This window comes from Micromonospora sp. CA-263727 (assembly GCF_050942455.1).
Classification (GTDB): domain Bacteria; phylum Actinomycetota; class Actinomycetes; order Mycobacteriales; family Micromonosporaceae; genus Micromonospora.
The window spans coordinates 6,272,159-6,327,297 of the sequence record NZ_CP192031.1; the positions used below are offsets into that span (position 1 = coordinate 6,272,159).

The window sequence follows — 55,139 nt, forward strand, 5'->3', positions numbered from 1 at the left end:
GTAGCCAGGTCGTCCGGGCCACCCTGCGCACGCCCGACGGAGACCACCTGGTCACCGCGGGGCTGTTCAACCTGGCCGACCGCTCCAGCGCCGAGCGGGCCCGGGATCGGATCCGCCCGCTGCTCGACGAGCGGCAGGGCCGGTTCCGCGGCATGTCGGCGGGCGACGGAACCGAGGCCATCACCACCGCCCCTGCGAGGGTCGGCTGGCAGGTACGCGGCCACTACGTCGCGTACGCCGTGGTCGCCCGCGCCGACGGGGCGACGATCCGCTCCGGCGACACGGTCGTCCGCGAGATCCTCTTCGACCTGCTCGAACTGCACCTGAACCGGAGCGTGCTGGAGCGGCGGGCCGACGGCGGGACCGCCGGTCAGCCGACCGTGACGCCCACCGGCAGCACCGGCAGCCAGGACGAGTCCACCGGGGACTGACGCGGTCCGGGCACCGGCCGGCAACCCGACGGACCGCAGTCGGGCGTCGGCCGGCAAAGCCGGCGGAGCGCGGTCAGGCGTCGGCCGGCACCCGCAGCCGGCGCGTCGCCTCGGCCCGGCGGGCGTACTCGGCGGGATCGTCCGGGTAGCCGACCGCCACCAGGGTCAGCCCGTGCGCCGGCGCCACGGTCACCTCGCTGGACCGCTCGCGCCGGCTGAGCAGGCCGGCCGGCCAGTCCACCGGGCGGCGCCCGTCCCCGGCGACCAGCATCGCACCGACCAGGCTGCGCACCATCGCCTGGCAGAACGCATCGGCCTGCACGGTGGCGACCAGGATCCCGTCGGCGTCCCGCCGCCACTCCAGTCGGGTCACCTCCCGCAGCGTGGTGGCGTTCTCCTTGCGCCGGCAGTACGCGGCGAAGTCGTGCTCCCCCACCAGGCCGGCCGCGGCGGCACCGAGCCGGTCCGGGTCGAGCGGGCGGGGCCAGGCCAGGATCTCGTGCCGGCGCAGCGGCTCGGCACCCCAGGGCGCGTCGGTCACCCGGTACTCGTAGCGCCGGAAGGTGGCCGAGAAGCGGGCGTCGAAGGTGGCCGGCACCGCGCTCATCGTCCGGACCCGCACGTCCCCGGGAAGCAGCCGGGCCAGCCTGCGCAGCAGCCTGCCCTCCTGCGCCCGCCAGACCTCGGCCGGCAGATCAAGGTGGCAGACCTGCCCGGTGGCGTGCACGCCGGCGTCGGTGCGCCCGGCGACGGTCAGCCCGGTCGCGGTGCCGGCACCGAGCACCAGGTCCAGCGTCTCGACCAGCACCCCGGCGACCGTACGGCGGTCCGGCTGAGCCGCCCAGCCGGAAAAGTCCGTGCCGTCGTACGCGACGTCCAGCCGCAGCCGGGTCCGCTCGTCCACCTCGCACCTCCGTTGACGACGTCGGGCCCGGCACCCCGTGAGGGATGCCGGGCCCGACGATGACTGCCTCTGCTCAGGCCTTGTTCTCGGTGGCCTCGTCGCTGTCCTCGCGGGCGGCGGCGGTGTCACCGGACGCCGACACCGGCGCCTCGGAGTCCTGGTCGGCCGGGGCCGACGTCGGGGTCTCCTCGGCCGGGGCGAGCGCCTCGACCTTGTCCTGCTGGGTGGCCTTGCGAGCGGCGGTCTTCTTGTTCGCCTTCGGCTCGGCGACCTGAAGCTCCTCGACCAGCTCGATGATCGCCATCGGCGCGTTGTCACCCTTGCGCGGACCGGTCTTCACGATCCGGGTGTAGCCGCCCGGGCGGTTGGCGTACCGGGGCGCGATCTGGTCGAACAGGCCGTAGACCACGTCCTTGTCCTTCAGGACACCCGCCACCCGCCGACGCGAGGCGAGGTCGCCGCGCTTGGCCTTGGTGATGAGCTGCTCGGCGAGCGGACGCAGCCGCCGGGCCTTGGTCTCGGTGGTCTTGATCTTGCCGTGCTGGAACAGCGCGGTGGCCAGGTTGGCCAGCATCAGCCGCTCGTGCGCGGGGCTGCCGCCGAGGCGGGGGCCCTTGGTGGGCGTGGGCATGCTTGGTGCTCCTCAGGTGTGGCGGCAGCGCGGACTAGAGCTGCTCGGTCTCGCGGTAGTCGTCGGTGTCGTAGTCGGCCTCGCCGAAGGCGTCCACGACGTGCGCCGGGTCGAAGTTCGGAGCCGAGTCCTTCAGCCCCAGACCCATCCCGGCGAGCTTCATCTTGACCTCGTCGATCGACTTCTGGCCGAAGTTGCGGATGTCGAGGAGGTCGGCCTCGGTACGCCCGATGAGCTCACCAACGGAGTTGATGCCCTCGCGCTTGAGGCAGTTGTAGGAGCGGACGGTCAGGTCCAGCTCCTCGATCGGCAGGGCCAGGTCCGCCGCCAGCTGCGCGTCCTGCGGGGACGGGCCGATGTCGATGCCCTCCGCCGTCTCGTCCAGCTCCCGGGCCAGCCCGAAGAGTTCCACCAGCGTCGAACCGGCCGAGGCCAGCGCGGTGCGCGGGCCCATCGACGGCTTGGTCTCGACGTCGATGATCAGCCGGTCGAAGTCGGTCCGCTGCTCGACCCGGGTCGCCTCGACGCGGTACGTCACCTTGAGCACCGGCGAGTAGATCGAGTCGACCGGGATCCGGCCGATCTCCGCGCCCGCCTGCTTGTTCTGCGCCGCCGTGACGTAGCCCCGGCCCCGCTCGACGGTCAGCTCCATGTCGAGCCGGCCCTTGCCGTTGAGGGTGGCGAGCTTCAGGTCCGGGTTGTGCACCGAGACACCGGCCGGGGGCTGGATGTCACCGGCGGTCACGTCGCCGGGGCCCTGCTTGCGCAGGTACATGCTGACCGGCTCGTCGTGCTCGGAGCTGACGCAGAGCTCCTTGATGTTCATGACGAGCTCGACCACGTCCTCCTTGACCCCGGGGATGGTGGTGAACTCGTGCAGCACACCGTCGATCTTGATCGAGGTGACCGCCGCACCCGGGATGGAGGAGAGCAGCGTACGCCGTAGCGAGTTGCCCAGGGTGTAGCCGAAGCCCGGCTCCAGCGGCTCGATGGTGAACCGGGACCGGGTCTCGTTGATCGACTCCTCGGAGAGGGTCGGTCGCTGGCTGATGAGCATGTCTTCTCTTCTCTTCCGGGGCGCCCGCTATATGACGCCCACGACACAACGTGTTCCGGTGGCCCGCCCGTCGCCGGGCGGGCCACCGCAACGAGCCCTTACTTGGAGTAGAGCTCGACGATCAGCTGCTCCTGGACCTGGGTGTCGATCACCTGGCGGGCCGGGAGCGAGTGCACGAGGACCTTCATCTGGCTGGGGATGGCCTCCAGCCACGCCGGAACGCTCTTGGAGCCGGCCTCGGCCTGCGCCACGATGAACGGGGTGAGCTCCTTGCTCTTGCCCCGAACCTCGATGATGTCGTGCTCCTTGACGCGGTACGACGGGATGTCGACCTTCTTGCCGTTCACCGTGAAGTGACCGTGCTTGACCAGCTGACGGGCCATGTCCCGGGACTTGGCGTAGCCAGCCCGGTAGACCACGTTGTCCAGCCGCGACTCGAGGATCTGCAGGAGGACCTCGCCGGTCTTGGCCTGCTTGGCCACGGCCTCCTCGTAGTAACCGCGGAACTGCTTCTCCAGCACGCCGTAGACCCGGCGGGCCTTCTGCTTCTCGCGGAGCTGGAGCAGGTACTCCGTCTCCTTGGTGCGGCCGCGGCCGTGCTGCCCGGGCGGGAACGGCCGGGACTCGAACGGGCACTTCGGACCATCGCACTTGCTGCCCTTGAGGAACAGCTTCATCTTCTCCCGCCGGCAACGGCGGCAGTCAGCACCGGTGTAACGAGCCATCTCTCTCTAACCTCTCAGACCCGACGACGCTTCGGCGGACGGCACCCGTTGTGCGGCTGCGGGGTGACGTCGGAGATCTGCCCGACCTCCAGGCCCACCGCCTGCAGCGAACGGATGGCGGTCTCCCGGCCGGAGCCGGGACCCTTGACGAACACGTCGACCTTGCGCATGCCGTGCTCCATGGCCCGACGCGCGGCGGCCTCGGCGGCCAGCTGCGCGGCGAACGGAGTCGACTTGCGGGAGCCCTTGAAGCCCACCTGGCCCGCGGAGGCCCAGGAGATGACGGCACCGGTCGGGTCCGTGATGGACACGATGGTGTTGTTGAAGGTGCTCTTGATGTGCGCCTGCCCGTGGGCGACGTTCTTGCGTTCCTTGCGCCGGACCTTCTTGACAGCGGCTCCGGCACGAGCCTTCGGTGGCATAAGTCTGTGCGCTCCTGAATGGGTTCTGGCTTCTCGCCCCGTTGATTCCGTAGACACCGGTTCCGGTTGGAGTCCGGCCTACCTCGGCGGAGAACGACCAGAATTCCGGTTAAAGAATTACTTCTTGCCGGGCTTCTTCTTGCCGGCGACCGTCCGCTTCGGGCCCTTGCGGGTACGAGCGTTGGTACGGGTCCGCTGGCCACGGACGGGCAGGCCCCGGCGGTGCCGGATGCCCTCGTAGCAGCCGATCTCGACCTTGCGGCGGATGTCAGCGGCGACCTCGCGGCGCAGGTCACCTTCAACCTTGTAGTTGGCCTCGATGTGGTCACGGAGCTGAACCAGCTCCTCGTCCGTGAGGTCCCGAGCGCGCTTGTCCGGCGAGAGGCCGGTGGCAGCGAGCGTCTCCAGTGCGCGGGTGCGACCCACACCGAAGATGTAGGTGAGCGCGATCTCCAGCCGCTTCTCGCGGGGAAGATCCACGCCGACTAGACGTGCCATCTGCGGGCGTACTCCTTGTGGTGTTCGTGCGGAGGTGTGGGCCCGACCCACCCCGCTACCGACCGTCCCGTCTTTCCGGTGCGGTACCGCACCGGCGACCGGGATCGGCCGCTGCCCAAGCGGGCCCCGGCCTCCGACCGGGGGTCAACCACGAGAAAGTACGCGCTGCGCACCGCTCGCGGCTGGGACGAGCATGTGTGATGTGCTGTCGGGCTCTCAGCCCTGGCGCTGCTTGTGGCGCGGGTCGGTGCAGATGACCATGACCCGGCCGTGCCGGCGGATCACCCGGCACTTGTTGCAGATCCTCTTGACGCTCGGCTTGACCTTCACGGTTGCCTTACTTCCCATCTGGCCCGACGTCACGAGGCGTGACACCGGACGTCGAAGACGGACACGGGACGTTCCCGGCCGCCGTCAGGCTTACTTGTAGCGGTAGACGATGCGCCCGCGGGTCAGGTCGTACGGCGAGAGCTCGACGACGACCCGATCCTCCGGCAGGATGCGGATGTAGTGCTGCCGCATCTTGCCGCTGATGTGAGCCAGCACCTTGTGGCCGTTGGCGAGCTCCACCCGGAACATGGCGTTCGGCAGGGGCTCGATGACCCGACCTTCGATCTCGATGGCTCCGTCTTTTTTCGGCATGTCCTCCGCTGTCCTGACGTCGGTTGCTCCGGACGGCCCACAACGTCTTACACGGGTGACTGATCAAGATCAGATTTCCCGCGCCAGCCGCGGCCCCGCGTCCCACCGAAGCGCTTGGTGGGCATGGCGGAGTGGACGCTGTGCGCCGATCAGAAAGTGTACGCCCGCCTGCGGGCCGCCGCCAAACCGACCGGCGACTGCGGCCCGGCGAGCCGGACAAAAGGTACGTTCAGGCCAGATCGCGCCGGTCCGGGCTCCGCAACTGCTCGCCGCCACCCGTCTCGGTGGCCTCCGGCCCGTCGCCGGACGCCCCATCGGCGCCGTTCACGCCAGCGGCCCTCTCGGTGCCGTTCGCGGCGGCTGCCCCGTCGGCGGTCGAGCCGGCAGTCGCGGCGGGTTGCTGGCCGGGAAGGGCACCGCGCTCGCGCTTGAGCGCCCGTTTCTCCGCCCGCCGCTGCCGACGGCGCTCCCGGTCGGCCGCCCACCGCCGGGGCTCGCCGGTGGCCAGCCCGGTGACGGTACGGACCACCACCACCGCACCCCAGGGGCCGGCCACCCAGCCCGGCCAGAAGTACAGCGCCTCGCCGGCCGCCAACGAGGAGAAGCCCCAGATCGCCACCACGATGCCGACGACCTTGAGCCACGGCTCCCAGACCTCGACCAGCCAGCGAGCGGTCACCCCGCGCCCGCCGCCGGACGGCACCGGCGACCGCCCGTCGACCTCCGCCGGTGCCGGTACCACCGCCGACCCCGGCAGGTCGCCCACCAGCGCGTCCAACTCGGCGTACGTGCGGGCCGCATAGGTCCGCTGCAACCGGTCGTCGTACTCGTGCAGATCGAGCCGGCCCTCGTCGAGGGCGGACCGGAGTCGTTCGGCGATGGCCTGCCGGTCGGAATCCGCTGCCCGCATGCCGTCCCGCCCGTCCATGCCGGCAAGCATGCCATCGCGCCGCCAGTCCGGCTAACCGGCCTGCCGAGCACACCCGCCACCGGCCTCCTGCGCCGCGACGGCGCCCGGGGCTACGCGGTCGGGGTCTGGCTGGGCTGGCGGGCGGTGACCAGGTCACCGAGGCGGGCTCGCCCGCCGTCCGCCGCGGTCAGCACCCAGACCCCGTCGGGGAGCAGGGCCATGGTGTGCTCGACGTGCGCGGCCCGCGACCCGTCCCGGGTCACCACCGTCCAGCCGTCGGCGAGTTCCGTGGTACGCGGCGAACCCATGGTGATCATCGGCTCGATGGCCAGCGCCATGCCCGTTACCAGCTTCGGCCCCTTGCCGGGCCGCCCATGGTTGAGCACGTGCGGATCCTGGTGCATCTCGGTGCCGATGCCGTGGCCGCCGTAGCCGTCGACGATGCCGTACCGGCCGGCCTTGCGCACCGCGTGCTCGACCGCGTGGGAGATGTCCGTCAGCCGGCCCCGGCCGCTGGCCGCCCCACGGGCGGCGGCGGCGATGCCGGCCCACATCGCCTCCTCAGCCACCGTCGCCATCCGCAGCAGCGCCGGGTCGACCTCGCCCACGCCGACCGTGATCGCCGCGTCGCCGTGCCAGCCGTCGAGGACCGCGCCGCAGTCGATCGAGATCAGGTCGCCCTCGGCGAGGATCTGCTTCGGCGACGGGATGGCGTGCACGATCTGCTCGTTGACGGACGAGCAGATCGACGCCGGGAAACCGTGGTAGCCCTTGAACGAGGGGACCGCCCCGGCCGCACGGATGGTCGACTCGGCGATCGCATCGAGGTCGGCGGTGCTCACCCCGGGCGCCACCGCCTCCCGCATCCGGCGCAGCGCCTCCGCGACCACGAGGCCGGCGGCGCGCATCTTCTCGATCTGCTCGGGGGTCTTCAGCTGGATGTCCAGCTGGGGACGACGCATGGAGGCTTTACCTTTCGTTGCCGAAACAGCGGGGCACGCTGGGCGTACCCCGCTGTTCGCACTCTATCCGGCCGGCGGCTGCGCCGACGTCAGCCCCCGTACGACCGCAGGGCGTCGATCGCCCGGACCGTGACGTCCTCCACCGGGCCGGTGGCGTCGATGCCGACCAGCTTGCCCTGTGCACCGTAGTAGTCCACCAGCGGCGCGGTCTTCTCCGCGTACTCGCGCAGGCGGGCGGCGATGGTCTCGGGCTTGTCGTCGTCGCGCTGGAACAGCTCGGCGCCGCAGCGGTCGCAGATGCTGTCCCGGTTGGTCGGGTCGAACTCGACGTGCCAGATCTTGCCGCAGCCCCGGCAGGTACGCCGGCCGGAGAGCCGCCGGATCACCTCGTCGTCGTCGACGACCAGCTCCAGCACGATGTCCAGCGCGGTGCCGAGGTCGGCGAGGAGCTTGTCCAGCGCCGCGGCCTGCGGGGTGGTCCGGGGGAAACCGTCGAGCAGGAAGCCCTCGGCGGCGTCCGGCTCGGCGAGCCGGTCCCGCACCATGTTGATGGTGACCTCGTCCGGCACGAGCTTCCCGGCGTCCATGTAGCGCTTCGCCTCAACGCCGAGCGGGGTGCCCTGCGACACGTTCGCCCGGAAGATGTCTCCGGTCGAAATCTTCGGCACGGAGAGGTGCGCGGCGATGAACTCTGCCTGAGTGCCCTTGCCCGCCCCCGGCGGGCCAACCAGAACCAGTCTCATCTACCGCAGGAACCCTTCGTAGTTCCGCTGCATCAGTTGGCTCTCGATCTGCTTGCTGGTCTCAAGAGCCACGCCGACCATGATCAGCACAGCGGTGCCGCCGAACGGGAAGTTGAGGTACTGCTGCCGGTCCAGCCAGATGAAGAAGAAGTTCGGCAGGATCGAGATGGTCGCCAGGTAGAGCGCGCCCGGCAGGGTGATGCGGCTGAGGATGAAGTCCAGGTAGTCGGCGGTCGGCTTGCCGGGGCGGATGCCCGGCACGAAGCCGCCGTACTTCTTCATGTTGTCCGCGACCTCGGTCGGGTTGAACGTGATCGAGACGTAGAAGTACGTGAAGAAGATGATCAGCAGGAAGTAGACCGAGATGTAGATCGGGCTGGTCGGGTCGACCAGGTTGTTCTGGATCCACGCCTGGGTCTTGCCCGGGTCGTTCTGGTCGAAGAACTGCAACGCCAGCTGCGGCAGGTAGAGCAGCGAGGAGCCGAAGATGACCGGGATCACACCCGCCTGGTTGACCTTCAGCGGGATGTAGGTCGACGTGCCGCCGTACATCCGCCGGCCGATCATGCGCTTGGCGTACTGCACCGGGATGCGGCGCTGGGCCTGCTCGATGAAGGTGACCGCGGTGATGACCAGCAGCACCAGGGCGATGACCAGGAAGAACCGGCCCCAGCCCTGGCTCTCCCTGATCCGCCAGCCTTCGCTGGGCAGCCGGGCCGCGATCGAGGTGAAGATCAGGACGGACATGCCGTTGCCGACACCGCGGTCGGTGATCAGCTCGCCGAGCCACATGACCACGCCGGTGCCGGCGGTCATCGTCATCACCAGCACGGAGAGCGTCAGCCAGTCCGGGATGCCGGTGCCCACGGGGATGATCGGGAACTCGTCGCACTGGTTGTTGAAGAGCTGGCCGGAGCGGGCCAGCGCGACGAACGCCGAGGCCTGCAGGACACCCAGGCCGAGGGTCAGATAGCGGGTGTACTGGGTGATCTTCGCCTGGCCGGCCTGGCCCTCCTTGCGGAGCTGCTCCAGCCGCGGGATGACCACCGTCAGCAGCTGCAGGATGATCGACGCGGTGATGTAGGGCATGATGCCCAGCGCGAAGACCGAGAGCTGCAGTAGCGCGCCGCCCGAGAAGAGGTCGAGCAGGTTCAGCACACCGGTCGAGCCCTCGATGGTGTCGAGGCACTTCTGCACGTTGCCGTATGACACACCGGGGCTGGGCAGGGTCGCTCCGAGCCGGTAGATCGCGACAATGCCTACTGTGAACAGCAGCTTCTTGCGCAGGTCAGGCGTACGGAACGCACTGAGAAAGGCGGACAGCAACTTCTTCCTCCTGCGCGAGGCGGGCCGCCGGTCGTCCCTGGCGGTTCGGGGTGGGTGCCGGGCAGGTGCCCGATATCCGTGGCTGGGAAGGGACTCTAACAGCCCGATCCCGGTCCGGGCAGATGTGCCCGGCTACATAAACCGAATCCGATATTACCGGGCGCACACGCCCGACGTAGACCACGGCGCCCGCCAGCTGGGGTCAACTGGCGGGCGCCATGATTTCATGCAGCTTACAGCTCTGTGACCGATCCGCCGGCAGCGGTGATCTTCTCCTTGGCCGACGCGCTGAACGCGTGCGCCGAGACTTGGAGCGCCACACTGCCGAGATCCCCGGTGCCGAGGACCTTCACCGGCTGGCCCTTGCGGACCGCGCCGGCCTCGACCAGCTCGGCCGGGCCGACCTGGCCACCGTTGGGGAAGAGTTCAGCCAGTCGATCCAGGTTGACCACCTGGAAGACCACCTTGAACTTGTTCTTGAAGCCCTTCAGCTTCGGCAGGCGCATGTGGATGGGCATCTGCCCACCCTCGAAGGCCGGCGAGATGTTCTTCCGGGCCTTCGAACCCTTGGTACCGCGGCCGGCCGTCTTGCCCTTGGAACCCTCACCGCGACCCACCCGGGTCTTCGCGGTCTTGGCCCCCGGCGCCGGGCGCAGGTGATGGACCTTGATCGTCATTACTCGACCTCCTCGACCTTCACGAGGTGGTTCACCGTGAAGATCATGCCGCGAATCTCGGGCCGGTCCTCCTTGACCACCACGTCGTTGATCCGCTTGAGACCGAGCGAGCGCAGCGACTCACGCTGGTTGCGCTTGGTCCCGATCCCGGAGCGGACCTGGGTGACCTTGAGACGTGCCATCAGGAAGCCACCTCCGCCCGCGACGCGAGCATGGCGGCCGGCGCGACGTCCTCCACCGGCAGGCCCCGGCGCGCCGCCACGGCCTCGGGGGACTCAAGCCCCTTCAGCGCGGCGACGGTGGCGTGCACGATGTTGATCGGGTTCGACGAGCCGAGGCTCTTGGAGAGCACGTCATGGATGCCCGCGCACTCCAGCACGGCCCGGACCGGACCACCGGCGATGACGCCCGTACCGGCGGACGCCGGCTTGAGCAGCACCACGCCGGCGGCCTCCTCGCCCTGCACCGGGTGCGGGATCGAGGAACCGATCCGCGGCACCTTGAAGAAGTGCTTCTTGGCCTCCTCGACACCCTTGGCGATCGCCGCGGGCACCTCCTTGGCCTTTCCGTAGCCCACGCCCACCGTGCCGTCGCCGTCACCCACGATCACCAGGGCGGTGAAGCTGAAGCGACGACCGCCCTTCACGACCTTGGCGACGCGGTTGATCGCGACGACCCGCTCGAGGTGCGGGGTCTTCTCGGCGGGCGCGTTTCCGCGACCGCCCTCACGGCGGTTGTCGCGGCGACCACCCTCGTTGCCACCGGACCCGCCGCCACGGCGCTGTTGACCTGGCATCAGCAGCCTTCCTTTTCTCTCGTGACGGGGATTGTCAGAACTCGAGCCCGGCTTCGCGGGCGGCCTCGGCAAGCGCGGCTACCCGCCCCGCGTACCGGTTGCCACCGCGGTCGAAGACGACCTTGGAGATGCCGGCGGCCTTGGCCCGCTCGGCGAGCAGCGCGCCGACCTTGCCGGCCTGGGCGCTCTTGTCGCCCTCCGCGCCACGCACCGAGGCGTCCAGGGTCGAGGCCGACGCCAGGGTGTGCCCCTTGGTGTCGTCCACGATCTGGGCGACGATGTGCCGCAGCGAACGGGTGACGACCAGGCGGGGACGCTCGGCGGTGCCGCTGATGTGCTTGCGGACCCGGAAGTGCCGACGCGCACGCCCGACGGCACGCTTGGCGGCAACGCCGCGGCGGCGCTTGAGCAGCGTGGCGCTCACTTCTTACCTGCCTTTCCGGCCTTGCGGCGAATCACTTCACCCTGGTACTTCACGCCCTTGCCCTTGTAGGGCTCCGGCGGGCGGATCTTCCGGATGTTGGCGGCGATCTCGCCGACCAGCTGCTTGTCGATGCCGGCCACGTGGAACAGCGTCGGCTTCTCCACCGTGAAGGTGATGCCGTCCGGCGCCTGCACCAGCACCGGGTGCGAGAAACCGAGCGCGAACTCCAGGTCCTTGCCCTTGGCGGTGACCCGGTAACCGGTGCCGGCGATCTCCAGGCTCTTGCGGTAGCCCTCGGTGACCCCGACGATCATGTTGGCGACCAGGGTACGGCTCAGGCCGTGCAGTTCCTTGGCCTTGCGCTCGTCGTTCGGGCGGTTGACGGTCAGCTGCCCGTCCTCGGCCCGCTCGATGGTGATCGGCTGGGCCAGGGTGTGCGACAGCTCGCCCTTGGGGCCCTTGACCTTGACGGTCTGGCCGTCGATCGTCACGTCGACGCCGGAGGGCACCGGGATCGACTTACGTCCAATACGCGACATTATCGATCATTTCCTTCGTTCGCGACTGCGGGGCTCCGCTGCGCTGCGCTGCTCGCGCTCACCGCATGCCTCCGTTACCAGACGAAGGCGAGGACTTCCCCGCCAACGCTCCGCTTGCGGGCCTGCCGGTCGGTCAGCAGTCCCTGGGACGTCGAAATGATCGCCACGCCCAGCCCACCGAGCACCCGGGGGAGTTCGGCCGACTTGGCGTACACCCGGAGACCGGGCTTGGAGACGCGCTTGATGCCGGCCAGGCTCCGCTCCCGGTTCTGGCCGTACTTCAGCTCGACGACCAGTCGCTTGCCGACGGCGCCCTCCTCGGGCTCCTCGACCGACCAGGTGGCGATGTAACCCTCGGACTTGAGGACCTCGGCGAGGTTCGCCTTGATCTTCGAGTAGGGCATCGTCACCCGGTCGTGGTACGCCTGGTTGGCGTTACGCAGACGCGTGAGCATGTCTGCGATCGGGTCGGTCATCGTCATGAAAACTCGTCAACCTTTCTCGCCGGGGTTCCCGCGGCTTCCGCTCACAGGCCTACGGCGAAGAGACAGTCCAGCTAACGCGCGGAGCGCGCCGGGCTATTACCAGGAAGCCTTGGACACGCCGGGCAGCTCACCGCGATGGGCCATCTCCCGGATGCACACCCGGCAGAGCCCGAACTTGCGGTAGACCGCCTTGGGACGCCCGCACCGCTGGCAGCGGGTGTACGCGCGAACCGAGAACTTCGGCTTCGCGGCCGCCTTGAGGATCAGCGCCTTCTTGGCCATCTCAGTTCTCCTTGAACGGGAAGCCCAGGAGCTTGAGCAGCGCCCGGCCCTCGTCGTCGGTCGTGGCGGTGGTGACCACCGTGATGTCCATGCCCCGCTGGCGATCGATCTTGTCCTGGTCGATCTCGTGGAACACCGACTGCTCGGTCAGACCGAACGTGTAGTTGCCGTGCCCGTCGAGCTTGCGCCCGTCGAGGCCGCGGAAGTCACGGATACGCGGCAGCGCGATGGAGAGCAGCCGGTCCAGGAACTCCCACATCCGGTCGCCGCGCAGGGTCACCTTCGCGCCGATCGGCATGCCCTCGCGGAGCTTGAACTGCGCGATGGACTTCGTCGCCCGCCGGACCTGCGGCTTCTGGCCGGTGATGGTGGCCAGGTCGCGGACCGCGCCGTCGATGAGCTTGGCGTCCCGGGCAGCCTCGCCGACACCCATGTTCACGACGATCTTGACCAGTCGCGGCACCTGCATCGGGTTGCCGTAGTTGCCCTGCTCGCGCAGCTGCGCCACGATCTCGCTGCGGTACCGCTCCTTGAGGCGCGGCATGGTCTTGGTTTCGGTGGCCGTGGTCATCACAGGTCCTTACCAGTGCTACGCGCGATGCGGACCTTCTGGCCGTTCTCGTCGATCCGGTAGCCGACGCGGGTCGGCTTGCCGTCGGAGTCCACGACCATCACGTTCGAGACGTGGATCGCGGCTTCCTGGGTGACGATGCCACCGGTCTTGGCGCCACGCTGGGTGGTGCTGATGCGGGTGTGCTTCTTGACCCGGTTCACGCCCTCGACCAGGACCTTGTCCTGCCGCGGGTAGGCCGCGATGACCTTACCCTTGGCGCCCTTGTCCTTGCCGGCGATGACGACGACCGTGTCGCCCTTCTTGACCTTCATGCCCGCGCCTCCCTGCGGTCGGCGCGCGCCTGAGGCTTGCACCTACTGAGCTTGCCGGTTCGCTCACTCCGCTCGCTCACGGTCACAACACCTCCGGCGCGAGGGAAATGATCTTCATGAACCGCTTGTCCCGCAGCTCGCGACCGACCGGGCCGAAGATGCGGGTACCGCGCGGGTCCCCGCCGTCCTTGATGATGACGGCGGCGTTCTCGTCGAAGCGGATGTACGAGCCGTCCGGCCGCCGCCTCTCCTTCGCGGTGCGGACGACGACAGCCTTCACGACGTCGCCCTTCTTCACACCGGCACCGGGGATCGCGTCCTTGACGGTGGCCACGATGACGTCGCCGATGCTCGCGTAGCGCCGACCGGAGCCACCGAGAACCCGGATGCACAGGATCTCCCGGGCACCCGTGTTGTCGGCGACGCGCAGTCGCGACTCCTGCTGAATCACGTCTATCTCCTATGTCTGCCGGTTCTCCGGCCGCCCGGGGCGGCCGGAGCCTGGCGGAACCTGCGCCCGACCGATCTCGGCCGAGCTCGAGCCTTCGCTACTTGGCCTTCTCGAGGATCTCCACGAGCCGCCACCGCTTGGTGGCGGAGAGCGGCCGGGTCTCCATGATCAGGACCCGGTCGCCGATGCCGGCGGAGTTCTGCTCGTCGTGGACCTTGAGCTTGCTGGTCCGGCGCATGATCTTGCCGTACAGCGCGTGCTTGACCCGGTCCTCGACCTCGACGACGACGGTCTTCTCCATCTTGTCGCTGACGACGAGGCCCTCGCGGACCTTGCGGCGGCCACGCGTGGCCGTGCTGGTGTTCTCGCTCATCCTGCAGTCACCTCAGTCGGCGCGGCCGAGAGCCCCAGCTCACGCTCACGCATGATCGTGTAGATCCGGGCGATTTCCCGACGGATGACCTGCAGCCGCCGGTTGTTGTCCAGCTGCCCGGTCGCGGCCTGCACGCGGAGGTTGAACAGCTCCGCCTTGGCCTCACGCAGCTTCGTGACCAACTCCTCCTCGGAGAGCTCACGCAGCTCGGAGGCCTTAACGCCCGCTGCCATCAGGATTCACCCACTTCGCGCGTAACAATGCGGCACTTCATCGGGAGCTTGTGGATCGCGCGACGCATCGCCTCTCGCGCGATCTGCTCGTTGGGGAAGGACATCTCGAAGAGCACCCGCCCCGGCTTCACGTTGGCGACCCACCACTCGGGCGAGCCCTTACCGGAACCCATCCGGGTCTCCGCCGGCTTCTTGGTGAGGGCCTGGTCCGGGAAGATGGTGATCCAGACCTTGCCGCCACGCTTGATGTGGCGGGTCATCGCGATACGGGCCGACTCGATCTGACGGTTCGTCACGTACGCCGGCTCGAGAGCCTGGATCCCGAACTCGCCGAACACCACCCGGTTGCCGCCCTTGGACGCGCCGCTGCGGTCCGGGTGGTGCGGCTTGCGGAAGCCCTTCGGGGGCTTGCGCGGCATCAGCATCTGTCAGCCCTCCTGCTGCGTTTCTGCCGGCTGGGTGACGGCCGACGCGACAGCGCCAGCGTCCACCGGCTCGCCACTCGGCGTCTCGGCCTGCTGCGCGACGGTCGTCGCGGCAGCACGGCCAGCCTCGGTGCCACCGGAGGTCGTACCGGACGAGCCGGAGCGACCACGGCGCGGCCGCTCGGGGCGGTCGCCGCGCTCCCGGCGCGGGCGCGACGGAGCCTCGGTCGGGGCCTCCCGACCCGGTACCGCGTCGCCCTTGTAGATCCAGACCTTCACGCCGATCCGGCCGAAGGTGGTACGGGCCTCGAAGAAGCCGTACTCGATGTTGGCCCGCAGCGTGTGCAGCGGGACCCGACCCTCGCGGTAGAACTCCGTGCGGCTCATCTCGGCGCCACCGAGGCGGCCCGAGACCTGCACCCGGATGCCCTTGCACATCGGGTTCTTCATCGCCGACTGCATCGCCTTGCGCATCGCCCGACGGAAGCTGACCCGGCTGGAGAGCTGCTCGGCGACGCCCTGGGCGACCAGCTGCGCGTCCGACTCGGGGTTCTTCACCTCGATGATGTTCAGCTGCACCTGCTTGCCGGTGAGCTTCTCCAGCTCGCCGCGGATCCGGTCGGCCTCCGCACCCTTACGGCCGATGACGATGCCCGGCCGGGCGGTGTGGATGTCGACCCGGACCCGGTCGCGGGTGCGCTCGATGTCGACCTTGGAAATGCCGGCCCGCTCCAGGCCCTTGGACATCATCCGGCGGATCTTGACATCCTCGCCGATGTAGTCCTTGTAGAGCTTGTCCGCGAACCAGCGGGACTTCCAGTCGGTCGAGATGCCGAGCCGGAACCCGTGCGGGTGAACCTTCTGACCCATTACTCGGCGCCCTCCGTGTTGCTCTGCGTCTCAGCCGGCGCGGCCTGCTCCGCCGGAGCTGCCTTCTTCGCCGACTTCTTCGGCGCGGCCGGCGCGACCGCCTCGACTGCCACCGTGATGTGGCAGGTGCGCTTGCGGATCCGGTACGCCCGGCCCTGCGCCCGCGGCTGGAACCGCTTCATCGTCGGGCCCTCGTCCACGAACGCCTCGCTGACGAGCAGCGCGTCGGGGTCCAGCCGCTCGTTGTTCTCCGCGTTGGCAATCGCGCTCGCGAGCACCTTGTACACCTGCTCGCTCGCAGCCTGCGGCGCGAACTGCAGCACCGTGAGCGCCTCCTTCGCGGGCAGGCCGCGGACGAGGTTGACCACCCGGCGCGCCTTCATCGGCGAGATGCGCACGTGCCGCGCAACCGCCCGCGCGCCCGGAAGCACCGGAGCGTCGCCCTTTCCTGGCATCGCTGTAACCCCTTGATCCTCTATCCGTATGCCCGCGGCGTCAGCGCCGGCGGCTCTTCCGGTCGTCCTTCTCGTGACCCTTGAACGTGCGGGTCAGCGCGAACTCGCCGAGCTTGTGCCCGACCATCGCCTCGGTCACGAACACGGGGACGTGCTTGCGTCCGTCGTGCACCGCGATCGTGTGCCCGAGCATGTCCGGGGTGATCGTGGAACGGCGCGACCAGGTCTTGATGACGTTCTTGGAGCCCTTCTCGTTCTGCGTCTCCACCTTCTTGAGCAGGTGGTCGTCGACGAAGGGGCCCTTCTTCAGGCTGCGAGGCATGTCTTATCTCCCTCAGCCGCGCTTACGCGTGGCGTAGCGGCGGCGGACGATCAGCCGGTCACTCGGCTGGCCCTTACGACGGGTGCGGCCCTCGGGCTTACCCTGCGGGTTGACCGGGTGGCGACCACCGGAGGTCTTGCCCTCGCCACCACCGTGCGGGTGGTCGACCGGGTTCATCGCGACGCCACGGACGGTCGGGCGCTTGCCCTTCCACCGCATCCGACCGGCCTTGCCCCAGTTGATGTTCGACTGGTCGGCGTTGCCGATCTCACCGATGCTGGCCCGGCAGCGCACGTCGACGCGCCGGATCTCACCCGACGGCATGCGGAGGGTCGCGTAGGCGCCCTCCCGGCCGAGCAGCTGGATGCCGACGCCGGCCGAGCGGGCCAGCTTGGCGCCGCCACCCGGGCGCAGCTCCACGTTGTGGATCGTGGTACCGACCGGGATGTTGCGCAGCGGCAGGTTGTTGCCCGGCTTGATGTCCGCGCTCGGACCCGACTCCACCGCGTCGCCCTGCTTGAGGTCCTTCGGCGCGACGATGTAGCGCTTCTCGCCGTCGGCGTAGTGCAGCAGCGCGATGCGCGCGGTGCGGTTCGGGTCGTACTCGATGTGCGCGACCTTGGCCGGCACCCCGTCCTTGTCGACCCGCTTGAAGTCGATCAGCCGGTACTGACGCTTGTGGCCGCCGCCCTGGTGCCGGGCGGTGATCCGGCCGTGGACGTTCCGACCGCCCTTCTTCGGCAGCGGGACCAGCAGCGACTTCTCCGGCGTCGACCGGGTGATCTCGGCGAAGTCGGCGACGCTCGATCCACGCCGGCCCGGCGTCGTCGGCTTGTACTTACGGATAGCCATTGTCTACACCCCTCAGCTGACCGGGCCGCCGAAGGCCTCGATGCGGTCGCCCTCAGCCAGCTTCACCATCGCGCGCTTGGTGTCCTTGCGCTTGCCGAACCCGGTACGGGTCCGCTTGCGCTTGCCCTCGCGGTTGAGCGTGTTGACCGTCAGGACGCGGACGTTGAAGATCTGCTCGATGGCGATCTTGATCGCGGTCTTGTTCGCGTCCGGGTGCACCAGGAAGGTGTACCAGTTGCGGTTCAGCTCGCTGTAGCTCTTCTCCGAGACGACCGGCGCCACGATGATGTCGCGCGGGTCGGCGATCGTGCTCACTTGCCACCCTCCTCGGTGGTCTCGGCGGGGACGCCCAGGAACTCGTCCAGGGCCTCCTTGGTGAAGACCACGTCGTCGGCCACCAGCACGTCGTACGTGTTCAGCTGGCCGGCTTCGATCAGGTGCACCCGCGGCTCGTTGCGCAGCGACACCCAGTTCAGCTCGTCGGTGCTGCTCAGCACGACCAGCACCCGGCGGGCCTCGGTCAGCTTGGCGAGCGTGGCCAGCGCGGCCTTGGTCGACGGCTTCTCGCCCGAGACGAACTCCTCGACGACGTGCACCTGGCCGGCGCGCGCCCGGTCGGAGAGGGCGCCACGCAACGCGGCGGCCTTCATCTTCTTCGGGGTGCGCTGGCTGTAGTCGCGCGGCACCGGGCCGTGCACCACGCCACCGCCGGCGAACTGCGGCGCGCGGATCGAACCCTGCCGGGCCCGACCGGTGCCCTTCTGCTTGTACGGCTTCTTGCCGCCACCCGAGACCTCGCCACGGGTCTTGGTCTTGTGCGTGCCCTGCCGGGCCGCCGCCAGCTGCGCCACCACGACCTGGTGCATCAGCGGGACGTTGGCCTGCACGTCGAAGATGTCGGCGGGCAGCTCGACCGAGCCGGTCTTGGTGCCCTCGGAGCTCAGGACGTCAACGGTGGTCACTTGCCCGCACCGCCCTTCTTCGCCTTGGCCTTGGCCGCGGTGCGGACCAGGACCAGCGCGCCCTTGGGGCCGGGAATGGCGCCACGGACGAGCAGGAGGTTGTTCTCGGTGTCGACCGCCTGGACGGTCAGGTTCTGCACGGTGTAGCGCACGCCACCCATGCGGCCGGCCATCCGGGTGCCCTTGAAGACGCGACCCGGGGTGGCGCAGGCCCCGATGGAGCCCGGGGAGCGGTGCTTGCGCTCGACACCGTGGCTGGCGCGCAGACCGTGGAAGCCGTGCCGCTTCATCGGGCCGGCGTAGCCCTTGCCCTTGGTCTTGCCGGTCACGTCGATCGAGACGCCGGCCGGGAACTCCTCGACCGTGATCTCCTGGCCGAGCGAGTACTCCGCGGCGTCGGTGGTGCGCAGCTCGACGATGTGCCGGCGCGGCGCCACGTCAGCCTTGGCGTAGTGCCCGCGGAGCGGCTTCTTGGCCTTGCGCGGGTCGATCGTCCCGTACGCCAGCTGGACCGCGGAGTAACCGTCCTTGTCGGCGTCACGAACCTGGGTGATGACGCAGGGGCCGGCCTGAACCACGGTCACCGGGACAACGCGGTTGTTGTCCCAGACCTGGGTCATGCCGAGCTTCGCGCCCAGGATCCCCTTAACTTGCCTGTCCATGTGTCCGGTCCCTACAGCTTGATCTCGATGTCGACGCCAGCCGGCAGGTCGAGGCGCATGAGCGAGTCGACCGTCTTCGGGGTCGGGTCGATGATGTCGATCAGTCGCTTGTGCGTACGCATCTCGAAGTGCTCGCGCGAGTCCTTGTACTTGTGCGGCGAGCGGATGACGCAGAAACGGTTGATCTCCGTGGGCAGCGGCACCGGGCCCGCGACCTGCGCCCCGGTACGCGTCACCGTCTCGACGATCTTCCGAGCCGAGGAGTCGACGACCTCGTGGTCATAGGCCTTGAGCCGGATGCGGATCTTCTGTCCCGCCATGGTGGCTTCTGTTCCTTCTCTCGATGCCGCTGTGTTGCGGGTGCCTGTACCGGCTGGCACAGGCCCTCTTCGCCCACCCCCGCGGTCGGGCGTGTCGCGCCCTGTGGCCAGGCTCCGCCCCGGGCTTCCGGAGCGATCCTGACCGCGGTGGGTCCAGGCGCCGATCGCGCTACCGCGACCTGAACGCCGCGCGAGGGTGGTTGACGGACGGACCGCCAACCACCCCACGCCCGACTGCTCTGCCCACCCGGAGGTTCAGCGAAGGCCGAACACGGGAGGCGAACTGTCGTTACGCAACCTGACTAGTATGCCGCACGACCGGCGGCGGGTCTAATCGGGGTTACCCAGCTCACTTGATGATCTTGGTGACGCGACCAGCGCCGACCGTACGGCCACCCTCCCGGATCGCGAACTTGAGGTTGTCCTCCATCGCGATGGGCTGGATCAGCTTCACGGTCATCGTGGTGTTGTCGCCCGGCATGACCATCTCGGTGCCCTCGGGCAGCGTGACGACGCCGGTGACGTCCGTGGTCCGGAAGTAGAACTGCGGACGGTAGTTCTGGAAGAACGGGGTGTGCCGGCCACCCTCCTCCTTGGAGAGGATGTAGACGGTCGCCTCGAACTCCGTGTGCGGGGTGCTGGTGCCCGGCTTGACGACCACCATGCCGCGCTCGACGTCCTCGCGCTTGATGCCGCGCAGCAGCAGACCGACGTTCTCACCCGCGCGGGCCTCGTCGAGCAGCTTGCGGAACATCTCGATGCCGGTGCAGGTGGTCTTCATCGACTTCTCGCGGATACCGACGATCTCCACCTCCTCGTTCGGCTTGAGGATGCCGCGCTCCGCGCGACCGGTGACGACCGTGCCACGACCGGTGATCGTGAAGACGTCCTCGATCGGCATCAGGAACGGCTTCTCGGTCTCGCGCTCCGGCTGCGGGATCGCGGTGTCGACGGCGTTCATCAGCTCCAGGAGCCGGCCGGTCCACTCCGGGTCGCCCTCAAGGGCCTTGAGCGCCGAGACACGAACGACCGGCAGGTCGTCGCCCGGGTACTCCTGCGCCGAGAGCAGCTCACGGACCTCGAGCTCGACGAGCTCCAGCAGCTCCTCGTCGTCGACCATGTCGCTCTTGTTCAGCGCCACGACGATGTACGGCACACCGACCTGGCGGGCCAGCAGCACGTGCTCGCGGGTCTGCGGCATCGGGCCGTCGGTCGCCGCGACCACCAGGATCGCGCCGTCCATCTGGGCGGCACCGGTGATCATGTTCTTGATGTAGTCGGCGTGACCGGGGCAGTCGACGTGCGCGTAGTGCCGCGCCTCGGTCTGGTACTCGACGTGCGCGATCGAGATCGTGATGCCGCGGGCCTTCTCCTCCGGCGCCTTGTCGATCTCGTCGAACGGCGTGTACGGGTTCAGGTCCGGGTACTGGTCGTGCAGGACCTTGGTGATGGCCGCCGTCAGCGTCGTCTTACCGTGGTCGATGTGACCAATGGTGCCGATGTTGACGTGCGGCTTAGTCCGCTCGAACTTCGCCTTCGCCACTGGTGTCCTCCTGTGGACTTCTTGGTTCGTTCGCCCCGGCGCGCCAGGTCGGCGCTTAGGACTCTGTCGACAGCCTTTCCGGCCTGACGGCCGGAGAGCTTTGTGGGTTCTGCGGCGATGAAGCCTACAGGCCCGGAATTCACCCAATCCGACCGAGGTGGTCGCGGTCGGGGAAATCCTCCCGCGACCACCGTCGGATCATCCGATCAGCTCAGGTGAGCGTCACTCACCCGTCGCCTTTGCCAAGTTTCCGGCTCGACTCCGGGCTCGCTCCGCTCCTCGCTTCGCTCGATGCTCACTCACCCGTCGCCTTCGCGATGATCTCCTTCGCCACGCTCTGCGGAACCTCGGCGTAGGAGTCGAACTGCATGCTGTAGCTAGCCCGGCCCTGGGTCTTCGACCGCAGGTCGCCGACGTAGCCGAACATCTCCGACAGCGGCACCAGCGCCCGGACGATGCGAGCGCCGCTGCGCTCCTCCATCGCCTGGATGATGCCGCGGCGGGAGTTGAGGTCGCCGATGACGTCACCCATGTTCTCCTCCGGAGTGGTGACCTCAACGGCCATCATCGGCTCGAGCAGTGCGGGGTCGGCCTTGCGGGCCGCCTCCTTCATCACCATCGAACCGGCGATCTTGAATGCCATCTCGGACGAGTCGACCTCGTGGTACTGGCCGTCCAGCAGGGTCAGCTTGACACCCACCAGCGGGAAGCCGGCGAGAATGCCGTACTGCATGGCGTCCTGGGCGCCCGCGTCCACCGACGGGATGAACTCCCGGGGGATGCGGCCACCCGTGACGGCGTTCGCGAACTCGTAGGTCGGCGAGTCGTTGTCCAGCGGCAGCGGCTCCAGGCTCACGACTACCCGGGCGTACTGGCCGGAACCACCGGTCTGCTTCTTGTGGGTGTACTCGATCTTCTCCACCTTGCGGCGGATCGTCTCGCGGTACGCCACCTGCGGCTTACCGATGTTCGCCTCGACGTTGAACTCGCGGCGCATCCGGTCGACCAGGATGTCCAGGTGCAGCTCGCCCATGCCGGAGATGACCGTCTGGCCGGTCTCCTCGTCCAGCTTGACGCGGAAGGTCGGGTCCTCCTCGGCCAGCCGCTGGATGGCGGTGCTGAGCTTCTCCTGGTCGGCCTTGGTCTTCGGCTCGATGGCGACCTCGATGACCGGCTCCGGGAAGGTCATCGACTCCAGGATGACCGGGTTCGCCGGGTCGCACAGCGTGTCACCGGTGGTGGTCTGCTTGAGACCCTGCACCGCGATGATGTCGCCTGCCTTGGCGGAGCCGCGCTCCTCCCGCTTGTTGGCGTGCATCTGGTAGATCTTGCCGATCCGCTCCTTGCGGTCCTTGGTGGAGTTGACCACCTGGGACCCGGACTCGACCACGCCGGAATAGACCCGGACGTAGGTGAGCTTGCCGAGGTGCTTGTCGGTCTGGATCTTGAACGCCAGGCCGGAGAACGGCTCCGAGGTGGACGGCTTGCGCTGTAGCGGCGTCTCGCCGTCGGTCGCCGTGCCCTCGATCGCCGGAATGTCCAGCGGCGACGGCAGGAAGTCGACGACGGCGTCGAGCATGGGCTGGACGCCCTTGTTCTTGAACGCCGAGCCGCAGAGCACCGGGTTGGCCTTGCTGGCGATGGTGGCGCGCCGGATGGCGGCCTTGATCTCCTCGACGGAGATCTCCTCGCCCTCCAGGTACTTCTCCATCACCGCGTCGTCGACGTCGGCCAGGGTCTCCATCAGCTTCTCGCGCCACTCCGCGGCGGAGTCGGCCAGCTCGGCCGGGATCTCCTCGATCGCGTAGTCCTCACCCTTCTGGGTCTCGCCGCGCCAGGTGAGGGCACGCATGCCGATCAGGTCGACGACGCCGATGTGGTCGCCCTCGAGCCCGATCGGGATCTGGAGCACCAGCGGGGTGGCGTTGAGCCGGTCGATCATCATCTGCACGCAACGGAAGAAGTCGGCACCGGTCCGGTCGAGCTTGTTGACGAAGCACATCCGGGGGACGTTGTACTTGTCCGCCTGTCGCCAGACGTTCTCCGTCTGCGGCTCCACGCCGGCCACGCCGTCGTAGACCGCGACGGCGCCGTCCAGCACCCGCAGCGACCGCTCCACCTCGACCGTGAAGTCGACGTGGCCGGGCGTGTCGATGATCTGGATCGTGTGGCCCTTCCACTCGCACTTCGTGGCGGCGGAAGTGATGGTGATACCGCGCTCCTGCTCCTGCTCCATCCAGTCCATGACGGCGGCGCCCTCGTGGACCTCACCGATCTTGTACGTGATACCGGTGTAGAACAGGATTCGCTCGGTGGTAGTGGTCTTACCGGCATCGATGTGCGCCATGATGCCGATGTTGCGTACGTTGGCGAGCGCGTCTGCGGCGGCCACTTCAATCCCTACTTCTCGTCGTCTCGACTCAACTGGTGGCGGTCCCGGCACCGGATGGCGCCGGGACCCATGTGTTACCAGCGGTAGTGCGCGAAGGCCTTGTTGGACTCGGCCATCTTGTGCGTGTCCTCGCGCCGCTTGACGGCGGCGCCGAGGCCGTTGCTCGCGTCCAGCAGCTCGTTCATCAGCCGCTCGACCATGGTCTTCTCCCGGCGGGCCTTGGAGTAGGTCACCAGCCAGCGCAGGCCGAGGGTGGTGGCCCGGGCCGGACGGACCTCGACCGGCACCTGGTAGGTCGCGCCACCGACCCGGCGGCTGCGGACCTCAAGGGTCGGCTTGACGTTGTCCATCGCGCGCTTGAGCGTGACGACCGGGTCGGTGCCGGACTTCTCCCGGCAACCCTCCAGGGCCGCGTACACGATGCGCTCGGCCAGCTGGCGCTTGCCGCGCAGCAGGATCTTGTTCACCAGCTGGGTGACCAACGGCGAGTTGTACACCGGGTCAGCGACCAGCGGCTTCCGCGGAGCGGGTCCCTTACGCGGCATGTCAGCTCTTCTCCTTCTTCGCGCCGTAGCGGCTGCGCGCCTGCTTGCGGTTGCGGACACCCTGGGTGTCCAGCGAACCGCGAACGATCTTGTAACGCACGCCGGGGAGGTCCTTCACCCGGCCGCCACGGACGAGCACGATCGAGTGCTCCTGCAGGTTGTGACCGACGCCCGGGATGTAGGCGGTCACCTCGATCTGGCTGCTGAGCTTGACGCGAGCGACCTTGCGCAGCGCCGAGTTCGGCTTCTTGGGGGTGGTGGTGTACACGCGGGTGCACACGCCACGCCGCTGGGGGGAACCCTTCAACGCCGGGGTCTTGGTCTTACTCGTCTTCGCCTGGCGGCCCTTGCGGACCAGCTGCTGGATCGTGGGCACCGGGTTTCTCCGCTCCCTTCGGCCGCTCGCACGGCCGCGCCTTCTGCCTCAGCCGATCTGGTGACCGGCTCTCCTACATTCCAACCAGGGCGCCTCGCGGCGGTCCCGGCACCCGCGGTCGGGCGTGTCGCCCGACTCACGGTCCCGGTTCCGACGCTCGCGCGCGGGGCCGGGGGTTTGTCACCGGCGCGCGGATCGCCGCGTGCCGGGTCTTCTGGCTCAGTCGTGGTGCCGTCCCGGATACCGGATCCAGCGCACGCACGAGTTGCCCGGGCATGCCCGGGCACAAGGGGAAAGAGTACCTACCACAGCCGCGCAGGTCAAAACGGAAGACCCGGCCGACTTCGTGCTGCTGGCCGGCCCGGACCCGTCACACCACCCGCCCGTGATGGGCACCTACGTAGACAAGTGTACCGGCTCTGCCGGAGCCTGGCCCGATAGCCCTGGGCCGGGGCTCACCAGCCCAGGGATCCGGTCGGATCAGGTCAGCGCCAGCAGGAGGGCCAGCCCCAGACCCAGCAGGCCGAGCAGCAGCCCGGCCCCACCACAGCTGATCCCGGCGACCGCCAGGCCCCGGCCGGTGAACCGGACCGCCGGCGGAGGCGCCGGTCGCCGGATCTGCCTCAGGCCGAGCAGGCCGGCCACCACGGCACCGGCCCCGGTCAGACCGCTCAGCACGGTGAACGCGCCGGCGACCCAGGCGCCGTTCGCCCCCTCCCCCACCGCGCCGAAGCAGAAGACCAGAAACGACACCAGTATCGAGGTGATACCGACCACCAGCGAGCCGACCGCCAGGCCCGAGGTGACCGGCGGCACGTCGAGGTGCACCACGGCGAAGGGGGTACCGGCCACCGGCTCCACCCGCTTCGGCGGCCGGGGCTGCTCCCGGGTCGGGGCGGGCGCGGAGGCCGGCCCTCCCCAGCCCGGGGGGTGCCACCCCGCCGGCGGCCCATACGCCGCTGGCGCAGGCGGCGTGTTGAAGGCGGGGGAACCCGGTGGCGACCCGAAGGCCGGCGGCACCATCGGTGGCACCGGCGACGGGGCCTGCGGATAGCCGAAGGCCGCCGGCACCGGCGGCGGAACCTGCGGGTGGCCGAAGGCCGGCGGAACCGGCAGCGGGGCCTGCGGGTGGCCGTGGGGCGGCCAGCCGGGCGGTTGCCCGAGGCCCGGCGCACCCGGCGATCCGGCGGACGCCGGCAGCGGGTCGACAGGAACCGGCAGCGGGTCGGCGGACGCCGGCCCGGGAGGTGCGGAGGGCGATGGCGCGGAGCCGGTGGAGAGGACTGGTGGCCCGGTTCCCGGCAATGCCGAGGCGTCCGGCTCCGCCGCGTCGGCGTCCGGCCGCCCGGGGGTGGGCTGGGCGGACTCGCCGCCCTCGGGGCGCGCCGGTTCCGTCACAGAATCCTCCTCATCGGCCGCGTCCATCACCGCGCGACGGACAACGGTCAGGCTACCGTCGGCGGTCAGCCCCCGGCGCCCGGCGCGAGGGCCCGGCCCGCCCGGGTCAGTCGACGTGGGGTGCGAAGTCGTGCCCGTAGGGCGCCTCGGCGAGCCGGACCACACCGATCACCAGCAGCACCACCAGACTGACCGCGACCAGCGCCAGGCCCGTCCAGGCCAGTTGCTCGCCGCGACGCAGCCAGGCCGCGCCGGTCAGGAAACCCCCCGAGGCGTACGCCTCCCGGCGCGCCTGCCGGGCCAGTTGCAGCGCCAGCGTGGCGGGCACCACGCCACCGATCAACAGACCGGTCAACGCGGCCATCAGTCCCAGCGCGAAGACCGCCCTGGCCTTGGTCGCCCGGACCGGGTCCGGGTCGAGCGGGTGACGCGGCGCGGTCGCGGCGGGCGCCGATCCGGGTGCGATCGTCATAACCAACATGATGCCCCCACCGACGCCGGCACGTGCCGAACCCGCGGCCGGTCCGGGGCCCCACCGGCTGCCCCCGACACGAAGAGGTCCCCGGCGGATCGCCGGGGACCTCTCACGTCACTGCGCGGTCTAGCGGTACGACCCGAAGTCGAAGTCGTCCAGCGGAACCGCCTGGCCACTGGCCGGCCCGAAGCCGTAGTCGGTCTCCGGGTAGCCGGTCATCGAGTAGACCTTGGCCTTCGCCTCCTCGGTCGGCTCGACCCGGACGTTGCGGTACTTGCTGATGCCGGTACCGGCCGGGATGAGCTTACCGATGATCACGTTCTCCTTGAGACCGATCAGCGAGTCGCTGCGGGCGTGGATCGCCGCGTCGGTCAGCACCCGGGTGGTCTCCTGGAAGGAGGCCGCCGAGAGCCAGGAGTCGGTCGCCAGCGAGGCCTTGGTGATACCCATCAGGACCGGACGACCCGCCGCGGGCTCGCCACCCTCGGAGACGAGTCGGCGGTTCTCCGACTCGAAGAGCGCCCGGTCGACCAGCACACCCGGCAGGAACTCGGTCGAGCCGGAGTCGATGACCGTCACCCGCTTGAGCATCTGGCGAATGATGATCTCGATGTGCTTGTCGTGGATGAGCACACCCTGGGAGCGGTAGACCTCCTGGACCTCCTGGGTCAGGTGGACCTGGACCGCCCGCGGGCCGAGGATGCGCAGCAGCTCGTGCGGGTCGATGGTGCCCTCGGTGAGCTTCTCGCCGACCTCGACGTGGTCGCCGTCGTGCGCCCGCAGCCGGACCCGCTTGGAGATCTTGTCGTAGACGATCTCCTCGCTGCCGTCGTCCGGGATCACCACGATCTTGCGGGACCGCTCGCCGTCCTCGATCCGGATCCGGCCCGGGGTGTCGGCGATCGGCGCCTTGCCCTTCGGGATCCGGGCCTCGAAGATCTCCTGGACACGCGGCAGACCCTGGGTGATGTCCTCACCCGCGACGCCACCGGTGTGGAAGGTACGCATCGTCAGCTGCGTACCCGGCTCACCGATCGACTGGGCGGCGATGATGCCGACCGCCTCGCCGACGTCCACGATCTTGCCGGTCGGCAGCGAGCGGCCGTAGCACGCACCGCAGACGCCCAGCTTCGACTCGCAGGTGAGCACGCTGCGCACCCGGACGTTCTCGACCCCGGCCGCGACGATCCGGTCGACCATGATCGAGTTGAGGTCCACGCCCCGCTCGGCGACGACGGTGCCGTCCGGCCCCTTGATGTCGTCGGCCAGGGTACGGGCGTGCACGCTGGTCTCGGCGTGCTCGTGCACCACCAGCGGGCCGCCGTCGAGCTGCTGACCCACCTGCATCGGGATGGCCCGGTCGGTGCCGCAGTCCTCCTCGCGGATGATGACGTCCTGCGAGACGTCCACCAGACGACGGGTCAGGTAACCCGAGTCGGCGGTACGCAGGGCGGTGTCCGCGAGGCCCTTGCGGGCACCGTGCGTGGAGATGAAGTACTCCAGCACGGAGAGACCCTCCCGGTAGCTGGCCTTGATCGGCCGCGGGATGATCTCGCCCTTCGGGTTGGCCACCAGACCACGGATCGCCGCGATCTGCCGGAGCTGGAGCAGGTTACCGCGAGCACCCGAGTTGATCATCTTCCACAGCGGGTTCTCCTGCGGCAGCGCGGTGTCCATCTCCTTGGCGACCTCGTTGGTCGCGTTGGTCCAGATGGAGATCAGCTCGCTGCGCCGCTCCTCGGCGGTGATCAGACCGCGCTGGTACTGGCGGTCGATCTTGTCGGCTTCCTTCTCGTACCGCTCCAGGATCTCCCGCTTGCGCGGCGGAGCGATGACGTCCTCCATGCCGATGGTGACGCCGGACCAGGTGGCCCAGTGGAAACCGGCCTCCTTGAGCCCGTCGAGGGTGGCCGCCAGGGCCACCTTCGGGAACCGCTCGGCGAGGTCGTTGACGATCGCGGAGAGCTGGCCCTTACGGATCTCGTAGTTCACGAACCGGTAGCCCTGCGGCAGGGTCTCGTTGAACAGCACCCGGCCGAGCGTGGTCTCCACGGTCAGCGGCTCGCCCGGAAGCCAGCCCTCGGGCGCGATCCACGGCTGTCCGCCGGCACCGTTGTCGACCTCGACGACGTCCCGCAGCCGAATCTTGACCGGTGCCTGCAGGTGCAGCTCGCCGTTGTCGTACGCCATCCGCGCCTCGGCGTCCGAGCTGAACGCCCGGCCCTCCCCGTGCTCACCCGCGGTGAGGTGAGTCAGGTGGTAGAGGCCGATGACCATGTCCTGGGTGGGCATGGTGACCGGCTTGCCGTCCGCCGGCTTGAGGATGTTGTTCGACGACAGCATCAGGATCCGCGCCTCGGCCTGGGCCTCGGCGGAGAGCGGCACGTGCACCGCCATCTGGTCACCGTCGAAGTCGGCGTTGAACGCGGTGCAGACCAGCGGGTGGATCTGGATGGCCTTGCCCTCGACCAGCTGCGGCTCGAAGGCCTGGATGCCCAGCCGGTGCAGGGTCGGCGCCCGGTTGAGCAGCACCGGGTGCTCGCCGATGACCTCTTCCAGCACGTCCCAGACGACCGGCCGCTGCCGCTCGACCATCCGCTTGGCGGACTTGATGTTCTGCGCGTGGTTGAGGTCGACCAGCCGCTTCATCACGAACGGCTTGAACAGCTCCAGCGCCATCTGCTTGGGCAGGCCGCACTGGTGCAGCTTGAGCTTCGGGCCGACCACGATGACCGAACGGCCGGAGTAGTCGACGCGCTTGCCCAGCAGGTTCTGCCGGAACCGGCCCTGCTTGCCCTTGAGCATGTCGGAGAGCGACTTCAGCGGACGGTTACCCGGGCCGGTGACCGGCCGGCCGCGGCGGCCGTTGTCGAACAGCGCGTCGACGGCCTCCTGGAGCATCCGCTTCTCGTTGTTGACGATGATCTCGGGCGCGCCGAGGTCGATCAGCCGCTTGAGCCGGTTGTTCCGGTTAATCACCCGGCGGTACAGGTCGTTCAGGTCGCTGGTGGCGAAGCGGCCACCGTCGAGCTGCACCATCGGACGCAGGTCCGGCGGGATGACCGGTACGCAGTCCAGCACCATGCCGAGCGGCGAGTTGCGGGTGTTCTGGAACGCCGCGACGACCTTGAGCCGCTTGAGCGCCCGGATCTTCCGCTGCCCCTTGCCGGTACGGATGGTCTCGCGCAGGCTCTCCGCCTCGGCTTCGAGGTCCATGTTCTGCACCAGGGCCTTGATCGCCTCGGCGCCCATGCCACCGGTGAAGTACTCGCCGAACCGATCCCGCAGCTCGCGGTAGAGCAGCTCGTCGGTGACCAGCTGCTTCGAGTCCAGCTTGCGGAAGGTGTCCAGCACCTCGTCCAGGCGGTCGATCTCGCGCTGGGCCCGGTCGCGGATCTGGCGCATCTCGCGCTCTCCGCCCTCCTTGACCTTGCGCCGGACGTCCGCCTTCGCGCCCTCGGCCTCCAGCTCGGCCAGGTCGGCCTCGAGCTTGGCGGCCCGCTTCTCGATCTCCGAGTCGCGGCTGTTCTCCGACTGCCGCTTCTCGGCCAGGATCTCGTTCTCGATGGTCGAGAGGTCACGGTGACGCGCCTCGGCGTCAACGCTCGTCACGACGTACGAGGCGAAGTAGATGATCTTTTCGAGATCCTTCGGGGCGAGGTCCAGCAGGTAGCCCAGCCGGCTCGGCACGCCCTTGAAGTACCAGATGTGGGTCACCGGGGCGGCGAGCTCGATGTGGCCCATCCGCTCCCGGCGGACCTTCGAGCGGGTCACCTCGACGCCGCAGCGCTCGCAGATGATGCCCTTGAACCGGACCCGCTTGTACTTACCGCAGTAGCACTCCCAGTCCCGCTGCGGACCGAAGATCTTCTCGCAGAAGAGCCCGTCCTTCTCCGGCTTGAGGGTGCGGTAGTTGATGGTCTCGGGCTTCTTGACCTCGCCGTGCGACCACTGACGGATGTCGTCGGCGGTCGCCAGCCCAATTCGCAACTCGTCGAAAAAGTTGACGTCGAGCACGTTCAATTCCCTCACACGTCGCTTGTTGCGCTAGCAGCTGACCGGGTCTGGTGCCGGGACGGGACGACCCTCACGCGGGATGTCCCGCCCCGGAACCTCAACGTCACACTTCCTCGACCGAGCTCGGCTCGCGCCGGGACAGGTCAATGCCCAGTTCCTCCGCGGCCCGGAACACCTCGTCGTCGGTCTCGCGCATCTCCAGGGCCACACCGTCGCTGGAGAGCACCTCAACGTTGAGGCACAGCGACTGCAACTCCTTGAGCAGCACCTTGAACGACTCCGGGATGCCCGGCTCCGGGATGTTCTCGCCCTTGACGATGGCCTCGTAGACCTTCACCCGGCCGAGAACGTCGTCGGACTTGATCGTCAGTAGCTCCTGCAGGGCGTACGCGGCACCGTAGGCCTGCATCGCCCAGCACTCCATCTCACCGAAGCGCTGGCCACCGAACTGCGCCTTACCACCCAGCGGCTGCTGGGTGATCATCGAGTACGGGCCGGTCGACCGTGCGTGGATCTTGTCGTCGACCAGGTGGTTGAGCTTCAGGATGTAGATGTAGCCGACGGCGATCGGGTCGGGCAGCGGCTCGCCGGAACGACCGTCGAAGAGCTGCGCCTTGCCGCTTGCGCCGATCAGCTGCTTGCCGTCCCGGTTGGGCAGGGTCGACGCGAGCAGACCGGAGATCTCCTCCTCGCGGGCACCGTCGAAGACCGGGGTGGCCACGTTGGTGTCCGGCTCGGAGGAGTCCGCGCCGATCGCCTGGAGCTGACGCTTCCACTCCGCGTCGTCGCCCTCGACCTGCCAACCCGTCTTGGCCACCCAGCCCAGGTGAGTCTCCAGCACCTGGCCGATGTTCATCCGGCTCGGCACCCCCAGCGGGTTGAGCACGATGTCGACCGGGGTGCCGTCCTCCAGGAAGGGCATGTCCTCGACCGGCAGGATCTTGGAGATGACGCCCTTGTTGCCGTGCCGGCCGGCGAGCTTGTCGCCGTCCTGGATCTTCCGCTTCTGGGCGACGTAGACCCGGACCAGCTCGTTGACGCCCGGCGGCAGTTCGTCGCCGTCCTCCCGGGAGAAGGTACGCACGCCGATGACCGTGCCGGTCTCGCCGTGCGGCACCTTCAGCGAGGTGTCCCGGACCTCGCGCGCCTTCTCACCGAAGATCGCGCGGAGCAGCCGCTCCTCCGGGGTCAGCTCGGTCTCGCCCTTCGGCGTGACCTTGCCGACCAGGATGTCACCGGGGACGACCTCGGCGCCGATCCGGATGATGCCGCGCTCGTCGAGGTCGGCGAGCATTTCCTCGCTGACGTTCGGGATGTCGCGGGTGATCTCCTCCGGGCCGAGCTTGGTGTCCCGCGCGTCGACCTCGTGCTCCTCGATGTGGATCGAGGTGAGCACGTCCTGCTGCACGAGACGCTGCGACAGGATGATCGCGTCCTCGTAGTTGTGGCCCTCCCAGCACATGAACGCCACGAGCAGGTTGCGCCCGAGCGCCATCTCGCCGTCGTCGGTGCACGGACCGTCGGAGATGACCTGGCCGGCCTCGACCCGGTCGCCCTCGAAGACCACCGGCTTCTGGTTGACGCAGGAGCCGGCGTTGGAGCGGCGGAACTTGTGCAGCAGGTACGTCCGGCGGTGGCCGTCGTCCTGGTGCACGGTGATGTAGTCGGCGCAGAGATCCTCGACCACACCGCCGACCTCGGCCACCACCACGTCACCGGCGTCGACCGCGGCACGGTACTCCATACCGGTGCCGACCAGCGGAGACTCGGCCTTGACCAGCGGTACCGCCTGACGCTGCATGTTCGCGCCCATCAGGGCACGGTTCGCGTCGTCGTGCTCCAGGAACGGGATCATCGCGGTCGCGACCGAGGTCATCTGCCGCGGCGACACGTCCATGTAGTCCACGGCGGCCGGCGCGACGTCCTCGGTCTCGCCGCCCTTACGGCGGACCAGGACGCGGTCCTCGGCGAACGACCCGTCCGCCTTCAACGGCGCGTTGGCCTGCGCCTTGACGAACCGGTCCTCCTCGTCCGCGGTCAGGTAGTCGATCTGGTCGGTGACCCGACCGTCGATGACCTTCCGGTACGGCGTCTCGATGAAGCCGAACGGGTTGACCCGGGCGAAGGTGGACAGCGCGCCGATCAGACCGATGTTCGGGCCTTCCGGCGTCTCGATCGGGCACATCCGGCCGTAGTGGGACGGGTGCACGTCGCGGACCTCGAAGCCGGCCCGCTCCCGGGACAGACCACCCGGGCCGAGCGCGCTCAGCCGACGCCGGTGGGTCAGGCCCGCCAGCGGGTTGGTCTGGTCCATGAACTGGGACAGCTGCGAGGTGCCGAAGAACTCCCGGATCGCGGCCACCACCGGGCGGATGTTGATCAGGGTCTGCGGCGTGATCGCCTCGACGTCCTGGGTGGTCATCCGCTCGCGGACGACCCGCTCCATCCGGGACAGGCCGACCCGAACCTGGTTCTGGATCAGCTCGCCCACGGTACGCAGCCGCCGGTTGCCGAAGTGGTCGATGTCGTCGGCCTCGTAGCCCTCCTCACCGGCGTGCAGCCGGCAGAGGTACTCCACGGTGGCGACGATGTCGTCCTCGGTCAGCGTGCCCGTGGTGATCGGCACACCGACTTCGAGCTTCTTGTTGAACTTGTACCGCCCGACCTTGGCTACGTCGTACCGCTTCGGGTTGAAGAAGAGGTTGTCGAGCAGGGTCTGGGCGTTCTCGCGGGTCGGCGGCTCGCCAGGGCGCAACTTCCGGTAGATGTCGAGTAGCGCCTCGTCCTGGCCGGCGATGTGGTCCTTTTCGAGCGTGGTCATCATCAGCTCGGACCAGCCGAACTTCTCACGGATCCGCTCGGCCGACCATCCGATGGCCTTGAGCAGCACCGTGACGGCCTGCCGGCGCTTACGGTCGATGCGGACGCCGACCGTGTCGCGCTTGTCGATGTCGAACTCCAGCCAGGCACCCCGACTCGGGATGACCTTGACGCTGGAGAGGTCGCGGTCGGAGGTCTTGTCCGGCTGCTTGTCGAAGTAGACGCCCGGCGAGCGGACGAGCTGACTGACCACCACGCGCTCGGTGCCGTTGATGATGAAGGTGCCCTTCGGCGTCATCATCGGGAAGTCACCCATGAACACCGTCTGGCTCTTGATCTCGCCAGTGGTGTTGTTGGTGAACTCCGCGGTCACGAAGAGCGGGGCGCAGTAGGTGAGATCCTTCTCCTTGCACTCCTCGATCGAGGCCTTGACCTCGTCGAAGCGCGGCGCCGAGAAGGAAAGTGACATGGTGCCGGAAAAGTCCTCAATGGGACTGATCTCGTCGAGGATCTCCGCGAGACCCGAGCGTGCGTGTGGGTCGTCCGCCGACCGGCCCTGCCAAGCCTCGTTGCCGACGAGCCAGTCGAAGGACTCGTTCTGAATGGCAAGGAGGTTGGGGACCTCGAGGTGTTCGGTGATCCGACCGAAAGAAACTCGGCGGGGAGCGAATGCGCTCGACGTACGACTGGTCTTCGCAGGGCGGGAAGCTGCCAAGATGCGTCCTTCCGAGGACCGGTGCTGCAGAACGGCTGGTACGCGTGCACTCCAATGACCCCACCAGAAAATATCCACAAACGGACATTTCCGAGCAGGGGTCAAGTCGGAAGGCAGCGCAAACTAGCAGTGTAGCCGAGAGGCTAACCGCTGTCCAGCCCACCCCGCAGGTCATTGCGGAACGTGCCTCGGGACCCTCGAACGGGTCGCACCGGGCCGCTCGGAACGCAACGTCCCTACCGGGCCGCTCGGGTGGCTGCGGCGAGTGGTGCTGCCGCTTCACTACCCGCGCGGTGGCCGTCGCAAGCGCGGAAGGTCTTGCTGGTCTCAGCGTGCCTGTCGGGCCATGGCCGCGTCAAGGGCCGGTACCGCCATCCGGTGCTCTTTCCCACCGACGGGCGAGGCCGACAGGACCCGCGCCGGGCCGGACGCCGAACCTCTACGCCCTGCTCATGGCCGTTTGCGTACGGTGCCACGAACACGGCGGGCGGCGATCCGAGTCGGATCGCCGCCCGCCGCGACTTGATGTGCCCCGGCTCACGTAGGCCGGGACGGCCCGGTAGGGCTCAGGTCACTTGAGGGTGACCTTGGCGCCCTCGCCCTCGAGCTTGGCCTTGGCCTTCTCGGCGGTCTCCTTGTTGACCTTCTCCAGGATGGCCTTCGGCGCGGACTCGACCGCGTCCTTGGCCTCCTTGAGGCCCAGGCCGGTCAGCTCACGGACGACCTTGATGACCTGGATCTTCTTGCCACCGTCGGCGTCGAGAACGACGTCGAACTCGTCCTTCTCCGGCTCGGCCTCGGCCGCGGCGGCGGCCGGGGCACCCGCGGCCACGGCGACCGGGGCGGCGGCGGTGACCTCGAAGGTCTCCTCGAACTGCTTCACGAACTCGGAGAGCTCGATCAGCGTCATCTCCTTGAACGCGTCGAGCAGCTCGTCGGTGCTGAGCTTCGCCATGTCTGGCGTCCTTTCTGAATGGTTTACCTAAAGAACGTGGGTGCGCCGTGCGGGCCTCAGGCCGCCTCGGCGCCCTCCTTCTCGCGCTTGTCCTGCAGGGCAGCCGCCAGGCGGGCGGTCTTCGACAGCGGGGCCTGGAACAGGGCCGCGGCCTTGCTCAGGTTGCCCTTCATCGCGCCGGCCAGCTTGGCCAGCAGCACCTCACGGGACTCCAGGTCAGCGAGCTTCGTGACCTCGGCCGCGGAAATGGCCTTGCCCTCGAAGACGCCGCCCTTGATGACGAGCTTCGGGTTGGCCTTCGCGAAGTCGCGAAGCCCCTTCGCCGCCTCGACGACGTCGCCCGAAACGAAAGTCAGCGCGGTAGGACCGGTGAACAGCTCGTCGAGGCCGGAGATGCCCGCGTCCACCGCAGCACGCTTGGCCAGCGTGTTCTTGGCGACGGTGTAGCTGGTCTCCTTGCCGAGCGAGCGCCGCAGCTGGGTCAGCTGGGAAACCGTCAGACCGCGGTACTCGGTCAGCACGGTGGCACCAGCGGCGCGGAAGCTCTCGGTGAGCTCGGCGACGGCCGTGGCCTTGTCGGCCCGGATCGGCTTGTCCGCCATGTCCCTCCTCTCTCGTTGCTCGGAGGCTGGTCACCGTCGCAGGCGGGTGCCGGCGACGGGAGCGGAGGAAAACGCGGCAACAGAAAAGCCCCGGCGCAGGGCGCACGGGGCGAGGCCGGCGGAATCACCGCGGTCGGCGGACCACAGGATGCTGCCGATGTTCGCTTACCGCCCTGCGCGGGTCGCCCGTCATCGCGGAACCTTCGACCGTGCCGAGGCACGGTGACCAGCGGTCTCTGGGTGGAACTTCACGCACAACAAAGTGCGCGACCCCGGAAGCCTACCCGCCCCGCCCCCGCCCCACCAAGCCCACCCCCACCCCGCTTCGTTGATCGAGAAGTTGGCGGCAGTGTCTGGTCTTCAAAGCTGCCGCCAACCTCATGATCGACGGGAGAAGGAGGGGGTGGGGATGCGGCGAGGGGCCCCGCCGTGATCGTGGCGGGGCCCCTCGGGTGCGCTCGTGCTCAGCTGTCGGCGGAGCCCTCGGTGAGGTTCTTCACCACGTTCGGGTCGACCGGTACGCCCGGGCCCATGGTGGTGGTGAGGGTGACCTTCTTGAGGTACTTGCCCTTTGCCGCGGACGGCTTGGCCCGCAGCACCTCGTCGAGGACGGCCGCGTAGTTGTCCACCAGCTGGGTCTCCGAGAACGAGGCCTTGCCGATGATCAGGTGCAGGTTCGAGTGCTTGTCCACCCGGAAGGTGATCTTCCCGCCCTTGATGTCGGAGACCGCCTTGGTGACGTCCATGGTCACCGTGCCGGTCTTCGGGTTCGGCATGAGACCGCGCGGGCCCAGGATCCGCGCGATCCGGCCGATCTTGGCCATCTGGTCCGGCGTGGCGATCGCCGCGTCGAAGTCCAGCCAACCGCCCTGGATCCGGGCGACCAGCTCGTCCGTGCCCACCTCGTCCGCACCGGCGGCGACGGCCTCCTCGGCCTTCGCGCCGGCGGCGAAGACGATCACGCGGGCGGTCTTACCGGTGCCGTGCGGCAGGTTGACCGTGCCGCGGACCATCTGGTCCGCCTTGCGGGGGTCGACGCCGAGGCGCATCGCGACCTCGACCGTGGCGTCGAACTTGACGGTGGAGCTCTCCTTGGTCAGCTTGACGGCCTCGGAGGGGGTGTAGAGCTTCGACCGGTCGATGGCCTCGGCGGCCTTGCGGTAGCTCTTGCTGCGCTGCATTTCTGTCTACTCCTGTGGTCTCTGGCGGGCCGCGCCGAACGCGTGCCCTCCCACGATCCGTACGGGTCGGTAGCGGCCGTCGTCAGTCGGTGACGTTCAGACCCATCGACCGGGCGGTGCCGGCGATGATCTTCTCAGCCTGGTCGAGGTCGTTGGCGTTGAGGTCGGCCATCTTCTTCTCGGCGATCTCACGCAGCTGGGCGCGGGTCACCGAGCCGACCTTCTGGGTGTGCGGGACGCCCGAGCCCTTCTGCACACCGGCGGCCTTGATCAGCAGCCGGGCGGCGGGCGGGGTCTTCAGCACGAAGGTGAAGGAGCGGTCCTCGTACACGCTGATCTCGGCGGGGACGATGTCGCCCCGCTGCGACTCGGTCTGCGCGTTGTACGACTTGCAGAACTCCATGATGTTCACGCCGTGCTGACCGAGCGCGGGGCCGACCGGCGGCGCCGGGGTGGCCTGGCCCGCCGGCAGCTGAAGCGTGAACGTCTTGACGAGCTTCTTCTTCGGAGGCATGTCACTTCCTGGGGCTTGGAACTGGGAAAGGTTCGCACCGACATCGCCATCCGGGCGCGCACGGTCAGCGCGGGTGCGGCGGCGACGACGTTCTAGGGTAGCGCAGGCCGGGATGCACCCGCCCACGGAGGTTGGCCGGCCGGGCGAACCGGGCACCCGGTGGCGACCGCCGGCGGCGGATTCCCGCCGCCGCCAACGGTCGGCGGGTCAGATCTTGGCGACCTGGTTGAAGTTCAGCTCCACCGGCGTCTCCCGGCCGAAGATCGACACCAGCACCTTGAGCTTCTGCTGGTCGGCGTTGATCTCGCTGATCGTCGCCGGCAGCGAGGCAAAGGCACCGTCGGTGACGGTCACCGAGTCGCCGACCTCGAAGTCGAGGACCTTCACCTCGGGCTTGGCCTTCTTCTGCTCGGTCTCGACGGCCGGCGCCAGCCACTTCAGCACCTCGTCGAGGCTCAGCGGCGCCGGGCGGTCGGCCCGGTCCGTGGCACCCACGAAGCCGGTGACCCCCGGCGTGTTGCGCACACAGGAGTAGGACTCCGCGGTCAGCTCCATCCGGACCAGGATGTAGCCCGGGAAGACCTTGGCCTGCACCTGGGACCGCTTGCCGTTCTTGACCTCGACCTCTTCCCGGGTCGGCACCTCGACCTGGTAGATGTAGTCCTCCATGTCGAGGGACGTGATCCGGGTCTCGAGGTTGGTCTTGACCTTGTTCTCGTAGCCGGCGTACGAGTGCACCACGTACCAGTCGCCCGGCGCGTAGCGCAGCTTCTGCCGCAGCTCCGCGACCGGGTCGAAGTCCTCGTCGGGCGCGGGCTCCGTCATCGCGAACTCCGGCTCGCTGGCGGCCTCGACCGACTCGTCACCAGCCGCCGTCGCCACCGCGGACTGCTCGTCCGGGGTCTCGGCGGTCTCGTCGTACTCAGGCACGCTCGCTCACTTCCGTAACTATCGGCACAATCAGCCGGTCAGCTTGGGTTGCCGAAGACCCACAGCACGCCCTTGGCGAAGAAGAAGTCGAGGACGGCCACGATCGTCAGCATCACCGCGACGAACGCGATCACCACGGCCGTGTAGGTCAGCAGCTCCTTGCGGGTCGGCCAGATGACCTTACGCAGTTCGGCCACGACCTCGCGGACGAAACGCGCGATGCGACCGAAGAGACCCACCTTGCCGGCGGTCTCCGCCTTGGCCCGTTCCCGGGTGGCGGTGCCGCCCCGGGAGACCGGCTCGTCCGCGTCGGTGGCGTCGTCGCCGGCGCCGTCCTCGACGACCTCGTCGTTCCGGCGGTCGTCGTCGGCGTCCTCGCCGCGCCGCTTGTTGTCGGCCACTTCGCCCTCCGTCGCGGGATGTCGGTGTCGCACGCGGTGCGCGTGCGCGGCGTTTGGTCACGCCGGCCGGACCCAACCGTCCCGGGACGGGCCGCGGCCGGCGGATCAACCGGAAGGCCCGATGCCTCGGAACCCTCCCGCCGATGCCACCACCACGGGCCGGACGCCACCGAACGGCGGCGGGACCCACGGAACGGTCAGGCCTGAGGCGCAGGGGTGACAGGACTTGAACCTGCAGCCTGCGGTTTTGGAGACCGCTGCTCTGCCAATTGAGCTACACCCCTGTGCGGCAACGCTCGCCCCACCCGGCCACACGACCAGGCAGGAGTCACTTGCCCCACGGCGGACCAGTGTACGGGTACCGACCCGACTTTCCCAACCGGTCTACCCGCCGCGCCGCGCGGCGCAGGTCAGGCCCGCGTCCGCACGGTCGCCCGCGCCTGCGAGAGGACCTTCTCACCGAGGCAGGTGGCGGTGACGTCGAGCCTGGTCAGGCCGGCTTCGGTCACCTCGCGGACCACCGCGGTCACCACGATCTCGGTGCCCTCGTCGTCGTCGGGCACGACCACCGGGCGGGTGAACCGCACCCCGTACTCGACCACCGCGTCGGGTGCGCCGGCCCAGGCGGTGACGGCCCGGCCGACCAGCGCCATGGTGAACATGCCGTGGGCGATCACCCCGGGCAGGCCGACCTTCGCGGCGAACCGGTCGCTCCAGTGGATCGGGTTGAAGTCGCCCGAGGCACCGGCGTAACGGACCAGGTCCGCCCGGGTCACCCGGAACGTCTGGGTGGGCAGTTCCACGTCACGCCTCCCCGCGTACGACAATCTTGGACCAGACGGCGACCACCGGCTCGCCGGCGGTGGTGCGGACGTCGGTCCTGGTGGTCAGGAACTCGTGCCCGCCGCGGCTGGTGATGTCCTCGACGGTGTTGACACAGACCAGTTCGTCACCGGCGACCACCGGCCGGGTGTACGCGAACCGCTGGTCACCGTGGACGACCCGGCTGTAGTCGACGCCGAGGGCCGGATCCTCGATCAGCTGGCGACTGGCGGCCATGGTGAGCACCACCGGGAAGGTCGGCGGCGCGACCACGTCCGGGTGGCCAAGCGCGCGGGCGGTCTCCGGATCGTGGTGGGCGGGATCGGTGGCCCCGATCGCGGTCGCGAACTCGCGGATCTTCTCGCGGCCAACCTGGTAGGGCGCGGTCGGCGGATAGCTCCGGCCGACAAAGGAGTGGTCCAGGGACATGCCGCGAACCTACACGCAGAACACGACCGCCGGCCCGTGCGGTCGGCCGCGGCCCGGCAGGCCGCGCACCGTCCACAGAGACCGGCGATCGTCGTACGTACGGGAGCCGGGCCGATCGGCCCGGACCGGGTTCAGCGCGTCTCGCGGTGAACGGTGTGCCGTCCGTCCCGGGGGCAGAACTTCTTCAGCTCGATGCGGTCCGGGTCGTTACGGCGGTTCTTGCGCGTGATGTAGTTGCGCTCCTTGCACTCCACACACGCCAAAGTGATCTTCGGCCGGACATCGGTCGCCTTCGCCACGGCGGAGTGCCTTCCTCGCTAACGGATACAACTACGGCGCTACAGCCTACGCGCTGCCTGCGCGGACACGCAAAGCGGGCGCCTATGGCGCCCGTCTCACCCGACCACCAGGAGAAACCCGGCAGTTGAGAGTAGCGGTGGCCGGACTTGAACCGGCGACACAGCGATTATGAGCCGCTTGCTCTGCCATCTGAGCTACACCGCCGTGGTGGGCCCAGCCGGACCCTCTGAGCCCCCTTACGGAATCGAACCGTAGACCTTCTCCTTACCATGGAGACGCTCTGCCGACTGAGCTAAGGGGGCCTGCGCGATCACCCGGTGGCCGCGCAGAGGTAAGCGTACACGGCCCCGCGGCACTGGTGAAATCGGATCCCCCGGGACGCCTCAGGCCCAGCTCAGGGCACCACACGCAGGCGCGGAAGCTCACTTTCGGTGATCGACTCCGGGTCGACCTGGGCGCCGAACCAGGCCTCCAACCGCTCGTACGGCAGCGGGCGGCTGAACAGGAATCCCTGACCGATCTCGCAGCCGATGTCCTGGAGCAACTCCAGGGTCAACTCGCTCTCCACCCCCTCGGCCACCACGGTCAGACCGAACTGCTGGGAGAGGGTCACCACGGCGTTGACGATCGCCAGGTCTCCCGGGTCGGTCGCCATTCCCTGCACGAAGGAACGGTCGACCTTCACCTCGTGCACCGGCAGCCGGCGCAGGTGGGCCAGCGAGGAACTGCCGGTGCCGAAGTCGTCCACCGACAGGCGGACCCCGAGGTCACGCAGGCGACGCAGGGTCGGGATGGGCCGCTCGGTGCCGTCGAGCACCCCGGCCTCCGTGATCTCCAAGGTCAGCAGCTGCGCCGGGACGCCGTACTCGTCGAGCAGCTCGCGTACCCGCTCCGGAAAGCGCTGGTCGGTGAGCGTACGCGCGGAGAGGTTGACCGCGACGGCGAGTGACTGGCCGCCGTGCGCCCAGTCCCGGCTGTGCCGCAGCCCCTCCCGGAGCACGAACTCGGTGAGCCGGCCGAGCTGGCCGGTGTGCTCGGCCACCGCGACGAAGTCCTCCGGGGTGACCGTGCCGTGCGTCGGATGCTCCCAGCGGGCCAGGCACTCCACCCCGACCAGCCGGCGGTCGCGCAGCGTCACCTTGGGTTGGTAGTAGATCTCCAGCTCGCCGCCGTCGAGGGCGCTGCGCAGGTCCCCGGCGAGCCCGAGCCGACGCAGCGACCGGGACTCCAGCGCCGGGCTGTAGAGCTGCACGCTCCCCGGGACCGACTTCGCCGCGGTCGCCGCCACGTCCACCCGTTGCAGCAGGGTGGCGGGATCACTGCCGTGGTCCGGGTGCACGACGACCCCGACGGCGGTGTCCACGTCCAGCGTGAGGGCGTCGAAGACCATCTCGTCCCGGATCTGCTCGCGCAGCTGGCCGGCGAGTTCCACCGCCGCCTCGGCGCTCTCCAGCCGCAGGGTGACCAGGAACTCGTCGCCGCCGACCCGGCCGACCAGCGCGGCCGACGGCACGCACCCGCGCAGCCGGTCGGCCACCTCGATCAGCACCTTGTCACCCGCGGCGTGGCCGAGGGATTCGTTGACCTGGCGCAGCCGGTCGACGTCGAAGAGCAGCAGCGCGACCACCTCGCCCGGGGCCCGGATCCGGACCGCCTCGGTCAGCGCGCCGAGGATCCGGCGGCGGTTGGGCAGCTTGGTGAGCCCGTCGTGGTACGCGTCGTGGCGCAGTCGGTCGACCAGCCGGGAATTCTCCAGCGCCACCGCGGCATGCGCCGCGACCGTCTCGAAGACGGTGACATCCGCCGCCCGGAAAACGTTGGTGTCACCGAGCCGGTTGGCGACCTCCAGGGTGCCGATGACCGCCTTGCCCGAGCGCAGCGGCACCACGATCACGTCCTTGACCGCCGTCTGCCCGAGCGTCTCGCGCAGCTTCGGATCGCCGCCGAGCCGGTCGCTCACCGCCACCGTCTCCTGGCGGGCCATCGCGGCGTCGCGCAGCGCCGCCGGACTGAGCGTGGAGTCGAGCAGCCCCGGTTTGCCTTCCTGGGCGGTCAGCAGCACCTCCGGGTGGCGCCCCTGGGCAGGCAACCAGAGGGTGGCGGACTCGGCCTGCATGAGGCTGCGGATCCGGACCAGCAACGCGTCGATGAGATTTCCGGCCGGCCCGCTCTCGGTGATCGCCTTGGTGAGGTCGTACATCTCCGAGAGGGTGCGGTGCTGCCGGAGGAACTGCGCGTACGAGCTGTAGATCAACGCGAACGCCAGGGCCAGCCCCGCGAAGATCAGGATGGCCCACGGCGTGCTGTCCAGCGCGATGATGATCAGCAGGCCGATGGACAGGTTGATCGCGACCCCGAGCAGCATGGGTGGGGCCGCGGCCCGGATCAGCTCCCGCCCGGCCTGCCAGCCCTGCACCACGGTGAAGACCCCGGCCATGGCGGCGACCTGGACCAGGCTGTGGGTGCCGATGGCGGCGAGAAGGGCAACCCAGACAGCCGGCCCGACGCCCCCGGACTTCGGCAGCACGGTGTAGACCACCGTGGCCAGCGAGGTCGCCGCCGCCGCACCGGCCACGTTGAACCAGAGCTTCACCGGCAGCAGCTTGCGCCGCATCTGGATCACGAGCGAAGCCACGGTGTACGCCAGCACCACCGACAACGGCGGAAGCGCGAACAACGCGACGACGAGCGGGATCTCGGTCGGGAAGACCGTGAACGCCTGCCGTCGGATCACCACGGTGATGGTCGGCAAAGTGGCAACGACCATCGCCACGGTGAGCAGCAGGGTGACCGGCAGCTCACCCAGGGCAGGGTCAACCGTCAGCCCGAGCAGGAGGCAGACGACCACCGCACACAGCGCCAACGGCCCAGTGATGAGCCAGGCGTGTTCCGTGCGCCGATAAGCGGAACGCGGACGAGACGTCATGCTTCCCCTCGTCGGTTCAGCAGTGGCCGAGCGGGGGGCGATCGCCCGTCAGGGCAGCAACCCGCCCAGTGCGGGCATGACCCAGTCAATGCCGGAGGTACGGAATTCAGGCTCGGCGGCAGTGCCGGACACGAACACCAAGCCGAGAACCAACGCGAGGGAGCCGAACAGCCGGCCCAGACGTTGAGCAGACATCTGTGCTCCTGGGTGGGGTGATCACAAACGTAAAGGAGGTCTCCCGATGGTGCCACAGCCGATCCGCTCGTGGAAAGCTCACCGACCCGATGTTGGTCTGATCGTCGCCCTTCGCGGCACGTCCGGATCCAACCCGTGCACGTCTGGGCAGGCCAGAGCGGGCAAGCCGGCGACCAGGTTGGAAGAAGACACCAACCGCTCATTACTTTCTAAGGTGATGTAGCGGGTCTAGCGGACAGCGCCCCGACCTCGCCGGGCCGGGTCGCAGCCGTCCTCGGCTCGCCCTCCACCCGGGCGACATCCCCCGGTGGCCTCGACCGCAGATGCCTCTGTGAAACGTCTGTCGCAGATGGACCGGATCAAAGACCAGCCACGGATCAACGAGAACAGCCCCTGATCAGCATCTCTGCTGGTCAAGGGCTGTTGTCGCACCTGGTGGCGGGTAGAGGATTCGAACCTCTGTAGCTTTCGCGACGGATTTACAGTCCGCTCCCATTGGCCGCTCGGGCAACCCGCCAAGGCGTACCACCGCACCGTGGCGCGGCGGCGGAAGCAAGGATAGCGGCTCCACCCGCCGCCAGCGCAACCGGGTACCGTCAGGGGGTCGCACCGCTGGTCAGCGGAGGACGAAAGACTACAAACCAGCCGGACAGCAGGAGCATGAGTATGGCAGCGAACCCGTCGTTCGACATCGTGAGCAAGGTCGATCGCCAGGAGGTCGACAACGCCCTCCGCCAGGCGGAGAAGGAGCTCGGGACGCGGTTCGACTTCCGGGGCACCGGCGCGGAGATCTCCTGGTCGGGCGAGGAGGCGATCAGCCTCCAGGCGGAGACCGAGGAGCGCGTCCGGGCCGCGCTGGACGTCTTCCGGGAGAAGCTGATCAAGCGGAACATCTCGCTGAAGTCGTTGGACGCCGGCGACCCTCGCCCATCGGGCAAGATCTTCAAGATCGACGCCAAGGTGGTGCAGGGCATCAACCAGGACAAGGCCAAGGCGATCAGCAAGAAGATCCGCGACGAGGGCCCGAAGGGGGTCCAGGCGCAGATCCAGGGCGACCAGCTGCGCGTCACCGGCAAGAAGAAGGACGACCTCCAAGCCGTCATCGCGCTGCTGAAGAGCGAGGACTTCGGCGTCGCCCTTCAGTTCACCAACTACCGGTGAGCCTCGACCGACCCGAGCGGTAGCGCTGCCCGGCGTGTTGCTGGGCAGGCTCGCCGGATCGTCGCCTCGGTTGCTGCGGGCGGGAGCTTTCGTGGGGCCGGCATGTCCTTGTCTCTCACGGACGTGATTTCACACAGCCATAAATATTGCTCTGTGAAATCACGCTGCTGAGGACAACTGTCCCCCGGCCCGGCCCGGCCCGGTCCGGTCCGGCGCGGCGCGGATCGGGCGGAAGTGTGACGTTACCGGCCGAAGATCAGCAGCAGGACCACGGTCAGGATCGCGCTGACCAGGATCGACCCGAGGCAGCCCAAGCGGTTCGAAAAGAAGGCGAACACGCTGCCGGCATACCCGCGAAAAGCGCGGTCAGACGGTGACCGGGGCTTCGAGGCGTACCGTGGCGGCTTCCGCGCGGGCGATGGGGCCGGCGGGCAGGGCGGCGACCGCGGCCCCGACGGCGACCGCGGCCCCGGCGAAGAGGAAGGCCCAGGGCACTCCGCCGCCGTGGTCGACGATCAGGCCGGCGACGGCGCCACCCGCGGCGCTGGCGCCGACCGACATGGTCACCACCCAGGTGTACGCCTCGTTCAGCATGCTGGTCGGCGAGATCCGCCCGACCAGGGTGTTCTCCAGGATCAGTGCCGGCGCGATGGTGGCCCCACCGATGAGCAGGGCGACGCCCAGCGCGACCGGCGTGGACATCATGGCGAAGACGGCGAAGCTTCCCGCAACCCCGGCGAGCAGCCGGGAGAACTGGCGGGTCATGTTCCGGGCCGGGCGGCGGACGCCGAACCAGAACCCGCCGGCCGCGCTGCCGATCCCCCAGACGGCCAGCAGCAGGCCGGCGAGGCTGTCCGGGTCGGATGCGGTGTAGCCGGCGGCGAACGCCGGCACGGTCACCCCCGCCGCACCGAAGGCGATGCCGAGGCTGGCCACGCAGAGCAACAGCGCCGGGAAACCGGCGACCCGCAGCGGGCCGAGCCCCCGGGCGTGCTGCTCCCGGGAGTGCGGCTGCCAGCCGCGCATGGTCCGGCCGAGCGCCACCGCCACGGTGCCGGCCAGGGTCACCACCGCCGAGCCGATCAGCGCCGTCCCGGCGTCGGCGAAGAGGACGAACGCGGCCACGAGCAGCGGGCCGAGCACGAAGACGATCTCGAACAGGGTGGTCTCCGCGGCGAGCGCGGTGTTGCGCAGGTGGTATCGGCCGGAGGCGACGCTGGTCAGGTCGTTCCAGGCACCCCGGATCGCGGCGGTCATCGGTGGGAAGGACGCTCCGGCGATGGCCGCGGCGAGGAGGACCAGTGAGAAGGGCGCGGCGTCGGCGCGGGCCGACCAGAGCAGCCCGATCAGGGCCAGCGGGTGGGCGATCGCGGTGCCGAGCAGCACCGGGGTGGGGCCGATCCGGTCGGCGATCCGCCCGGCGACCGGGCTCAGCGCGGCCCCGGAGAGGGCGTAGCAGCCGCCGGCCACGGCGGCCAGCGAGTAGCGGCCGGTGACCTGCTCCACGACGAGCAGCAACGCCAGCGGCGTCATGCCGATCCCGAGCCGTCCGATGATGCCGGCGACCAGCAGCGTCGGTGCGCCCGGAAGCCGCCAGACGCCCAGATACCGGCGCAGCCCAGCCACGTACCCACCTCCACGGGAATGTAATGAGCGAGAGTCGTTTAGACCCTAACGCCCGGCACCCCGCCGGCAGAACGGTAAGCGCACTCACACCCGTACCCGGAAGACCGCCGCCCGCACCGGGCGGACCCGGCGCGGGCGGCGAAGGGGTTGGATGTCAGGTCAGCGCTGGTAACGAAGCGGGCCGGCGGACTGGGCAGCCATCTGCTCCAGCCGGGCCACCCGCTCCTCCATCCGCGGGTGGGTGGCGAAGAGCGCGGCGATCCCGCCGCCCTTGAACGGGTTGTCGATCATCAGGTGCGCGGTGCTGGTGAGCTGGCCCTCGGCCGGGAGGGGTCGGCGCTGGGTACCCATGTGGATCTTCCGCAGGGCGCTGGCCAGGGCCAGCGGGTCACGGGTCAGCTCGGCGCCCGAGGCGTCCGCCTGGAACTCGCGACTCCGGCTGATCGCCAGCTGGATGATGGTCGCGGCGATCGGCCCCAGGATGATGGTGAGCAGCAGCACGGCCGGGTTCGGCCCGTCCTCGTCGCTGTTGCCGCCGAGCGGGATGAACAGGGCGAGGTTGGCCAGCATGGTGATGATGCCGGCGAGACCGGCCGCCACGCTGGAGATGAGGATGTCCCGGTTGTAGACGTGCGACAGCTCGTGCCCGATGACTCCCCGCAACTCACGGTAGTCGAGGATCTCGACGATCCCCTGGGTCACGCAGACGGCGGCGTTCTGCGGGTTACGGCCGGTGGCGAACGCGTTGGGTTGGGCGGTCGGGCTCACGTAGAGCCGCGGCATCGGCTGCCGCGCCTCGGCGGCCAGCTCCCGCACCATGTGGTACAGCTCGGGGAACTGCGCCTCGCTGACCGGTTGCGCCCGCATCGAGCGCAGCGCCAGCTTGTCCGAGTAGAAGTACGTGATGCCGTTCATCACCAGCGACACCGCGACGGCGATGACCAGCCCGCCACTGCCGCCGAACCAGTAGCCCACCGCCAGGATCAGCGAGGTGAGCAGGCCGAGCAGCGCGGCGGTCTTCAGACGGTTGTGGTGCACGATCACTCCTTCGGTGCACGGATGTCGGGATCCGCTGACCGGTACAACACACCGGTACCCGTAAACCATCCGCCTCATGACTGAGAGTTACCTGAGTGACAGTCACGACCGGGAATTGCCGGTGGACGGGCGGGGTTCAGCCCCCGGCGAGATCGAGCACCAGCTGCGGCGCGAAACCGACGACCACGGCCACCGCGGTGGCCGCCGCCAGCGCGCCCGCCACCGCGCGGGCCGGCCGGGCCGTCGGCGCCATGGCGTCGGGGGCGTAGAGCAGCGCGGCGAATCGGAGGTAGTAGGCCAGGCCGATGACCGCGTTCACCGCCACCACCAACGCGAGCCAGCCCGCGTCGCCGCCGAGCAGCGACCGGACCACGGTCACCTTGGCGAACAGCCCGGCCAGCCCGGGCGGCAGGCCGGCCAGCCCGACCAGGGCGAACGCGAGGCCGGCACCGACCCACGGGTGCCGGCGGGCGGCGCCCCGCAGTTCGTCCAGCCGGCCGCCGTCCGCCCCGGCCGGGCGCAGGGCCACCACACCGGCGAAGGCCGCCAGCTCCAACAGCACGAAGAAGACGGCGTACGCGAGAGCCGCGGCGTACGCGGCGGCGCGGGCGTCGGCGTCGGCGGACAGGGCCAGCGCCCCGAGCGGGGCGAGGATGTAGCCGGCCTGGGCCACCGAGGACCAGGCCAGCAGCCGCACGGTACGCCGCTGGCGCAGCGCCACCAGGTTGCCCACGGTCATGGTCAGCGCGGCGACCAGGGCCAGCACCGGCCCGGTCACGTCCGGCGGCAGCGCGTGCTGCACCACCGCCAGCAGGGCCACCACGCCGCCGAGCTTCGACGCGGTCGACAGGTACGCGGCCACCGGCAGCGGTGCCCCGTCGTAGGTGGCCGGAGCCCAGGCGTGGAACGGGACCGCGGCCACCTTGAACGCCAGTCCCGCCACCACCAGCGTCACCGCGACCGTGGTCAGCGGCAGGTCGGGCAGTGCCGGGTCGGCGAGCAGCGTGCCCAGCCGCTCCAGGTGCAGCCCGCCGGTGACGGCGTAGAGCAGCGCGGCACCGAGCAGGGTCAGCGTGGTGGCCACCACGCTGACCACGAAGAAGGTCACCGCCGCCTCGGCGCTGGCCAGGCTGCCCCGGCGCAGGCCGACCAGGATGTACAGCGGCAGCGTAAGGGTCTCCACCGCCACGATCAGGGTGATCAGGTCGCCGGCCGCGCCGAGCACCACGCCGCCGGTCATCGAACAGGCGAGCAGGAAGCAGAACTCGCCCACCGGGGTCTGCCCGGCCCGCAGCAGCGGCCCGGAGAGCGCCAGCACGCCGAGGACGAGCAGCGGCACCACCGTGGCGACCAGGGCCGCCCGGCCGCCGAAGACGTACGAGCAGTCGGCGCCCACGCAGAACGTGCGGCGCTCACCGCCGGCACCGACCGCCGCCGCCCCGAGCGCGGTGGCGACCGCACCGACGGCCGCCGCGGCGACCGTCGCCGCCGGCCGGGCCAGCAGCAGGTCGACCAGGAGCACCAGCACGGCCGTCCCGGCGGCCAGGTACGCCGGCAGCAACGCCACACTGTCGACGCTCTGCACCACGCTCATGCCGGTACTCCGCTCCGCTGCGGGCCGGCATGGGACACCACCGCACCGCGCTGATGGTTCACTCGCTGACGCTCGTTCATGCCGGCACTCCGCTCCGCTGCGTGCCGTCATGAGACACCACCGCACCGCGCCGATGATTCACTCGCTGACGCTCGTTCATGGCAGCACCCCCACCAGGGCCGCGACCGGGGCCTCGGCAACGCCGAGCACCAGGGTCGGGGCCAGACCGACGGCCAACGCGAGCAGCACCAGCGGCACCCAGGCGGCCAGTTCGGCGCGGGCCAGCCCCGGGGCCAGCCCGGCGACCGTCGAAGTCGGCCGGCCGTGGGTCACCCGGCGCAGCAGCCGCAGCAGGTACGCCGCCGTCAGCGCACCGCCGATCGCGGCCAGCACGGCCAGCGTGGTCCAGAGCGCCCCGCCCACCTCGACGGCGGCGACCACGGCGAACGCCTCACCCCAGAAGCCGGCCAACCCGGGCAGCCCCAGCGAGGCGACCGCCGCGAACGCGAGCAACCCGGAGAGCCGCGGCGCGGTCTCCCGCAGCCCGGACAGCTCGCCGAGCGCGCCGGTGTGGGCACGGTCCTTGATCGCGCCGGCCAGGAAGAAGAGCAGCCCGGTGATGATGCCGTGCGCGACGTTGCCGATCAGCGCCGCCTGGATGCCGGTGGCGGTCAGCGTGGCGACCCCGAGCAGCACGAAGCCCATGTGCCCGACGCTGGAGTACGCGATCAGCCGCTTCAGCTCGGTCTGCGCCAGGCAGACCAGCGAGCCGACCAGGATGGCCGCGACGGCGAGCACGCCGAGCACCGGCGCCGCCCAGCGGGCGCCCTCCGGGGCCACCCCGACCGCGACCCGGATCAGGCCGTACGTGCCCATCTTGAGCAGCACCCCGGCGAGCAGCACGCTGCCCACGGTCGGCGCCTGGGTGTGCGCGTCGGGGAGCCAGGAGTGCAGCGGCCAGAGCGGACTCTTCACCGCGAAGGCGACCGCGAGCAGGGTGAACGCGGCGAGCTGGGTGCCCCGGGACAGGCCGGTGCCGCCGGTCAGCGCGACGATGTCGGCGGTGCCGGCGGCGGCCACCACGACGTAGACGCCGACCAGCAACAGCACCGAGCCGAAGAGGGTGTACAGGGCGAACTTCCGCCCCGCGCGGCGTCGCGCGTCGACCGCCGCCGGGTCGGTGCCGTCGCCGCCCCAGCCGACGATGATCGCGTACATCGGCAGCAGGACGACCTCGAAGAAGAGGAAGAAGAGCACCAGGTCGAGGGCGAGGAAGGTGCCCAGGATGCCGACCTCGACCACCAGCAGCAGCGCCACCAGCGCCCGCCCGCTGCCGCCGGCCGGCACCCGCCAGAGGCTGTAGCCGCAGCAGAGCAGGGTGAGCAGGGCGGTCAGCACCACCAGCGGCCAGGAGATGCCGTCCACCCCGAGGTGGAAACGCAGCTCCAGCCCCGGCACCCAGGGCAGGTCGACCGAGTGCCAGGGCAGCACCGCCGGTTGCGTCGGCCGGTAGGAGACCCAGCCGGCGTCCCGGCCCGCGAGCAGGGCGACCGCCGCGACCAGGGTCAGCGCGGCGGCGACCGTGCCCACCACCCGGGCCGCCCGGTCGCGGGGCGTGGCCGCCACCGCGAGCGCACCGAGGGCCGGCACCGCGAGCACCGCGACCAGCAGGAACTCCCCGAACGTCATGACGGCACTCCGATCAGGGCGGCGGCGAGGCTGATCAGCAGTGCGCCGGCGAGCACCGCGACGACGGCCCGGGGCAGCGCCGTCCGGTGCAGGTCACCCAGCCCGCCGCCGAGGGCGCGGGCGGCGCGGCCGGTGCCGAGCACCGCCCCGTCCACCACCCGCTCGTCGGCGGCGCGGGCCAGCCGGCCGAGCGCGGTCGTGGGGCGTACCACCAGGGTGTGTTGGAGGTCGTCGAGCCGGAACCCGCGGGCGAGGACCGGCCGCAGCGGACCGAGCGCCGCCGCCGGGTCGGCCGCGGTGTCGCGTCGCCAGCCCAGCCAGGCCAGCCCGGCACCGACGAGCAGCAACGCCATCGGCAGCAGCACGGTCGGGGCCAGGTGGATCAGCCCGTCCGCCGGCATCAGGTCCGACACCGCCTCCGGGTCGGCCGGCAGCGTGCGTTGCAGGTGGGTGGAGAACCAGCCCGGAAAGCCGGCGAGGCCGAGCAGGGCCGCCGGGACGGCCAGCGCCAGCATCGGCCAGCGCAGCACCGTGGGCGGGTCGTGCGGGTGGGGCAGCGGGGTGCGGGGGGCACCGAAGAAGGTTCGCAGCAGCAGCCGGGTGGCGTACCAGGCGGTGACGGCGACGCCGGCCAGCGCGGCGAGCCAGACCAGCCAGCCCACCCAGGCGGGGGCCGGGCCGTCGCCGTGCAGGGCGGCCCCCTCGGCGGCGGCGAGCACGCCCTCCTTGCTCCAGAAGCCGGAGAGCGGGGGTACGCCGGCCAGCGCGCCGAGCCCGAGCACCGTGCACCAGAAGGTCACCGGCATGGCGTGCCGCAGTCCGCCCATCCGGGACATCAGCGCCGTGCCGACGGAGTGGATCACCGCACCGGCGGCGAGGAACAGCAGCGCCTTGAAGGCGGCGTGGGTGAGCAGGTGGAACAGGGCGGCGGGTGGTGAGCCGACGGCGAGGGCGCCGGTCATGTAGCCGATCTGGGAGACCGTGGACCAGGCGAGCACCCGCTTGATGTCGTCCTGCGCGGTGGCCGCGAGCGCACCGAGCAGCAGGGTCACCGAGGCCATCACACCGAGCACGGCCAGCGTGACCGGAGTGGCCGCGAAGAGCGGGAAGAGCCGGCTGACCGCGTACACCCCGGCGGCCACCATGGTCGCGGCGTGGATCAGCGCGGAGATCGGGGTGGGACCGGCCATCGCGTCCGGCAACCAGGTGTGCAGCGGGAACTGGGCGCTCTTGCCGGCCACCCCGGCGAGCAGCAGCAGGCAGGCGGCGGTGAGCGTACCGGCGGAGTGGTCGTGGGCCAGCACGTCGGCGATCCGGAAGCTGCCCGCCGAGACGCCGAGCAGCGCGATGCCGAGCAGGAAGCCGACGTCGCCGACCCGGGTCACCAGGAACGCCTTCATCGCGGCGGCCGGCGCCTCCGGCAGCCGCCGGTCGTGGGCGATGAGCAGGTACGAGCAGAGCCCCATCACCTCCCAGCCGACCAGCAGCATGATCAGGTCCCCGGAGACCACCACCAGCAGCATGGCGGCGGTGAAGAGACTGATCTGCGCCGCGTACGGCGGGTAGCGGTGGTCGATGTCCCCGTCGTCGCGCGGGCCACCGGTCAGATAGCCGGTCGAGTAGACCTGCACGGCCAGGGCGACCGCGGCGACCGCGACGGCGACCAGCGCGGCGGCGCCGTCGAGGCGTACCCCGAGGGTGACGGTGAGCCCGCCGAGGTCGATCCAGGTGGTCGACGCCTCCGCCGGTCCGTCGAGGCTGACCAGCAGCGCCACCGCCAGGGCGAGGGCGCCGGCCGCGCCGGCCACCCCCAGGACGATGGCCGCCCGGCGGGCGGTATCCGGTGCGCTGGCCGCGCCGTGCCGCGCGGGCGGCAGCAACAGACCGAGCAGGCCGGCGACCAGCGGTACGCCCGGCAGCAGCGCGCCCAGCAGCGTCGTGGTGCTCACCGCTCCCCCTTCGGCCGACCGGTGCCCGACACGCCGACCGGCTCGACCGGGACCGCCTCGTCGTCGGGGCGCTCGGCCAGCGGGACCTCGTCGACGGCGACGCTGGCCCGCATCCGGTAGAGCTGGAGCACGATCGCCAGCCCCACCCCGATCTCGGCGGCGGCCAGCACGATCACGAAGAGCGCGAAGACCTGGCCGCCGTGCGGCAGCAGCGCCTTCGCCGTGGTGTCGGCGGTGACCAGGATCAGGTTCACCGCGTTGAGCATCAGCTCGACGGCCATCAGCACCAGCACCGCGTTGCGTCGGCGCAGCACGCCGTACACGCCGAGGCCAAAGAGCAGCGCGGCGGTGACGTACGGGATGACGGGCCTCACCGCGTCGCCCCCCGTTCCCGGCCGGTGTCGGCCGGTGTCCGCCGGCCGGCGCTGTCCGTGCTTCCCCGGCCGGCGCTGGACGAGCCGATGTCGGGGCGGGACAGCACGATCGCGCCGACCAGCGCCGACAGCAGCAGCACCGAGAGCACCTCGAAGGGCAGCACCCAGCTGCCGAAGACCTGCTCACCGATGCGTTCGGCGGTGCCCGCGTCGGGCAGCTCGACCCTTGTCCAGCGGTACGCGTCGACCAGCAGCGCCGACAGGCCCAGCCCCGCCCCGCCACCGATCAGCGCGGCCGGCCAGCCGGGACGGTCCAGATCGTCCGAGGCACCGATCGGCGCCCGGGTCAGCATCACCGCGAACAGCAGCAGCACCACCACCGCGCCGACGTAGATCAGCACCTGTACCCAGGCCACCAGCTCGGCGCCGAGCACGAGGTACATGCCGGCCAGGGCACCCAGGCAGACCACCAGGTAGAGGCCGGCGCGGACGAGGTGTCGGGTCGCCACCACCAGCACCGCCGAACCGACGGCCACCGCGCCGAGGGCGAGCAGCAGGACATCCACCCCGGTCACGCCGAAGCACCTTCGCCGTCAGTGCCTTCGCCGTCGCCGCCCGAGGGCTTGCCGCTGCCACGGTCCGACGGCTTGCCGCTGCCTTCGGCAGGCTTGCCGCTGCCTTCGGCGGGCGTACCGTCGCCGGTTGTGGAGCCGCCATCACCGGCGGCGGGCGTACCGACGCCGCCTTGAGGCGGGACGGGTGCGGGACCGGGCTCGGGGCGTACCGCCGGGGCTGGCTCGGGGCGTACCGCCGGGGCGGTCGGGCGGGCGGCGGGCGCGGCGGGAAGCGCGGCCTTGCGCGCGGCGGCGGTCTCCTCCTTGGCCGGCTCGCCGTTCGGGTCGTGCGCGGGCGGCGGCGGCACCGTGGCCATCCACTCGCCCAGGTGCTCCTTGTCGTGCAGCAGGTCCTTGATGTCGTACTCGGCGTACTCGAATTCGGGGGACCAGTAGAGCGCGTCGAAGGGGCAGACCTCGATGCAGATGCCGCAGTACATGCAGAGCGAGAAGTCGATGTCGAAGCGGTCGAGCACGTTGCGCTGGCGGGGGCGGGCGGCGCCGGGCACCGCCACCTCCTCCTTGTGCGAGTCGATGTAGATGCACCAGTCCGGACACTCGCGGGAGCAGAGCATGCAGACCGTGCAGTTCTCCTCCAGCAACGCGATCACCCCGCGGGAGCGAGGCGGCAGGTCGGGAGCGACGTCCGGGTACTGCTGGGTGGTCGAGCGCTTCGTCATCGTCCTGAGCGTGACGGCCAGCCCCTTGACCAGACCGCTGCCGGGCAGGCCGGCCGGCTCGCTTCGCTCGCTCATGCCGACCATCCTGCCCTGTGTCCCCGGCGCGCGCGACCACCACCCGGGGCTGGGCGGTAGTACCCCGGTCGCGGGGAGAACGACGCACCCGAAAGGACCCGTCAATGACCGCCGCGCTGCACGACGACAACCCGCCGTCTGGCGAGTGGACGACGGACGGCCTCGACCGCCTGCCCGACGACGGCCGTCGCCGCGAGATCCTGGACGGAAACCTGATCGTGTCGCCCTCCCCCACGCGACTGCACCAATCCATCGCACTGATGCTCGGTGCTGCCCTGCAAGAAAGCTGCCCCGCCGATCTCGACGCCGCATCCCGAATCCCTCGCGCTACCGGCCGAACGGGGCCGGATCAGCCCACGGAGCCGCTGACCGCCCGGCCGGAGCGCGGGCGTCCGACGTCGCCGGGCCGGCCGGCCGAAGATCCGCCATGATGGGACCGAGGACCACTCGGCACACCATTGGGGGCGGCATGGGCGAGGGCGGTACGAGCACCGGCGGCAAGTACGTCGAGCCGGGTAGCGAGTTCAACCGGGATCAGCGCTACATCACCACCCGGATCACCGCCGACGGGCGGGACGGCTACCCGGTCGAGCCGGGACGGTACCGGCTGGCGGTCAGCCGGGCCTGCCCCTGGGCGAACCGGCTGATCATCGTGCGCCGCCTGCTCGGGCTGGAGGAGGCGATCTCGATGGCCGTCGCCGGTCCGACGCACGATGCGCGGAGCTGGACCTTCGACCTCGACCCGGGCGGGCGGGACCCGGTGCTCGGCATCGAGCGCCTCCAGGAGGCGTACTTCGCCCGCTACCCCGACTATCCGCGGGGGATCACCGTGCCGGCCATCGTCGACGTGCCGACCGGGCAGGTGGTGACCAACGACTTCGCCCAGATGAGCCTGGACCTCTCCACCGAGTGGACCGCGTACCACCGTCCCGGCGCGCCGCAGCTGTACCCGGAGCGGCTGCGTGCCGAGATCGACGAGGTCAACGCGGTGGTCTTCAAGGATGTCAACAACGGCGTGTACCGGTGTGGGTTCGCCGGCAGCCAGGCGGCGTACGAGAAGGCGTACCAGCGGCTGTTCGACCGGCTGGACTGGCTGAGCGAGCGGCTCGCCGGGCAGCGTTACCTGGTCGGCGACGCCATCACCGAGGCCGACGTACGGCTCTTCACCACGCTGGTCCGCTTCGATCCGGTCTACCACGGCCACTTCAAGTGCAACCGGCAGAAGCTCTCCGAACTGCCGGTGCTGTGGGCGTACGCCCGGGATCTGTTCCAGACCCCCGGCTTCGGCGACACGATCGACTTCGACCACATCAAGCGGCACTACTACGAGGTGCACCGGGACATCAACCCCACCGGCGTGGTGCCGCTCGGCCCCGACCTGTCGAACTGGCTCACCCCGCACGACCGCGAAGCCCTGGGCGGTAGCCCCTTCGGTGCGGGCACTTCCCCATCACCCCCATCCGCCACCGAGCGCGTGGATCCCGCCCACACCCCACTGCGCTGAAGCCGCGCCCCCGGTGCGCGCCACTACGCCGGTGC

62 protein-coding genes, 4 tRNA genes and 2 pseudogenes (1 of these 68 cut by a window edge) are annotated in these 55,139 nt (G+C 69.7%); 4 read left to right on the plus strand and 64 right to left on the minus strand.

From position 1 onward, the window contains the following. Positions 1-431 carry the 3' end of a hypothetical protein gene (locus tag ACQPYA_RS27430; protein ID WP_433529932.1) on the plus strand. It extends 715 nt beyond the left edge of the window, so only the last 431 of its 1,146 coding nucleotides appear in the window; the start codon falls outside the window, past its left edge; the stop codon is at positions 429-431. A 73-nt stretch (positions 432-504) separates the two neighbouring features. Here ACQPYA_RS27430 and truA read toward each other — a convergent pair whose 3' ends face one another. The 56 genes and pseudogenes from truA to ACQPYA_RS27710 all read right to left on the minus strand — a co-directional run bounded on the left by truA (position 505) and on the right by ACQPYA_RS27710 (position 43,317). Continuing rightward, positions 505-1,335 carry a tRNA pseudouridine(38-40) synthase TruA gene (gene truA, locus ACQPYA_RS27435; protein WP_433529933.1) on the minus strand — a complete coding sequence of 277 codons (831 nt, stop codon included), beginning with the start codon at positions 1,333-1,335 and terminating at the stop codon, positions 505-507. A 73-nt stretch (positions 1,336-1,408) separates the two neighbouring features. After that, a complete protein-coding gene (rplQ, locus tag ACQPYA_RS27440) occupies positions 1,409-1,966 on the minus strand; it encodes a 50S ribosomal protein L17 (protein ID WP_433529934.1) in 558 nt (185 codons plus the stop codon). Positions 1,967-2,000: 34 nt separating this feature from the next. Beyond that, entirely contained in the window at positions 2,001-3,023 is a 1,023-nt protein-coding gene (locus tag ACQPYA_RS27445; RefSeq protein WP_013735931.1) for a DNA-directed RNA polymerase subunit alpha, read from the minus strand. Positions 3,024-3,121: 98 nt separating this feature from the next. Further along, complete coding sequence (rpsD, locus tag ACQPYA_RS27450) at positions 3,122-3,748, minus strand: 30S ribosomal protein S4 (protein WP_357562398.1); 627 nt, start codon at positions 3,746-3,748, stop codon at positions 3,122-3,124. A gap of 14 nt (positions 3,749-3,762) precedes the next feature. Beyond that, the gene (gene rpsK / locus ACQPYA_RS27455; RefSeq protein ID WP_007073011.1) at positions 3,763-4,170 is read right to left on the minus strand and encodes a 30S ribosomal protein S11; all 408 of its coding nucleotides are present in this window, start codon (positions 4,168-4,170) and stop codon (positions 3,763-3,765) included. A 117-nt stretch (positions 4,171-4,287) separates the two neighbouring features. Next, entirely contained in the window at positions 4,288-4,668 is a 381-nt protein-coding gene (rpsM, locus tag ACQPYA_RS27460; RefSeq protein WP_119575423.1) for a 30S ribosomal protein S13, read from the minus strand. Positions 4,669-4,884: 216 nt separating this feature from the next. Continuing rightward, a complete protein-coding gene (gene rpmJ, locus ACQPYA_RS27465) occupies positions 4,885-4,998 on the minus strand; it encodes a 50S ribosomal protein L36 (protein WP_012184307.1) in 114 nt (37 codons plus the stop codon). Between the two features lie 90 nt (positions 4,999-5,088). Continuing rightward, the gene (gene infA, locus ACQPYA_RS27470) at positions 5,089-5,310 is read right to left on the minus strand and encodes a translation initiation factor IF-1 (protein WP_007073013.1); all 222 of its coding nucleotides are present in this window, start codon (positions 5,308-5,310) and stop codon (positions 5,089-5,091) included. A 412-nt stretch (positions 5,311-5,722) separates the two neighbouring features. Next, positions 5,723-6,238: pseudogene (locus ACQPYA_RS27475) on the minus strand (DUF1707 SHOCT-like domain-containing protein); the annotation flags it as partial. 92 nt (positions 6,239-6,330) lie between these two features. Next, positions 6,331-7,182: a type I methionyl aminopeptidase gene (gene map, locus ACQPYA_RS27480; protein ID WP_433529935.1), complete on the minus strand. Its 852-nt coding sequence runs from the start codon at positions 7,180-7,182 to the stop codon at positions 6,331-6,333. Between the two features lie 89 nt (positions 7,183-7,271). Beyond that, on the minus strand, positions 7,272-7,925 hold the full coding sequence (locus ACQPYA_RS27485; RefSeq protein WP_433529936.1) for an adenylate kinase: 654 nt from the start codon (positions 7,923-7,925) through the stop codon (positions 7,272-7,274). Then, on the minus strand, positions 7,926-9,251 hold the full coding sequence (secY, locus tag ACQPYA_RS27490) for a preprotein translocase subunit SecY (RefSeq protein WP_433529937.1): 1,326 nt from the start codon (positions 9,249-9,251) through the stop codon (positions 7,926-7,928). A 233-nt stretch (positions 9,252-9,484) separates the two neighbouring features. Then, positions 9,485-9,928 carry a 50S ribosomal protein L15 gene (gene rplO / locus ACQPYA_RS27495; protein WP_433529938.1) on the minus strand — a complete coding sequence of 148 codons (444 nt, stop codon included), beginning with the start codon at positions 9,926-9,928 and terminating at the stop codon, positions 9,485-9,487. Beyond that, positions 9,928-10,110, minus strand: coding sequence for a 50S ribosomal protein L30 (gene rpmD, locus ACQPYA_RS27500; protein ID WP_199757998.1), 183 nt, complete (start codon positions 10,108-10,110; stop codon positions 9,928-9,930). Before rpmD ends, rplO begins: the two co-directional genes overlap by 1 nt. Further along, entirely contained in the window at positions 10,110-10,724 is a 615-nt protein-coding gene (gene rpsE, locus ACQPYA_RS27505; RefSeq protein WP_357531592.1) for a 30S ribosomal protein S5, read from the minus strand. Before rpsE ends, rpmD begins: the two co-directional genes overlap by 1 nt. Before the next feature lie 34 nt (positions 10,725-10,758). Continuing rightward, a complete protein-coding gene (gene rplR, locus ACQPYA_RS27510; protein ID WP_433529939.1) occupies positions 10,759-11,148 on the minus strand; it encodes a 50S ribosomal protein L18 in 390 nt (129 codons plus the stop codon). Beyond that, on the minus strand, positions 11,145-11,687 hold the full coding sequence (rplF, locus tag ACQPYA_RS27515; RefSeq protein ID WP_433529940.1) for a 50S ribosomal protein L6: 543 nt from the start codon (positions 11,685-11,687) through the stop codon (positions 11,145-11,147). Before rplF ends, rplR begins: the two co-directional genes overlap by 4 nt. 74 nt (positions 11,688-11,761) lie before the next feature. Next, a complete protein-coding gene (rpsH, locus tag ACQPYA_RS27520; RefSeq protein WP_433529941.1) occupies positions 11,762-12,169 on the minus strand; it encodes a 30S ribosomal protein S8 in 408 nt (135 codons plus the stop codon). Between the two features lie 99 nt (positions 12,170-12,268). Further along, a complete protein-coding gene (locus ACQPYA_RS27525; protein WP_007073023.1) occupies positions 12,269-12,454 on the minus strand; it encodes a type Z 30S ribosomal protein S14 in 186 nt (61 codons plus the stop codon). 1 nt (position 12,455) lies between these two features. Then, positions 12,456-13,025 (minus strand): 50S ribosomal protein L5, encoded by a 570-nt coding sequence (gene rplE, locus ACQPYA_RS27530; RefSeq protein ID WP_433529942.1) that lies wholly within the window; start codon positions 13,023-13,025, stop codon positions 12,456-12,458. Then, positions 13,025-13,339, minus strand: a complete 315-nt coding sequence (rplX, locus tag ACQPYA_RS27535; RefSeq protein ID WP_032706787.1) for a 50S ribosomal protein L24 — start codon at positions 13,337-13,339, stop codon at positions 13,025-13,027. The genes rplE and rplX overlap by 1 nt, the downstream gene beginning before the upstream one ends. Positions 13,340-13,421: 82 nt before the next feature. Continuing rightward, positions 13,422-13,790: a 50S ribosomal protein L14 gene (gene rplN / locus ACQPYA_RS27540; RefSeq protein ID WP_007465279.1), complete on the minus strand. Its 369-nt coding sequence runs from the start codon at positions 13,788-13,790 to the stop codon at positions 13,422-13,424. A 97-nt stretch (positions 13,791-13,887) separates the two neighbouring features. Beyond that, positions 13,888-14,163: a 30S ribosomal protein S17 gene (rpsQ, locus tag ACQPYA_RS27545; protein WP_433529943.1), complete on the minus strand. Its 276-nt coding sequence runs from the start codon at positions 14,161-14,163 to the stop codon at positions 13,888-13,890. Further along, on the minus strand, positions 14,160-14,396 hold the full coding sequence (gene rpmC / locus ACQPYA_RS27550) for a 50S ribosomal protein L29 (RefSeq protein ID WP_076466662.1): 237 nt from the start codon (positions 14,394-14,396) through the stop codon (positions 14,160-14,162). Before rpmC ends, rpsQ begins: the two co-directional genes overlap by 4 nt. Then, on the minus strand, positions 14,396-14,821 hold the full coding sequence (gene rplP / locus ACQPYA_RS27555; protein WP_007465292.1) for a 50S ribosomal protein L16: 426 nt from the start codon (positions 14,819-14,821) through the stop codon (positions 14,396-14,398). The genes rpmC and rplP overlap by 1 nt, the downstream gene beginning before the upstream one ends. Positions 14,822-14,824: 3 nt before the next feature. Beyond that, on the minus strand, positions 14,825-15,691 hold the full coding sequence (rpsC, locus tag ACQPYA_RS27560) for a 30S ribosomal protein S3 (RefSeq protein WP_433529944.1): 867 nt from the start codon (positions 15,689-15,691) through the stop codon (positions 14,825-14,827). After that, positions 15,691-16,146 (minus strand): 50S ribosomal protein L22, encoded by a 456-nt coding sequence (rplV, locus tag ACQPYA_RS27565; protein WP_433529945.1) that lies wholly within the window; start codon positions 16,144-16,146, stop codon positions 15,691-15,693. The genes rpsC and rplV overlap by 1 nt, the downstream gene beginning before the upstream one ends. Before the next feature lie 40 nt (positions 16,147-16,186). After that, complete coding sequence (gene rpsS / locus ACQPYA_RS27570) at positions 16,187-16,468, minus strand: 30S ribosomal protein S19 (protein ID WP_433529946.1); 282 nt, start codon at positions 16,466-16,468, stop codon at positions 16,187-16,189. A 12-nt stretch (positions 16,469-16,480) separates the two neighbouring features. Further along, entirely contained in the window at positions 16,481-17,320 is an 840-nt protein-coding gene (gene rplB / locus ACQPYA_RS27575; protein ID WP_433529947.1) for a 50S ribosomal protein L2, read from the minus strand. Between the two features lie 12 nt (positions 17,321-17,332). Further along, positions 17,333-17,635, minus strand: a complete 303-nt coding sequence (gene rplW, locus ACQPYA_RS27580) for a 50S ribosomal protein L23 (protein WP_093403611.1) — start codon at positions 17,633-17,635, stop codon at positions 17,333-17,335. After that, positions 17,632-18,282, minus strand: a complete 651-nt coding sequence (rplD, locus tag ACQPYA_RS27585; RefSeq protein WP_433529948.1) for a 50S ribosomal protein L4 — start codon at positions 18,280-18,282, stop codon at positions 17,632-17,634. Before rplD ends, rplW begins: the two co-directional genes overlap by 4 nt. Further along, positions 18,279-18,944, minus strand: a complete 666-nt coding sequence (gene rplC / locus ACQPYA_RS27590; RefSeq protein ID WP_433529949.1) for a 50S ribosomal protein L3 — start codon at positions 18,942-18,944, stop codon at positions 18,279-18,281. Before rplC ends, rplD begins: the two co-directional genes overlap by 4 nt. A gap of 11 nt (positions 18,945-18,955) precedes the next feature. Then, positions 18,956-19,264 (minus strand): 30S ribosomal protein S10, encoded by a 309-nt coding sequence (gene rpsJ / locus ACQPYA_RS27595; protein ID WP_007073037.1) that lies wholly within the window; start codon positions 19,262-19,264, stop codon positions 18,956-18,958. A 349-nt stretch (positions 19,265-19,613) separates the two neighbouring features. Next, entirely contained in the window at positions 19,614-20,807 is a 1,194-nt protein-coding gene (tuf, locus tag ACQPYA_RS27600; protein WP_111215579.1) for an elongation factor Tu, read from the minus strand. 295 nt (positions 20,808-21,102) lie between these two features. Then, on the minus strand, positions 21,103-23,199 hold the full coding sequence (fusA, locus tag ACQPYA_RS27605) for an elongation factor G (protein WP_433529950.1): 2,097 nt from the start codon (positions 23,197-23,199) through the stop codon (positions 21,103-21,105). Between the two features lie 74 nt (positions 23,200-23,273). Then, positions 23,274-23,744 carry a 30S ribosomal protein S7 gene (gene rpsG / locus ACQPYA_RS27610; RefSeq protein ID WP_091079418.1) on the minus strand — a complete coding sequence of 157 codons (471 nt, stop codon included), beginning with the start codon at positions 23,742-23,744 and terminating at the stop codon, positions 23,274-23,276. 1 nt (position 23,745) lies between these two features. Beyond that, entirely contained in the window at positions 23,746-24,120 is a 375-nt protein-coding gene (gene rpsL / locus ACQPYA_RS27615) for a 30S ribosomal protein S12 (protein WP_014440718.1), read from the minus strand. A gap of 480 nt (positions 24,121-24,600) precedes the next feature. After that, positions 24,601-24,972: a hypothetical protein gene (locus ACQPYA_RS27620; protein ID WP_433533650.1), complete on the minus strand. Its 372-nt coding sequence runs from the start codon at positions 24,970-24,972 to the stop codon at positions 24,601-24,603. A gap of 652 nt (positions 24,973-25,624) precedes the next feature. Continuing rightward, positions 25,625-25,990: a hypothetical protein gene (locus ACQPYA_RS27625; protein ID WP_433529951.1), complete on the minus strand. Its 366-nt coding sequence runs from the start codon at positions 25,988-25,990 to the stop codon at positions 25,625-25,627. Positions 25,991-26,119: 129 nt separating this feature from the next. Further along, entirely contained in the window at positions 26,120-30,010 is a 3,891-nt protein-coding gene (locus ACQPYA_RS27630) for a DNA-directed RNA polymerase subunit beta' (RefSeq protein ID WP_433533651.1), read from the minus strand. Positions 30,011-30,113: 103 nt separating this feature from the next. Continuing rightward, on the minus strand, positions 30,114-33,545 hold the full coding sequence (locus tag ACQPYA_RS27635; protein ID WP_433529952.1) for a DNA-directed RNA polymerase subunit beta: 3,432 nt from the start codon (positions 33,543-33,545) through the stop codon (positions 30,114-30,116). Positions 33,546-34,116: 571 nt separating this feature from the next. Continuing rightward, a complete protein-coding gene (gene rplL / locus ACQPYA_RS27640; RefSeq protein WP_433529953.1) occupies positions 34,117-34,500 on the minus strand; it encodes a 50S ribosomal protein L7/L12 in 384 nt (127 codons plus the stop codon). 56 nt (positions 34,501-34,556) lie between these two features. Next, positions 34,557-35,102 (minus strand): 50S ribosomal protein L10, encoded by a 546-nt coding sequence (gene rplJ, locus ACQPYA_RS27645; RefSeq protein WP_137776526.1) that lies wholly within the window; start codon positions 35,100-35,102, stop codon positions 34,557-34,559. 464 nt (positions 35,103-35,566) lie between these two features. Further along, the gene (gene rplA, locus ACQPYA_RS27650) at positions 35,567-36,283 is read right to left on the minus strand and encodes a 50S ribosomal protein L1 (protein WP_433529954.1); all 717 of its coding nucleotides are present in this window, start codon (positions 36,281-36,283) and stop codon (positions 35,567-35,569) included. A gap of 82 nt (positions 36,284-36,365) precedes the next feature. Then, positions 36,366-36,797 carry a 50S ribosomal protein L11 gene (gene rplK, locus ACQPYA_RS27655; protein ID WP_093403591.1) on the minus strand — a complete coding sequence of 144 codons (432 nt, stop codon included), beginning with the start codon at positions 36,795-36,797 and terminating at the stop codon, positions 36,366-36,368. A gap of 207 nt (positions 36,798-37,004) precedes the next feature. After that, positions 37,005-37,727, minus strand: coding sequence for a transcription termination/antitermination protein NusG (gene nusG / locus ACQPYA_RS27660; protein WP_433529955.1), 723 nt, complete (start codon positions 37,725-37,727; stop codon positions 37,005-37,007). A 38-nt stretch (positions 37,728-37,765) separates the two neighbouring features. Beyond that, positions 37,766-38,128: a preprotein translocase subunit SecE gene (gene secE / locus ACQPYA_RS27665; RefSeq protein WP_433529956.1), complete on the minus strand. Its 363-nt coding sequence runs from the start codon at positions 38,126-38,128 to the stop codon at positions 37,766-37,768. A gap of 211 nt (positions 38,129-38,339) precedes the next feature. Then, a tRNA-Trp gene (locus tag ACQPYA_RS27670) sits at positions 38,340-38,412 on the minus strand. A gap of 126 nt (positions 38,413-38,538) precedes the next feature. Continuing rightward, positions 38,539-38,931 carry a MaoC family dehydratase gene (locus tag ACQPYA_RS27675; RefSeq protein WP_433529957.1) on the minus strand — a complete coding sequence of 131 codons (393 nt, stop codon included), beginning with the start codon at positions 38,929-38,931 and terminating at the stop codon, positions 38,539-38,541. A gap of 1 nt (position 38,932) precedes the next feature. After that, a complete protein-coding gene (locus tag ACQPYA_RS27680) occupies positions 38,933-39,379 on the minus strand; it encodes an FAS1-like dehydratase domain-containing protein (protein ID WP_433529958.1) in 447 nt (148 codons plus the stop codon). 131 nt (positions 39,380-39,510) lie between these two features. Next, positions 39,511-39,678 (minus strand): 50S ribosomal protein L33, encoded by a 168-nt coding sequence (gene rpmG / locus ACQPYA_RS27685; RefSeq protein WP_007073056.1) that lies wholly within the window; start codon positions 39,676-39,678, stop codon positions 39,511-39,513. A gap of 132 nt (positions 39,679-39,810) precedes the next feature. Continuing rightward, positions 39,811-39,883, minus strand: a tRNA-Met gene (locus ACQPYA_RS27690). A 25-nt stretch (positions 39,884-39,908) separates the two neighbouring features. Further along, a tRNA-Thr gene (locus ACQPYA_RS27695) sits at positions 39,909-39,981 on the minus strand. 92 nt (positions 39,982-40,073) lie between these two features. Beyond that, positions 40,074-42,605, minus strand: a complete 2,532-nt coding sequence (locus ACQPYA_RS27700) for a putative bifunctional diguanylate cyclase/phosphodiesterase (protein WP_433529959.1) — start codon at positions 42,603-42,605, stop codon at positions 40,074-40,076. 48 nt (positions 42,606-42,653) lie between these two features. Further along, positions 42,654-42,800: a hypothetical protein gene (locus tag ACQPYA_RS27705; RefSeq protein WP_433529960.1), complete on the minus strand. Its 147-nt coding sequence runs from the start codon at positions 42,798-42,800 to the stop codon at positions 42,654-42,656. A 433-nt stretch (positions 42,801-43,233) separates the two neighbouring features. After that, positions 43,234-43,317, minus strand: a tRNA-Tyr gene (locus ACQPYA_RS27710). 149 nt (positions 43,318-43,466) lie between these two features. Between ACQPYA_RS27710 and ACQPYA_RS27715 the strand changes: the two genes are divergently transcribed. Continuing rightward, complete coding sequence (locus tag ACQPYA_RS27715; protein ID WP_433533652.1) at positions 43,467-43,961, plus strand: YajQ family cyclic di-GMP-binding protein; 495 nt, start codon at positions 43,467-43,469, stop codon at positions 43,959-43,961. Between the two features lie 366 nt (positions 43,962-44,327). Here ACQPYA_RS27715 and ACQPYA_RS27720 read toward each other — a convergent pair whose 3' ends face one another. From ACQPYA_RS27720 to ACQPYA_RS27755, 8 genes and pseudogenes are all read right to left on the minus strand, one after another. After that, positions 44,328-45,587 carry an MFS transporter gene (locus ACQPYA_RS27720; RefSeq protein ID WP_433529961.1) on the minus strand — a complete coding sequence of 420 codons (1,260 nt, stop codon included), beginning with the start codon at positions 45,585-45,587 and terminating at the stop codon, positions 44,328-44,330. A 159-nt stretch (positions 45,588-45,746) separates the two neighbouring features. Next, the gene (htpX, locus tag ACQPYA_RS27725; RefSeq protein WP_433529962.1) at positions 45,747-46,625 is read right to left on the minus strand and encodes a zinc metalloprotease HtpX; all 879 of its coding nucleotides are present in this window, start codon (positions 46,623-46,625) and stop codon (positions 45,747-45,749) included. 136 nt (positions 46,626-46,761) lie between these two features. Next, positions 46,762-48,219 carry an NADH-quinone oxidoreductase subunit N gene (locus tag ACQPYA_RS27730; protein WP_433529963.1) on the minus strand — a complete coding sequence of 486 codons (1,458 nt, stop codon included), beginning with the start codon at positions 48,217-48,219 and terminating at the stop codon, positions 46,762-46,764. Between the two features lie 156 nt (positions 48,220-48,375). Next, positions 48,376-49,908, minus strand: a complete 1,533-nt coding sequence (locus ACQPYA_RS27735) for a complex I subunit 4 family protein (protein ID WP_433529964.1) — start codon at positions 49,906-49,908, stop codon at positions 48,376-48,378. Further along, positions 49,905-51,857 carry an NADH-quinone oxidoreductase subunit 5 family protein gene (locus ACQPYA_RS27740; protein WP_433529965.1) on the minus strand — a complete coding sequence of 651 codons (1,953 nt, stop codon included), beginning with the start codon at positions 51,855-51,857 and terminating at the stop codon, positions 49,905-49,907. Before ACQPYA_RS27740 ends, ACQPYA_RS27735 begins: the two co-directional genes overlap by 4 nt. Continuing rightward, on the minus strand, positions 51,854-52,231 hold the full coding sequence (nuoK, locus tag ACQPYA_RS27745) for an NADH-quinone oxidoreductase subunit NuoK (protein WP_433529966.1): 378 nt from the start codon (positions 52,229-52,231) through the stop codon (positions 51,854-51,856). Before nuoK ends, ACQPYA_RS27740 begins: the two co-directional genes overlap by 4 nt. Next, the gene (locus ACQPYA_RS27750) at positions 52,228-52,806 is read right to left on the minus strand and encodes an NADH-quinone oxidoreductase subunit J family protein (RefSeq protein ID WP_433529967.1); all 579 of its coding nucleotides are present in this window, start codon (positions 52,804-52,806) and stop codon (positions 52,228-52,230) included. Before ACQPYA_RS27750 ends, nuoK begins: the two co-directional genes overlap by 4 nt. 182 nt (positions 52,807-52,988) lie before the next feature. Next, positions 52,989-53,609 (minus strand): annotated as a pseudogene (locus ACQPYA_RS27755) (NuoI/complex I 23 kDa subunit family protein); the annotation flags it as partial. 95 nt (positions 53,610-53,704) lie between these two features. Between ACQPYA_RS27755 and ACQPYA_RS27760 the strand changes: the two are divergent. Further along, positions 53,705-54,031: a hypothetical protein gene (locus ACQPYA_RS27760; RefSeq protein ID WP_433529968.1), complete on the plus strand. Its 327-nt coding sequence runs from the start codon at positions 53,705-53,707 to the stop codon at positions 54,029-54,031. A 38-nt stretch (positions 54,032-54,069) separates the two neighbouring features. Continuing rightward, positions 54,070-55,104: a glutathione S-transferase family protein gene (locus tag ACQPYA_RS27765; RefSeq protein ID WP_433529969.1), complete on the plus strand. Its 1,035-nt coding sequence runs from the start codon at positions 54,070-54,072 to the stop codon at positions 55,102-55,104. The last annotated feature ends 35 nt before the right edge of the window (positions 55,105-55,139 follow it).

Coding starts and splice junctions, on each gene's coding strand:
- rpsM (WP_119575423.1), bottom strand. CDS start 4,668: ATGGCACGTCTAGTCGGCGTGGATCTTCCCCGCGAGAAGCGGCTGGAG.
- rplO (WP_433529938.1), bottom strand. CDS start 9,928: ATGACGATCAAGGTCCATCACCTGCGCCCGGCGCCGGGGGCCAAGACC.
- ACQPYA_RS27705 (WP_433529960.1), bottom strand. CDS start 42,800: ATGTCTGCTCAACGTCTGGGCCGGCTGTTCGGCTCCCTCGCGTTGGTT.
- rpsG (WP_091079418.1), bottom strand. CDS start 23,744: ATGCCGCGTAAGGGACCCGCTCCGCGGAAGCCGCTGGTCGCTGACCCG.
- rpsQ (WP_433529943.1), bottom strand. CDS start 14,163: ATGAGCGAGAACACCAGCACGGCCACGCGTGGCCGCCGCAAGGTCCGC.
- rplX (WP_032706787.1), bottom strand. CDS start 13,339: ATGAAGGTCAAGAAGGGCGACACGGTCGTCGTCATCGCCGGCAAGGAC.
- rpsD (WP_357562398.1), bottom strand. CDS start 3,748: ATGGCTCGTTACACCGGTGCTGACTGCCGCCGTTGCCGGCGGGAGAAG.
- rpsK (WP_007073011.1), bottom strand. CDS start 4,170: ATGCCACCGAAGGCTCGTGCCGGAGCCGCTGTCAAGAAGGTCCGGCGC.
- rplB (WP_433529947.1), bottom strand. CDS start 17,320: ATGGCTATCCGTAAGTACAAGCCGACGACGCCGGGCCGGCGTGGATCG.
- ACQPYA_RS27715 (WP_433533652.1), top strand. CDS start 43,467: ATGGCAGCGAACCCGTCGTTCGACATCGTGAGCAAGGTCGATCGCCAG.
- rplQ (WP_433529934.1), bottom strand. CDS start 1,966: ATGCCCACGCCCACCAAGGGCCCCCGCCTCGGCGGCAGCCCCGCGCAC.
- ACQPYA_RS27765 (WP_433529969.1), top strand. CDS start 54,070: ATGGGCGAGGGCGGTACGAGCACCGGCGGCAAGTACGTCGAGCCGGGT.
- rplL (WP_433529953.1), bottom strand. CDS start 34,500: ATGGCGAAGCTCAGCACCGACGAGCTGCTCGACGCGTTCAAGGAGATG.
- ACQPYA_RS27735 (WP_433529964.1), bottom strand. CDS start 49,908: ATGACGTTCGGGGAGTTCCTGCTGGTCGCGGTGCTCGCGGTGCCGGCC.
- rpsH (WP_433529941.1), bottom strand. CDS start 12,169: ATGACGATGACCGACCCGATCGCAGACATGCTCACGCGTCTGCGTAAC.
- map (WP_433529935.1), bottom strand. CDS start 7,182: ATGCGTCGTCCCCAGCTGGACATCCAGCTGAAGACCCCCGAGCAGATC.
- ACQPYA_RS27445 (WP_013735931.1), bottom strand. CDS start 3,023: ATGCTCATCAGCCAGCGACCGACCCTCTCCGAGGAGTCGATCAACGAG.
- ACQPYA_RS27625 (WP_433529951.1), bottom strand. CDS start 25,990: ATGACGATCGCACCCGGATCGGCGCCCGCCGCGACCGCGCCGCGTCAC.
- ACQPYA_RS27700 (WP_433529959.1), bottom strand. CDS start 42,605: ATGACGTCTCGTCCGCGTTCCGCTTATCGGCGCACGGAACACGCCTGG.
- rpsS (WP_433529946.1), bottom strand. CDS start 16,468: ATGCCTCGCAGCCTGAAGAAGGGCCCCTTCGTCGACGACCACCTGCTC.
- rpsJ (WP_007073037.1), bottom strand. CDS start 19,264: ATGGCGGGACAGAAGATCCGCATCCGGCTCAAGGCCTATGACCACGAG.
- rpsE (WP_357531592.1), bottom strand. CDS start 10,724: ATGCCAGGTCAACAGCGCCGTGGCGGCGGGTCCGGTGGCAACGAGGGT.
- rplP (WP_007465292.1), bottom strand. CDS start 14,821: ATGCTGATGCCGCGCAAGCCCCCGAAGGGCTTCCGCAAGCCGCACCAC.
- ACQPYA_RS27730 (WP_433529963.1), bottom strand. CDS start 48,219: ATGAGCGTGGTGCAGAGCGTCGACAGTGTGGCGTTGCTGCCGGCGTAC.
- rplE (WP_433529942.1), bottom strand. CDS start 13,025: ATGACCACGGCCACCGAAACCAAGACCATGCCGCGCCTCAAGGAGCGG.
- rplV (WP_433529945.1), bottom strand. CDS start 16,146: ATGCCAGGAAAGGGCGACGCTCCGGTGCTTCCGGGCGCGCGGGCGGTT.
- ACQPYA_RS27525 (WP_007073023.1), bottom strand. CDS start 12,454: ATGGCCAAGAAGGCGCTGATCCTCAAGGCGGCCGCGAAGCCGAAGTTC.
- rpsC (WP_433529944.1), bottom strand. CDS start 15,691: ATGGGTCAGAAGGTTCACCCGCACGGGTTCCGGCTCGGCATCTCGACC.
- rpmD (WP_199757998.1), bottom strand. CDS start 10,110: ATGGCACGTCTCAAGGTCACCCAGGTCCGCTCCGGGATCGGGACCAAG.
- rplA (WP_433529954.1), bottom strand. CDS start 36,283: ATGCAGCGCAGCAAGAGCTACCGCAAGGCCGCCGAGGCCATCGACCGG.
- ACQPYA_RS27680 (WP_433529958.1), bottom strand. CDS start 39,379: ATGTCCCTGGACCACTCCTTTGTCGGCCGGAGCTATCCGCCGACCGCG.
- ACQPYA_RS27485 (WP_433529936.1), bottom strand. CDS start 7,925: ATGAGACTGGTTCTGGTTGGCCCGCCGGGGGCGGGCAAGGGCACTCAG.
- rpmC (WP_076466662.1), bottom strand. CDS start 14,396: ATGGCAGCGGGCGTTAAGGCCTCCGAGCTGCGTGAGCTCTCCGAGGAG.
- rplF (WP_433529940.1), bottom strand. CDS start 11,687: ATGTCGCGTATTGGACGTAAGTCGATCCCGGTGCCCTCCGGCGTCGAC.
- ACQPYA_RS27760 (WP_433529968.1), top strand. CDS start 53,705: ATGACCGCCGCGCTGCACGACGACAACCCGCCGTCTGGCGAGTGGACG.
- infA (WP_007073013.1), bottom strand. CDS start 5,310: ATGCCGAAAAAAGACGGAGCCATCGAGATCGAAGGTCGGGTCATCGAG.
- rplC (WP_433529949.1), bottom strand. CDS start 18,944: ATGGACAGGCAAGTTAAGGGGATCCTGGGCGCGAAGCTCGGCATGACC.
- rplJ (WP_137776526.1), bottom strand. CDS start 35,102: ATGGCGGACAAGCCGATCCGGGCCGACAAGGCCACGGCCGTCGCCGAG.
- rplK (WP_093403591.1), bottom strand. CDS start 36,797: ATGCCTCCGAAGAAGAAGCTCGTCAAGACGTTCACGCTTCAGCTGCCG.